Raw genomic sequence first — 56160 nt, 5'->3', positions numbered from 1 at the left:
GCGAGGGCTCGTTGGTCCGCGTGGTGATGGAGACGATCTCGTCCATGCCGGCGCCGCCGGACGGGTCGGCGACGGGGCGGAACGCGAAGTCCCGCGCCGCCACCGCCGCCTCCGTCGCGTAGCCGCGCCCCCACGCGTGCCGGGCCAGCCGCCACCCGATCTCCAGGGCCGGCGTGAAGTGCGCCGGAAACCGCTGCCACGCCAGCCCGACGAACCCGACGAAGCCACCGGCCTCGGCCGCGTCGACGGCCCACAGCCCGTAGCCGTGCTCGTCGAACGCGGCCTCGATCCGGTCGGCGAACTCGTCGCTCTCGGCCCGGGTCAGCGGCCGCGGGAAGAACCGCATGACCTCAGGGTCGGCGTTGAGCGCCGCGAACGGCACCCGGTCCTCGTCGTGCCAGCGGCGCAGCACCAGCCGTGCGGTTGTCATCACCCTGCTACTGAGTACGCGATTCCCGGGCCACCTTCAACCCCCACAGGACCAGCGGCACCTGCAGCGGCAGCCGGCCGTAGGCGATCGCGCGGCGGGCCGGCGGCGCCATGCGCCAGTCGACCGCCATCTTCACGTTGGCCGGGAACACCGCCGCGAAGAAGCCGGCGGCGGCGAGCCCGGCCGCCCGGCGGGTGCGCGGGTGGGCGAGCCCCGCCGCGAGCGCGAGCTCCGCGACCCCGCTCACGTACGTGTAGGTCCGCGGCGACCCGGGCAGCGACCGCGGCACGATCCGGTCGTAGGGCTCCGGATTCAGCAGGTGCGTGACCCCGGCCGCGGCAAGAAGCCCGGCGAGCGCGTACGCGGACCTGCGCGCCGCGACCGAGGACCGACTCACGTGAGCCGGACGATCATCTTGCCCAGGTTCTCGCCGCGGAGCATGCCGAGGAACCCGTCGACGGCGTGGTCGATCCCGTCGACGAACGTCTCCGCGACCTTCACCTTGCCCTCGCGCAGCCAGCCGGACATCTCGTCGACGAACTCCTGCCGCCGCCCCCAGTGATCCAGCACCAGGAACCCCTGCATGGTGATCCGCTTGCTGATCAGCAGCGTCAGGTTGCGGATGCCGGTCGCGTCGGGGTTGTTGTACTGCGAGATCGCGCCGCAGATCGCGACCCGGCCGTGCAGGTTCATCCGGAAGAGCGCCGCCTCCAGCTGCTCGCCGCCGACGTTGTCGAAGAAGACGTCGATGCCGTCGGGCGTCAGCTGCTTCAGCTGGGTGCGGATCGAGCCGTCCTTGTAGTTGAACGCGGCGTCGAAGCCGAGGTCGTCGACGAGGTAGCGCACCTTCTCCGCCGACCCCGCGGACCCGATCACCAGCCGCGCCCCCCGCAGCCGCGCGATCTGCCCGACCAGCGTGCCGACGGCTCCCGCGGCACCGGAGACGAAGACCGTCTCGTCGGGCCGCATCCTCGCGACGTCGAGGAGTCCGGCGTACGCCGTGAGCCCCGGCATGCCGAGCACGCCCAGGTACGCCGAGGCGGGCGCGATCGCGGTGTCCACGACCCGCGTGTGCTTCGCGTCGAGCAGCGCGTGCTCGCGCCAGCCGAGCCCGTGCAGCACGCTGTCACCGACGGCGACGTCTGGGCTCTCCGAGGCGATGACGGTGCCGACCGCGCCGCCGTCGAGGGCCGCGTCGACCTGGAACGGTGCCACGTAGGACGGCACGTCGTTCATCCGGCCGCGCATCGCGGGGTCGACCGACATGACGTCGTTGCGCACGAGCACCTGGCCGGGACCGGGCGCGGGCAGCTCCTCGGTGACGAGGCGGAAGTCCTCGGGCGTCGGGAAGCCGGTCGGCCGGGCGGCGAGCTGCCACACCTTGCTGCTGGTCGTCATGCGAGCTCCAGCTTGACGTCGATGTTGCCGCGGGTCGCGTTGGAATACGGGCAGACCTGGTGCGCCGCCTCGACCAGCTGCCACGCGGCGTCCCGCTCGACGCCGGGCAGGGTGACGGTCAGGGTGACGTCGAGCCCGAAGCCGCCGTTGCCGTTGGGTCCGATGCCGACCCGGGCGTTGACCTCGCTGCCGTCGACGGACGCCTTGGCGCGGCGGGCGACGACCCGCAGCGCGCTGTGGAAGCAGGCCGCATAGCCGGCCGCGAACAGCTGCTCGGGGTTGGTCGCGCCGCCGGCGCCACCCATCTCCTTCGGCACCGCGACGTCCACGTCGATGATGCCGTCGGTGCTGGTGACGTGGCCGTCGCGGCCGTCGCCGGTGGCGGTGACCTCAGCGGTGTACAGGACTGCCATCAGGAGGGCCTCCTTGCAGGTCGGTGAGCGCGCCGGTGAGGCGCACCAGGGTTTCGCGGAGCTCGTCGAGCTCGTCGATGCCGAGCCCGCCCTCGCAGACGAGCCTGCCCGGGACGTCCCGGGCCCGCTCGCGCAGCGCGGCGCCGGCCGCGGTGAGCTGGATGGTGACGGACCGCTCGTCGTCGGCGCGGCGTGCCCGCGTGACGAGGCCGGCCGCCTCCAGGCGCTTGAGCAGCGGCGACAGGGTGCTGGAGTCGAGCCGCAGGGCGGCGCCGATCTCCTTGACGGTCCGCTGGTCCTGCTCCCAGAGCACGAGTAGGACCAGGTACTGCGGGTACGTGATGCCCAGCTCGTCGAGCAGTGGCCGGTATCGCGCGGTGACGGCCCGCGAGGCCGTGTACAGCGCGAAGCAGACCTGCTGGTCGAGTGCCAGAACATCCCTCACGTCCAGAACGGTAGCACGCGATTAAGTCGTGCACGACTTAAGTGACCCATTGACACTTTTGTTTGTCCGGGGCAAAGTTCTGACAGAAGCAACGGAAGGTGCGTTCGGCGCGCTCCTCCCTCCCCGCGATCGCGACGGTCCCGCACAGGCCCGCGATCCATCCGGAAGGAGCACGTCCTGTGCGTATACCTGTTCGGAAACTGATCGCGGCCGCCGCCGTCGCGGCCCTCCTCGCCGCGGGTGGTGCGGCCACCCCCGCGTCCGCAGCCCCGGCGTACAAGGTCCTCGTCTTCTCCAAGACGGCAGGCTTCCGCCACAGCTCGATCCCCAACGGCATCGCCGCCGTCCAGGCCCTCGGCAGCGCGAACAACTTCGCCGTCGACGCGACCGAGGACGCCGCCGCGTTCACGACCGCGAACCTGGCCCAGTACAAGGCGGTCGTGTGGCTGTCGACCACCGGTGACGTGCTCGACGCCACCCAGCAGGCCGCGTTCGAGTCCTACATCCGCGCCGGCGGCGGCTACGTCGGCGTGCACGCCGCGGCCGACACCGAGTACGCCTGGCCCTGGTACGGCAACCTCGTCGGCGCCTGGTTCGCCTCGCACCCGGCGCAGCAGCAGGCGACGATCAGGGTCGAGGACCGCTCGCACGCGGCCACGGCGCACCTGCCGCAGACCTGGACCCGCACCGACGAGTGGTACAACTACCAGACCAACCCCCGCAGCACCGCCAAGGTCCTCATGAGCCTCGACGAGGGCAGCTACAGCGGCGGGTCGATGGCCGGCGACCACCCCATCTCGTGGTGCAAGCAGTTCGACGGCGGCCGCAGCTGGTACACCGGACTCGGCCACACCGAGGCGTCCTACACCGAGGCGAACTTCACCGCCCACCTCCTCGGCGGCATCAAGTGGGCCGCGGGGCAGGTCCAGGCGGACTGCCGCCCCGAGACCGGCTACCAGGCGCTGTTCGACGGCAGCCAGGCGAGCCTCAACCAGTGGCGGCAGGCCGGCCCCGGCGGGTTCACGCTCGCCGACGGCACGCTCACCTCGTTCGGCGGCATGGGGCTGCTCTGGTACCCGGTGAGCCAGTTCTCCAACTACTCGCTGAAGGTCGACTGGCAGATGCCCGGCGACGACAACGGCGGCGTCTTCATCGGCTTCCCCGACCCCAACGGTGACCCGTGGGGCCCGGTCAACGCCGGCCACGAGATCCAGATCGACGCGACCGACGCCGACCCGTCCCGCACCACCGGCAGCGTCTACAGCTTCAAGGCCCCCGACGCCGCCCTGCGCGCCGCCGCCCTCAACCCGCCCGGGCAGTGGAACACCTACGAGGTCGGCGTGCACGGCCAGCGGGTCGAGATCTGGCTCAACGGCGTGAAGATCAACGACTACACGAGCACCCGGGCGATCCAGTCCGGCTACATCGGCGTGCAGAACGACGGCGCCGGCGCCGACATCTTCTACCGCAACATCCGCATCAAGACCGACGGCAGCCAGCCGGCCACCGACATCGCCCGCGGCAAGACCGCGACCGCGTCGTCGGTCGAGCCCAACAGCACGCTCGTCGCGGCGAACGCGGTCGACGGCAACAGCACGACCCGCTGGGGCAGCGTCCACGCCGACCCGCAGTGGCTGCAGGTCGACCTCGGCGCCTCGTACAACCTCAACCGGGTCCGGATCAACTGGGAGGCCGCCTACGCGAAGGCGTACCAGATCCAGACCTCTCCGGACGGGTCCACCTGGACCAACGTCTACTCCACGAGCAGCGGCGACGGCGGCGTGGACGACGTCACCCTCACCGGCACGGGCCGCTACGTCCGCGTGAACCAGACCCAGCGCGGCACGCAGTGGGGCTACTCGATCTGGGATCTCAGCGTGTACGGCACGCCGGCCGGCACCGGTCCGCAGTCGCTGTGCCGCAACTGCCCGGTGACGGTGTCGTCCGTCGAGTCCGGCAGCCCACACGCCGGCGCCAACGCCGTCGACGGCAACACCGCGACCCGCTGGGGCAGCGCCTACAGCGACCCGCAGTGGATCCGGCTCGACCTCGGCGCCACCCGCACGATCACGCGGGTGCGGCTCAACTGGGAGACGGCCTACGGCAAGGCGTACCAGATCCAGACCTCGCCGGACGGCAACACCTGGACGAACATCTACACCACGACGACCGGCGACGGCGGCATCGACGACGTGACCGTCAACGGCTCCGGCCGCTACCTGCGGGTCAACGGCACCCAGCGCGGCACGCAGTGGGGCTACTCGCTGTGGGAGCTGGAGGCCTTCGGCTCCTGACCCGCCATACTTCGAAGATGCGCGATTCGGTGCGGTGGTCCGCGGTGGTCTCCTCGGCCACCGCACCGGTCCTGCTCATCGGCGGGTGGAGCGTCGCCGCGGCGCTCCAGCCTTCCTTCGACCCGCTCCGCGACACGATCAGCGCCCTGGCCGGCCTCGGCGCCACCGACCGGTGGGTGATGACGGTGGCGCTGCTCGGGGTCGGGATCTGCCACGTCGTCACCGCCCACGGCCTGCGCCCCGTCGCCACGCAGGCCCGGGTCATGCTCGCCGCGGGCGGGGCCGCCACGGTCCTGGTGGCCGCTTTCCCGCTGCCGCGGGCCGGCTCGTCGGGCGCGCACCAGGCAGCGGCGACCATCGCGTTCGCCTGCCTGGCCATCTGGCCGGCCCTGAGCCGCGTCCCGCTCGCGCGGGTGGCCACCGGGGTGCTGGTCACGCTCGTCGTGCTGTTCTCGATCGCCCTCGCCGCCGGTGTACTGGTAGGGCTCGCCGAACGGTTGGCCGCCGGCGCCCAGGCGCTCTGGCCGCTCGCGGCCGTGCTCCTCCTCCGCCGCCGGCGTGTGACGGTCAGCGGGCCTGTGTGATCAGGTCGGCGGCCTTCTCCGCGATCATGTAGACCGGTGCCATGGTGTGGCCCCGGTTGATGACGGGCATCACCGAGGCGTCCACCACCCGCAGGCCGGTCAGCCCGCGCACCCGCAGCGACGGGTCGACGACCGCGTCGTCGCCGGTGCCCATCCGGCAGGTGCCGACCGGGTGGTACAGGGTCTCGGAGTGCCGGCGGATCGAGCCGGCGACGCCGTCGTCGTCCAGGACGCCCGCGTACGGCTCCATCGGCTCGCCGACGTACGGCTTGAGCGCCGCGGACCTCGCGAGGCGTTCGGCGACCCGTACACCCCACACCATCCGCCGCAGGTCGGCCTCCTCGCTGAGGTAGCCGGGCTCGATCACCGGCGGCTCGGCGGCCGTCGGCCCGCTGATCCCGACGGTGCCGCGGCTGCGCGGCTGCAGGAGCACCACCCCGATCGTCAGCCCGTGCGCCGGCGGCGGCACCATCCCGTGCTCGACGAACGGCACCGGCGCGAAGATCAGCTCGATCTCCGGCGGGATCCCGGGGTCGGGCGCGACGAACGCGACCGCCTCCGCGACGTTCGACGACAGCATCCCGGTGCGGCCGAGCAGGTATCTGGCGACGCTGCCGAGCGACTCGGCGGCGAACATCGTGATCGGCTCGGGACAGTGCGCGACCACTCCCGCCGACAGGTGGTCCTGCAGGTTGGCGCCGACGCCGGGCAGCTCGTGCACCGGCTCGACCCCGGCGGCCCGCAGCGCGTCTGGATCGCCGATGCCCGACAGCTGCAGGATCTGCGGCGTGTTCACCGCGCCCGCGCAGAGCAGCACCTCCTTCTTGGCCGTCACCTCGCGGACGGCCCCGGCCGCGTCCTTGTACGCGACGCCGACGACCCGGCGCCGCTGCTGCTGTTGTCTTGCCGCCGCCCCGCTCAGCCGCAGCCGGTCGACCGTCGCACCGGTGCGCACGGTCAGATTGGGCCGCTTCAGGACGGGCCGCAGGTATGCGTCGGCGGCGCTGAACCGGGCTCCGCGGTGCTGGGTGACGGGCGTGGGGGAGCAGCCACTGTTGTCGGGCCCGTTGAGGTCGGCCGTCGCAGGGATCCCCTCGGCGACGCACGCCTCCAGGAACGCGGCGGTGATCCGGCTCGGGCTGCGCAGCTCCCGAATCCACAGTGGACCGTCCGCGCCGAGCGAGCCTCGCTCCCCGACGCGCCGCTCCACCTTCTGGAAGTACGGCAGCACCTCGGCGTAGGACCAGCCGTCGACCCCCCACCCGTCGTAGTCGGCGGCACAGCCACGGATCCACATCTGCGCGTTGATCGACGTCGACCCACCGAGCGTCCGCCCACGCGGAAGCCCCCGGAAGCGCGAATCAAGGGAACAGCGTCGATCGCATGCCGTTGAAGCATCGCCCGGGGCGGAAGAATCGATCGGGGAACCTGACATGGGGTGGCAGGAATGGGGGTCAGGATGGGGGCATGACTGGATTTGCCACGCTCATCATGGTGAGCATCGATTGTGCCGAGCCGCCGGTGCTGGCGGAGTTCTACAGCGAGATGCTCGGGTGGGAGGTGACGCACACGCAGGCGGAGTACGCGATGGTCAGCGACGGGAAGACGTCGATCGGGTTCGGGCAGATCGGGAGCTACGAGAAGCCGACGTGGCCCGAGGGGCCGGTGCCGAAGCAGTTCCACCTGGACTTCTACGTCGACGATCTCGCGGATGCCGAGGAGCGGGCGGTGAAGCTCGGGGCCACCAGGGCCGAGTTCCAGCCGGCGCCGGAGCGGTACCTGGTGCTCATCGACCCCGCGGGGCACCCGTTCTGCGCCTGCCTGCGGTCGTAGCGCGCGACGGTCAGCGGGTCAGGGTCGAGGACGAGACCGACGGGGGGCGGGCGCCGAGGAAGTAGATGCCGGGGAAACCCTGCGTCTCGAAGCCGGCGCTCGGGTTCTTGCGCAGCGTGGAGCTCTCGATGGACATCGTGCCGGAGCGGTCGTTGCTGACGAAGAAGACGGCGCCGCCGCCCTCGTTGGCCTTGTTCTGCTCGACGAGGGTGCCGGCGAGGCGGACGGTGAACTGGTTGCCGTCGCAGTAGATGGCGCCGCCGCTGCCGCCGCCGGGGGTGCCGGGGCGGGCGGGGTTGGCGCCCTTGCCGACGGCTGAGTTGTAGGACAGGACGCTGTTGAGGACGACCCAGGACACGCCGATGCTGCTCAGGGCGCCGCCGTTCGCGCAGACGCCGCCCTGGCCGGCGGCGCCGCCGAAGGTGCTGCTCACGATGTAGACGGGCTGGTTGTGGTACTGGCTGAGCACCCGGATCGCGGCGCCGCCGAGGTCCGGGCCGGTCTGGTCGCAGCGGTTGCGGACGAAGCGGGCGTTGACGACCTTGAACCGGCCGCCGCGGACGAAGATCGCGCCGCCTCCGCCGCCCTCCGTGGTGTCGCCGGTGGAGTTGCCGTCGGCGAAGGTCAGGTTCTGCACGGTCAGCGACGGGTGGTCCTGGTCCTGGCAGTGCGAGGTGGTCCAGCCCTGGTTCTTGTCGCACGTGTTCATGTAGAGGATGCGCCGCTTGCCCTCGCCGCTGAGGGTGACCTTGCCGCCGCCGTCGAGCACGATCTTCGCGCCCTGCACGTTCTTGATCTTCGCGGTGGCCTTCATCGTGATCGTGACGGGCTGCGGGCCGCAGTTGAACGTGATGACCCCGCCGGCGCCGACCGCCGACACGACCGCCTCGGACGTGCAGCTCGCGGGGGTGCCGTTGCCGATGACGCGGGTGGGTATCGACGTGTCGGCGGCGCGGGCCTCCGCCGGGACCGTGGCCCGGCCGTTCGGATTGCCGTTCGCCTGCGGCGGCGGCGGCGCGGCGGAGGTGCTGCTGGGTGCGCTTGACGTCGCCGGTACCGACGACGCCGCCGCGACCGGGGAAGAAGGCGAGGGCGAAGCGGGAGCGGCGACATTGCGGGGCGACCCGCCGCACCCGGCGAGGGCGAGAACGACCGTCGTCAGTGCCGCTGCCAGGGCGCGTCGTCGCATCCGGCGATCCTACTCAGCCGAGACCGCGCTCCCAGTCCACGGCGGCGGCCTCCAGGGCCTGCGGGTCGAGGTCGAGCGTGATCGGGTAGTCGTACGTGCGCATCCGCTCCTCGCCGAGCCAGGGCGGCGCCGCGGCCAGGGAGAACCCGACCGTGACCCGCGGCTGGAGATGGTCGTGCTCCTCGAGCGTGAAGGTCAGGCCCGGCGACGCGAACGCCAGCCGGTCCGGCAGCTCCAGCCGCCCCTTCGCGGCCCGCAGGAGCCACTGGCCGAGCCCCGCCGCCTCCGCCTCGGTCAGGCAGGCGTCGCGGAAGGTCCACGCCCGCCCGTCGCCGGCGTCGACGACCCCCTCGACGACGACCAGCTCGCCGGTGCGGTCCGCCACGCTGAGCGCGACGGCGACACCGCCGGGTCCTTCCAGCAGCATGCGATCAGCATCGCAAAGCGGGGCGCGCCGGCGCACCGGACGTTCGGGCGGACCGCAGGCCCGCTACGGTGGCGAAATGACGACGCGACCACGACTGGCGGAGCTGCTGGACATGGCGCCGCACCCGGAGGGCGGCTGGTTCCGGGAGACCTGGCGCTCGCCGGTGGCGTTCTCGCCGGAGGGGTACGACGGGCCGCGCAACGCGGCGACCGCGATCTACTTCCTGCTGCACCCGGGTGAGGAGTCGGCGTGGCACGTGGTCCGCTCCGACGAGCTGTGGTTCTGGCACTCGGGCGGCCCCCTCGCGCTGCGGCTGGGCGGCTCCGGCGAAGCGCCCGGCGAGGGCCCGACCACGCTCCTGGGCGGTGATGTCGCGGCGGGGCAGCGCCCGCAGGTGCTGATCCCCGCCGGCGTCTGGCAGGCCGCCGCCCCGACCGGCACCGAGCCGGTCCTGGTCAGCTGTGTCGTCGCCCCGGGCTTCGACTTCGCCGACTTCCGCCTGCACGACAAGGCCTGACGGTCCACATCGGACTGTGCTGGTGTCCGATGTGGACCGTCCCGGCGTCAGGCGACCCGGCGGGCGAAGCTGAACGCGTAGACCGGCGAGAGTTTCACGCCGCCGCGTTCGGTGGAGGCGTGCACCATCCGGCCGCCGCCGACGTAGATGCCGACGTGCCCGGAGGCCGGGAACACCAGGTCGCCGGGGCGCAGCTCGCCTCGCCCGACCGGCCGGCCGACCCTGGCGAGCCCTCCGGTCTGGTGCGGCAGCGAGATGCCGATCCGCTGGAACGCGGCGGCGACGAGGCCCGAGCAGTCGAACCGGTCGGGGCCGGCTGACCCGAACCCGTAGCCCTTGCCGACCTGGGCGAGCGCGAACCCGACCACCCCGCCGCCGGCCGCCGGCGCCCAGCTGGGGGGCGCCCACGTGGAGGCGGCAGTGGCCCTCGGGGGGCGACGGGTCACCGGCGGGCGCTGCCGGCCCGGTCCGGTGCGCGGCGCGGTCGAAGCCCGGGTCCGCGGTGCCGGCCGGCTCCGGCTGGCCGGCCGCTGCCGGGTGACCGCCCCCGCGACGGTCACCGCCTCGGCCCGCGCCGTCGCGGAAGACCCTGCGGCGGCGTCAGCGGCGGCCTGCGCCGCGGCGGCCTGCTGGGCGAGCCGCGCCCGCTGGGCGTCCCGGCTCGCGGCACGCACCTCGCGGAGCTCGGCGCGGGCATCGGTCGTGCCGCCCTCGTAGTACCAGACAGACCTGACACCGACCGGTGGCATCGTCGTGCTGATCCGTGCGGCCGGCGACGTGTCGGCTGGGGCGCCGTGGGCCGGCGCGCTCCCGGCCACCCCGCACAGCACCACGCAGAGCGCGGTGCCGAGGTTGATGCGCAATGTGCGTGCCGTCCTGCGGGGACGGCGTAACGGATGTGTGGACAGTGCGACTCCCCGCTCGGCCCGGGGCTCTCCTGCGCTCTCCGGCTGCCCTGCCGTCACGGAGTCGTCACGGTCGGGCGGTGCCTCCCAGCGGTCGGAACCGCCAGGACGCGTGTGCCGGAAACCCGGGCAATGATGGTTGCCAGTGCCACATTCCCACAGATCACGAAGAAGTCTGGCATTTTGCGCAAATTGCCATTGGCGCGCGCTTTTCCGCTCGTGCCGACGGGAAATACCGCGAATCGATCAAGCTTCCGGCTCGGAGACGTCGGCGACCGCCGCCCCCAGCGCCTCGATCGCGGCACCGGCGTCGACGGCCAGCGCCACGCCGTGCCGGCCGGCGCCGAGCGTGATCTCCCGCCCGAGGATCCGCTCGTCGGCGACCACCGGCCAGGCCGTCGACGAGCCGAACGGCGTGATCGTCCCGCGCTCGTAACCGGTTGCGTCGCGGGCGGTCGCGGCGTCCGGCATCGACAGCCGGTTGACGCCGAGGAGGGCGCGCAGCTTCGGCCACGAGATGACCCGGTCGCCGGGCACCAGCACGAACCGGTAGTCCCCGTCGCCGACCCGCACCACGATCGTCTTCACGACGTCCGGCACCTCGACCCCGCGCGCCGCCGCGGCCTCGGCGAGGCTGCGCACCGGACCGTGCTCGACGATCCGGAACGCGATTCCACTCGCCTCTGCCGCCGCGACGGCTGGATTCTCGGCCATGCTCGCCACGGTACCGCCGGAGCTACGCCACCAGCGGCCGCACCCGCTCCGCCACGAACCGCATGAACCCCTCCGGATCCGGGTCGTCGGGCGTCGGCTGGAGGACCACGGTGTCGGCGCCGGCGTCCGCCCACCGCGCGACGGCGTCGGCGACGGCGTGCGCGTCCCCGGCGACGGTCACGTCCTGCCCGTCGTGGTAGCCCCAGCGCACCCGCTCCGCAGCCATCCGCGCCTCGGCGTCGTCGCCGGTCGCGGCGTGCAGGTAGACGACGACGGGGTGCGGATCCGTGCGGCCCGCCGCCTGCCGCCCCTCGTCGATGCGCTGCCGCGCCGCCCGGACCGCTTCGACGCCGGTGCCGCCGGTGAGGATCGTGCCGTCGGCGAGCTCCCCGGCGAGCCGCAGCGTGCGCTGCCCGGTGGCGCCCACGTAGACGGGCGCACCGGAAGGCGGCCAGTCGAGCGCGACGCCGTCGAGGTGGACGTACCGGCCGTCGACGGTGATCCGCTCACCGGCGAGCAGACCGCGCAGCGCCGTCACGTACTCGCGCAGCAGCGTGATCGGCGACTCGGCCCGCGCGCCGACCTGCGCCATCCAGTCCTGCACGCCGTGCCCGACGCCGATGATGGCCCGGCCCGGGAACAGCCGGTACAGCGTCGCCAGCTCCATCGCGGTCACCGCCACGTTGCGGAACGGCACGGGCAGCAGCCCCACCGCGATCCGCACCCGCTCCGACCAGGCGAGCGCCGCCGCGGCGGTCGCGACCCCGCTCTCCAGGAAACAGTCCTCCCACAACCACAGCTCTTCCAGGCCGCTCTCGTCGGCGGCACGGACCACGGACCGCAGCCGCTCCGGCGGAAGCTGCGGCACGAACACGGCACCCAGCGTCGTCATGCGGACAATGCTGCCAGGATCGCCCGCACCCTGGCGGCCCGTCCGGCGGCGGTGCGCAGCTTCACCAGGTTGAGGATCAGCCCGTACCGTTCGGTCGCCGGCAACGCGTCGAACCGCGCCTTCGCCCGCTCGTCGCCGCCCAGCGCCTCGGCGAGGTCGGGCGGCACGGTGGCGTTGCGCTGCGACGGGTACGCCGCGGCCCACCGCCCGTCGGCCCGCGCCCTCTCGACCTCGGCCAGCCCGGCGGGCCGCATCCTGCCGGCCGCCTTCAACGCCTCGACCTTCGCCACGTTGACCTGCGACCAGGTGCTGCGGGGGCGGCGCGGCACGTACCGCTGCAGGAAGTGCCGATCGTCGAAGCTCTTGCGCTGCCCGTCGATCCACCCGAAGCACAGCGCCACGTCCAGGGCCTCCTGCACGGAGATGCTGGTGATCCCGCTGCCCTTCTTGCCGACGAGGATCCAGATCTCGCCATCTTGGCCGTGGTACGACTCGAGCCACCGCTCGAACGCCGCCGTGTCGGCGAACAGGACCGGTTCCATCAGGCCATCTCCAGGTAGTGCCGGTTGTGCATGATCGCGACGATGTTGCCGAACGGGTCGGTGACCGCGGCGGTGACGAAGCCCGGCCCGCGCTCGGTGACCGGATGCAGCGGCGCCGCCCCCAGCGCGAGCAGCCGTTGCAGGGTCCCGTCGAGGTCGTCGACGTGCCAGTACATGAACGCGCCCGCGGGCGTGCCGGTGTCGTGCGGCGCGTACCGGCTGTCGACGATGCCGAACTCGGCCTGCCGGTCGCCGACGCGGAACTCGGCGTAGCCGGGCCGCTCGAAGTACGGCTCGACGCCGAACAGCTCCGCGTACCACCGCTTGGCCGCGTCATGGTCCTCGGCGAACACGTTCAACGTCGCGAAACCCCGGAATGTCGTCATGTGAAGCACGCTATCGGGCATTGCGGAAAGATACGTTCCGCAATGTCTGACAGACTTGGCCGATGCTGGAGACCTCGGCGCGGCTGCTGCGGCTGCTGTCGCTGCTGCAGAGCCGGCGGGACTGGTCGGGCGCGGCCCTCGCCGAGCGGCTCGCCGTCACCACCCGCACCGTGCGCAACGACATCGAGCGGCTGCGCAGCCTCGGGTACCACATCGACTCCAGCACCGGGATCACCGGCGGCTACCGGCTCGGGGCGGGTGCCGCGACGCCGCCGCTGCTGCTCGACGACGAGGAGGCCGTCGCGGTCGCGGTCGGGCTGCGCGCGGCGGCCGCCGGGTCCGTCACCGGGCTGGAGGACCCGGCGCTGCGGGCGCTGATCAAGCTCGAGCAGACGCTGCCGCCGCGGCTGCGCCGCCGGGTCGACGCGCTGCGGTCCGCGACGGTCTCCGCGGCCGGCGGCGGGCCGACGGTCGACGCGTCGCTGCTCACCGCGCTCGCCGCGGCGACCCGGGATCACGAGCGGATCAGCTTCGACTACAAGGACCGGCGTCGCCGCGCGGAGCCGCACCGGCTCGTCTACACCGGCCGGCGCTGGTACCTGCTCGCGTGGGACCTCGACCGCGCGGACTGGCGCACGTTCCGGGCGGACCTCGTGGCGCTGCACCCGCCGACGGGCGTCCGGTTCGAGCCCCGCGACCCGCCCGGCGGCGACGCCGTCGCCCACGTGATGCGAGGGGTGTCGTCGGCGGCGTGGCGGGTGCCGGCCCGGGTGCGGGTGCACGCGCCGATCGCGGCGGTGACGGCGCGCCTGGCGTCGACGGCCGGGGTGCTGACCCCGACCGGCGAGGCCACCTGCGAGCTGGAGACCGGCGCCGACAAGCTCATGGACCTGGCCGGGTTCCTGGGCACGATCGGCTTCCCCTTCACCGTGCTCGACCCGCCGGAGCTGCGCGACCTGCTCCGCGACCTCGCCGCCCGCTATCAGGCGGCTTTATAGCCGCCGTTCAGCTTCATAGCCGCCGTTCAGCTTCATAGCCGCCGTTCAGCTTCATAGCCGCCGTTCAGCTTCATAGCCGCCGTTCAGCTTCATAGCCGCCGTTCAGTGGACGGCCGTCGTGGACCGTTCGATCAGGCGGGTCGGGAGGATCACGCGCCGGGCGGGGCCGTCGTCGCCCTCCAGGCGGGCGAGCAACAGGCGCGCCGCGTGCCGGCCCATCTCCTCCGGGTCGTGCGCGACCACCGTCACCCCGAGCACGTCACCGAGGTCCAGCTCGTCGAAGCCGATCAGCGCCTTGTCCCGGTTGCCGCTCGCGCGCAACGCCCGCAGCGCACCCGTCGTGATCCGGTTGTTGGTGGTGAACACGGCCGTCGGCGCCGGGTCGCGGGCGAGCAGCGAGTGCACGGCACGCTCGGCCTTGTCGACATCGTGCGCGTCCTCCAGGAGGTAGTCGCGCCAGCCGGTGATCCCGGCGGCCTCCATCGCCTCCGCGAACCCCTCGACCCGGTCCTGGTGCGTGGTGAGCCGCGACAGGTCCCCGACGATGCCGATCCGCCGGTGCCCGCGCTCCAGGGGGTGCTCGGCGGCGCTCTTCGCCCCGCCCCGGTTGTCGAGCAGCACCGCGTCCGCGGTCAGGTCCACCGGCGGCCGGTCCACGAACACGAACGGGCTCCCGTGCCGCCGCTCAGCCGCCAGATGCCCGTGCTCCGCCATCGTCGAGACGACGACGAGCCCCCTGACCCTGCGCTCCAGCAGCGAGTCCGTCAGCCGCCGCTCCCACTCCGGATTCTCGTCGGTGCTGGCGGTGATCAGCTGCAGCCCGTGCATGCGCAGCTCCCGCTCCAGCCCGCTGGCGAGCCGCGAGTAGAACGGGTTCGCCAGGTCCCCGCTCAGCAGCCCCACCAGCGTCGAGGTGTTGCCGCCGCGCCGCAGCTCCCGGGCGGTCCGGTTCAGCCGGTACCCCAGCTCGTCCGCCGCGTTCTGCACCCGCGCCTTGGTCTCGACCGCGACATACCCCTCGCCGCTCAACGCCCGCGACGCCGTCTTGACCGACACACCCGACAACGCCGCCACCTGTGCGAGGCTCGGCCGGCTACTCATCGCTGGATTATGGCAGCCTTCCGCCGCCCGCTCGCACACTGTTGCCGTCGCCGCCTACCGTGACGCTCATGGCGCACGAGCTGTGGGCGAAGGGCGACGCCTACGAGGCGTACGTGGGCCGCTGGAGCCGCCCCGTCGCCGCCCGCTTCCTGACCTGGCTGGCCGTCCCACCCGGCCGCCGCTGGCTCGACGCCGGCTGCGGCACCGGCGCCCTCACCGGCACCATCCTCACCACCGCCAGCCCCGCACAGCTCACCGGCCTCGACCCGTCGACCGCCTTCCTCACAACAGCCTCGTCCCGCCTCACACCCCCGCCCGCCACCAGGACGACAAGTCCAGACCCGGCCGCGCCGCGGTCCGGTTCGGTCGCCGGCGCGGACCTGGGCCTTGCCGGTTCGAGCACCGCCTCGGGGGCGGGTCCGGAGGTCGATTTGGGCACGGGCACGGTTTCAGGCGCTGCCTTGAATTCTGCTGGCTCAGGGCCCGGTGGGGGTTCGAACACTGCCCTGGGCCCTGCCGGCGCGGGGGCGCGACCGGGCGTTGCCTCAAGCGCCGGCGCGGGTCCGGAGGCGGCCTTTGGTCCTCCCGGCGCGGGGTCGGGTTCGAGGGCTGTCTCGGGCGTCGGCGCGGGCGTCGCCCCAGGTGCGCGGTTCGTCGCGGGGGACGCTCAAGCGCTGCCGCTGGCGGACGCGGCCGTCGACGTCGTCGTCAGCGGCCTCGCCCTCAACTTCGTGCCGTCGCCCGCGGCGGCCGTCGCCGAGTTCGCCAGGGTGACAGCGCCTGGCGGGACCGTCGCGGCGTACGTCTGGGACTACGCCGACGGCATGGCCATGATGCGCTACTTCTGGGAAGCCGCCGCGACCCTCGACCCGGCCGCCGCCGAGCTCGACGAGGGCCGCCGCATGTCCATCTGCTCCCCGGCCGCCCTCAGCACCCTGTGGTCCGCCGCCGGCCTGACCGCCGTCACGACCCGCCCGATCGACACCACCGCGGTCTTCGCCGACTTCGACGACTACTGGACCCCGTTCCTCGGCGGCACCGGCCCGGCACCCAGCTACGTCGCCTCCCTCCCCAGCGACCACCGCGACGCCCTGCGCGATCTGCTCCGCACCCGCCTCCCGCACACCGCCGACGGTTCGATCCCCCTCCTGGCCCGCGCTCTGGCCATCCGCGGCACCACCACCTGAAACCCCCGCCCACGGCAGCTTCACCGGCCCCGGCGCGCGGACAGCCACCGCGTCACCCCCCACGCTCTACGGCACCACCGTCTGACAGAAGCCTTCATCAACACGGCAGACGAACCCATCAAGGCCGATGCTTCGCCCGGCGGTGATGGCGGCAACCGTCGAACCCAGCGGACGGTCGCTCTGCGCAGGTCGTGGCGTACCGACGCCGCCGACGCCAGACCGAGGGCTGGTCAGGACGTGTGTAAGCGCCATTCGGTGAGGAGGGTGGTCTCCTGGTCGGCGGTGAGGCGCTCGGACGGGGGTGGGAGCGGGTCGAGCAGGGCCGACTCGTAGGTTTCGCGGATCGTCTGGCGCAGCGGGCGGGGGGACAGGCCCGCCGCGAACGCCGCCGACGGGTCCGCGGCGTCCAGGGCCGCCTCGGCGTCGAACGGGTGCCACAGCGGCAGTCGCTCCTCGTCGATGCCGCGCGTACGGAGGAAGTCGGCGTCGACCCAGGTCAGCGTCGTCCCGGGCGGCCCGACCTCGGCGAGCATCGCCTCCAGCAGCTGCTCGAACGAGAACGGCGGGGCGGGGCTCACCGCATGGAACACGCCGCCGCCGGGGCGGTCCAGCAGGCGGATCGTCCAGTCGGCCATGTCGCGGGCGTCGATGACCTGGATCGCCGCGTCCCGCGGGCCGGGCGCGAGGATCTCGCCGCCGCGGGCGACCCGCTCGACCCACCACGTGAACCGCGACAGGTGGTCGTGCGGGCCCACCACGTACGTCGGCCGGATGATCACCGTCGAAGTCCCGAACCGCTCCTCGGCGACGCGCTCGCACGCGGCCTTCAGCGGCCCGTAGGTCTCGTTGGTGATCTCCTCGACGGTCGGGTCGTCGAGCTTGAGCAGCGGCGAGTCCTCGGCGAACCCGGGCCCCGCGGGCACGTCGTAGACCGACACGCTGGAGATGTACACGTAGCGCCCGCCGTGCTCCCCGATCGCGTCGGCGAGCCCGTGCACCTGCCGCGGCAGATAGGCACTGACGTCGATCGTCGCGTCCCAGCCCTCGTGCCCCGCGAAGAGCCCGTCGGGCAGCGCGTTGCGGTCGGCGTGCAGATGGGTGGCCGCCGGGAAGAGGTCGGCGCCGGTCTGCCCCCGGTGCAGGAGCGTGACGTCATGACCCGCCGCGAGCGCGGCCTCGGTGATGTGCCGCCCCACGAACCTGGTGCCCCCGACGATCAGGATCCGCATGCCCCCCAGCTTAGTGGCGCATCCCGACCCCGTTCGCCACCGTCACCATGAGGTCGCAATCCCTGCACATTCCGTCAACACCAACGAATCCTCCAGCTTTGGTTGCGAGCCGCCGCCGGCCTGGAGGTGCCGGCGCCACTATGACGAACTCAGCCGGCGAACTCGTCGCCCAGCTCTTGGATCTTTTCGGCACCGACGGCGCGCCGAAGCCATGTGTCCAGTTGCGCGTCCTCATCACAGCCGGCGATGAGCGCGCGGTGCTCATCGCTGACCGCCACGCCTCGGGTGCGCAGCACCATCAGCAGCGCCTCGGCCTTTCCTCTGAACATTCCCTCATACAATCCTTCAATAATTCCTTCGGCCTTTCCTTCGGTCTTTCCTTGGGCCCGTCCTTCAATCAATCCCTCGGCCCTTCCTTCCACTCTGCCTGAGTTGAAGAAACCTTTGGCAAAGTCACTTCTGTACTGATGGCCCGTGGTGGTCATGAAATCCTCCAGGAGGCGCTGGGCTGCCGGCGGCAGCCCAGAAAGTACCAGCTCATAGTACAGCCTGGCGTGGTCAAGATCGATTTTATCGAAGGCATGGAGCATGGCGCCGAAGATGGGTTGCGGGTCTGGCCGGGTGCCGTGAGCGAGAGCCGACAGGATCGTCAGCTCGGGGTGGCGCCGGGCGGAATCGGTGTCGGTGACGACGGGCACCTGGGCGGGGCCGAGTGAAACCGGTGTCACCACGGACCCCGGTGGGCCTATCGCGATCGGCGCCACCGACCAGTCGGCGACGGCTTGATCGGGACACAGCACCAGCAATGCGACCGGGCAGTGCAGCCGCGCATACAGCGTCGCGACATATGCCGGCCAGCTGTGCAGTTTTCGGTTGTCCTTGCGGAGCTGAACCTCGATCACGACGGCGAGCACCGTCTTGTGCTCGTCGTTGAGGGTCACCACCGCATCCGCCCGGTATTCGGTCGGGATCACGTCGGTGAGATCACTCGGGGAGAGTCGTGCCTCGGTGAATTCGGGCACCGGGACGTGCAGCTGGCCGTCGAGGATTTCGGCGGCCAGCACAGGTCTGACCCGGAACATCTCGATGAGGGTCTCGTGAAGATGCGTCGGCATGCCGCGGGACTCTATCGAAGAATCTTACTTTCCGCTAATCCGCTGATCACGCTGCGTATGGACCTGAGGACCTGGGTCATGAAGGGCGGGGCATTGACGGGGACCAGCGGATGGGTTGGGTGCCGGTCGCGGTGAGTGCGGCGTTGATCCGGCTGAACGGGCGGCTGCCCAGGAAGCCGGTCGGGTTCATCGGGCTGGGGTGGCCTGCCCGCAGGACGACGTGGCGGTCGTTCGTCACCAGGTGGGCCTTGGCCTTGGCCGCCGCGCCCCAGAGGACGAAGACGACGCGGTCGGTCTTGGCGTTCAGGGCCTGGATCGTGGCGTCGGTGACGTTCTCCCAGCCGCGGCCCTTGTGGGAGTTGGACGTGCCGGCGCGGACGGTCAGGACGGCGTTGAGGAGCATGACGCCCTGGCGGCACCAGGGGGTGAGGTCGCCGGAAGGGGGTGGGGTGACGCCCAGGTCATCGCGCATTTCGCGGTACACGTTCTCCAGCGACGGCGGGACCCGGACGCCCTGCGGCACGCTGAAGCTCAGGCCGTGCGCCTGGCCCGGCTTGATGTACGGGTCCTGGCCGAGGATGAGCACCCGGGTCGACGCGAGCGGGCTCAGCCGGTACGCGGCGTAGATGTCCTGCTTGCGGGGGTACACCGGGCCAGTCTTGTACTCCTCGACGACGAACGACGACAGTGCCGCGACGGCGGTGGGGTCGACGTACGGCGTGACCGCCTCGCGCCAGTCGTCGGGCATGAAGTCCAGCAGGTACACAGGCTTCGCCGATGCGTTCATGGCCGGCAATCTATCGCCAGGCCGCGTCAGGAGGCGGTCGGGGCGGACCAGTTGCGGCGGAGGGAGACCATGCGCAGGACGAAGACGAGGACCGCGGCGAGGGCGATGCTCACCGGGCGCTGTGCGTGCAGGGCGTCCAGGGCGGCGACCGAGACGCAGCCGAGCAGGCCGGCGACGGCGTAGATCTCGCGGCGCAGGACGGTGGGGATCTCGCCGGTGAGCAGGTCGCGGATGAGGCCGCCGCCGATGCCGGTGATCATGCCGATGATGCAGGCGCCGAGGGGTGGGATGCCGGCGTCGAGGGCCTTGAGGGTGCCGGTGACGGTGAAGAGGCCCAGGCCGGCGGCGTCGAGGACGAGGACGGTCCAGTGCAGGCGGCTGACGGCCGGGTGGAGCCAGAACGTGGCCGCGGAGGTGACGGCGGCGACGGCCGCGTAGCGCCAGTCGACGAAGGCGAACGGCTGCACGTTGACGAACACGTCGCGCATGATGCCGCCGCCGAGGGCCGCCACGAAGCCGACGAACACGACGCCGAACAGGTCCAGCCGTTTCGCCACGCCGGCGGTCGCGCCCGAGGCGGCGAACACGGCGATGCCGACGAGGTCGACGACGAGCAGCGGACTGAGCTCCGACACGGTTGTGCTCCAGCGGTACAGGCAAACAAGAACGGGCGCGGGTGCCGGTCAGCACCGCGCCCGTCCTGTATACGGCACAGCGGGTTCAGATGTTGTTGATGATCGCCATGCTGGTCTCGTGCTGCATGGCCATCATGTCGGAGACGGCCGCGGCGTCGTAGTAGCCGCCGGTGCTCGAACCGGTGTCGGCGGCGGTGTCTTCGGTGTCGTCCGCGCTGCCGGAGACGGTGCCCGCGGCGGTGTTCATGCCGCCGCTGACGTCGCCGTCGAGGTTGCCGCCCGAGCCGTCGTAGTCGGCGTTGTCGTACTGGGCGATGTCGCCGTCCAGGTTGCCGCCTTCGCCGTCGTAGTCGGCGGTGTCGGCCACGTCGCCGGCGGTCAGGTCGGTGTACTCGTCGGTCAGGGCGTTGTAGGACTTCTCGTAGACGCCGTTGCCGTCCTCGTCGAGGGCGGCGAAGTCGGCCTGCCCGTCGCCGTCGAGGTCGCCGACGATGACGTTGGCGCCGTCCTCGGTCGTGTAGATGACGGCCTGGTCCTCGACGCCGTCGCCGTCGAGGTCGGCGCTGAACGGGGTGTAGTCGTCGCTCATATCTGGTGGCTCCTTCAAATGCTGTTCGGGTGGATCAGCTCAAACGATCAGTTCAAACGATCAGTGCAACGAGAGGAACCGTACGAGCAGGCCGGGGCCCTTGACTCCCCTATTGCTGCCAACCGGACAGCAGTGAGGATCACCTGGGACGGGTTTGCGTCACAGGGGGCACGGGGTATCCAACCGTCGATTCGAAGTAGACGAGTACGTCGGATAGATGGAGGCACTCCCGTGGGCAGAGGATCCGGAATCGGCGGGGTCATCCTCGTCATCTGGCTGATCATCGGTGTCATCGCGGCCGGTCAGCGCGGCTACTTCGACAGCGAGGACACGAACTGCGCGAAGACCGGCACGATCCTCGTGACGATCGTCGCCGGCCCGCTGAACTACCTCGGCGTCAACCCCAAGATCAACTGCGACCTGCCCGAACCCTCGAAGTAGGCAAGCCCCCGATCGGAGCCGGCGAACGCCGGCTCCGATCGCCGCACAAAGAAACCTAGAGATCGTGGGTCTGGGACCGCTCGATCTCGGTGAACGCGGCCTGCAGGTACCGCGGAAACGACCGCCGCTGGAGCAGGTCGGCGAGCAGCAGCGGGGCGTGCCGCGCCAGGGCCTGCGGTGACGGGCGGCCCTCGCCGTCGTTGTCGTCCTGGACGCCGAGCGCGCCGACGAGCAGCACCACCATCACCTGCGGGTCGACCTCCTGCCACTCGGCCGCGGACCGCACCGCCCGCTCCAGCGCGGCGCGCACGTCGTCGCCGTCGAGCCCGTCGGGGTGCAGGTCCTCCAGCAGCGCGCGGACGACGACGCCGAGGACGAGCCCGGACTGCTCCGGATCGAGGCCGGCGAGCTGCTCGACCGCCGCGTCGAACGCCTCCTTGTCACGCGCCTGGGCGGCCTCGACGGCGGCGGTGGCGGCGGTCGCGATGGCCCGGGCCGGCGGCGGCAGGTGTCGCCAGCCTGACGGGGTGCGGGTGGTGTCCACACCGTCCGACCCTAGTGCCTGCACGATCGGCCGCCGGTCGTGGAGGTGGCAGTGGCGCAGGACACAGGCGCGGCTGTCACGAACGCCCGGGCGGAGCCGTCATCTCACCATGAAGCAACGAATGTCGCTCAGCGAGATCAACCCCGACGCGTACCAGGCCGTCCTCGGACTCGAGAAGTACATCAGGGCACACGTCGACCCGGCACTGCTCCACCTGCTCAAGCTCCGTGCGTCGATCCTGAACGGCTGCTCCTTCTGCGTGGACATGCACACCACGGAGGCGCTCGCCGAGGGCGAGGACAGCCGGAAGCTGTTCGCCGTCTCGGCGTGGCGGGAGGGCCCGTTCTTCGACGAGAAGGAGCGGGCCGCGCTCGACCTCACCGACCACGTCACCCGGCTGGGTGAGCACGGCGTCCCGGACGAGGTGTGGGACACGGCCGTGGAGCACTACGGCACCCAGGGGGTTGCCGACCTCCTCATGGTCATTGCGACGATCAACGTGTGGAACCGACTCGCCGTGTCGACCAGGACCCAGCCGCCGACGACGTGAGCGAGGAGTTCCTCGCGCACCGGCGGATGCTGCTCGGGATGGCCTACCGGCTGCTCGGGACGCTGTACGACGCCGAGGACGTCCTCCAGGAGGCGTACCTGCGCTGGACGCGCGCGGACAGGTCCGAGGTCGCCGAGCCGCGCCGCTACCTGACCAGGGTGGTGGCGCGGCTCGCCGTCGACGCGCTCCGGGCCAGGCAGGCGCGCCGGGAGGACTACATCGGCACCTGGCTGCCGGAGCCGCTCAGGACCGGGGACCACCAGCAGAGCCTGATCGACACCGAGGACCTGTCGATGGCGATGCTGCACCTGATGGAGCGCCTGACCCCGCCGCAGCGGGCCGTCTACGTGCTGCGCAACGCGTTCGAGCTGCCGTACGCCGAGATCGCCGGCATCCTCGACCGCACCGAGGACGACTGCCGCCAGCTGCACCGCCGGGCCGCCGCCGCGCTCGCCGGGCGGGCCAGGTTCAGCACCGACCCGGCCGAGCACGCGAGGCTCCTCGAAGGGTTCGTGGCCGCCGCCCGTACCGGCGACGTCGAACGCCTCGAAGCGCTCCTCCACGAAGACGTCGTGGCGTGGAACGACGGCGGCGGCAAGGTCCGCACCGGACCCAACCCGATCCGCGGCCGGGCCAAGGTGGTGCGCTTCTTCACCGCCGTGATGCGCAGGCACGACCCGAGCACCACGAGGACCGGGGTCAACGGCGGCGCCGCGCTGCTGGTCGAGGCCAACTACCGGTACACCATGTGCCTCTGCGTCGTCGACGGCAAGATCCACGACCTGTTCCGGGTCGCCAATCCCGCGAAGCTCTCAACCTTCGACGCCCAGGGCTCGTACTAAGGGGTATGCGCGACTTCGACGACTTCGCCACGGCGGCGACCCAGCCGCTGCTCCGGCTCGGCTGGCTGCTGACCGGCGACGCCGAACAGGCGCAGGACCTCGCCCAGCAGACGCTGATCCGCACCTACGGCGCCTGGCACCGGGTCAGGCACGACGACGCGCTCAGCTACGCGCGGCGGGTCATGGTCAACCTGCACACGGACTGGCTGCGCCGGCGGCCGTGGCGGGAGCAGGCGCGCGCCGAGGTGCCCGACACCGGCGCGCACGACGGCGGGCACGGCGCCGTCGAGGACCGGGCCGCGCTCGTCGCGGCGCTGCAGTCGCTGACCCGGCGGGAGCGGGCCGCGATCGTGCTCCGCTACTACGTCGACCTGTCGGAGCAGCAGACGGCGCAGACCCTCGGCGTCAGCGTCGGCACGGTCAAGTCGGTCTGCTCGCGCGCCCTCGCCAAGCTGCGCACCAGCCCGGCGCTGCGCGGGGAACACCCCTTCGTCCGAACGGCTCAGGGAGAGCACGCATGAACACAGAGTTGGAGCTCGGCGAGCGGCTCACCGACGCCGCCGCGGCCGCACCGGACCAGCTGGGGGTCAGCGTCGATGAGCTGCGCCGCCGGGGCGCGCGGCGGCAGCGGACCCGGATCGCGGTCACGTCGGCGACGGTCATCCTCGTCGTCGCCGCGGGCGCTCTTGTCGGCATTTCCGGCGTCGGTACAGGCAGCGTCGGCGACGACGGCATGACCACGGTCGGCGCCCCGCCCACGGCTTCCCCGTCCGCCGAGCCGGTCCAGGGCGACGAGGCAGGCGACCCGGCGATCCAGCCGACGGCGACGATCGACACCGGCGAGGCCTTCGACGACGGCACGCTGACGTTCTGGTTCGCGGTGCGCCAGAACCGGTTCCTCCAGGCGGTCGGGCGGCGCACGACGGACGGGAAGCTCAGCCTGTACGGCGTCACCAACGACCCCGACGTGACCGGCGCCGGCCCGGGCGGCCCCGGGTTCCACGCCGGTTGGGAGTTCGGCAACGGACAGGACCGGTTCCTCACCGGGTACGTCGTCGGCGACGCCGCCAAGGTCACCCTCACGGTCGACGGGACACCCCGCGAGGCGAGGACCGCCGCCTGGGCCGGCAACCCCACGGTCCACGTCTGGTGGGTCCGGGCGCCCGAGGTGCCGGGTGCGCCCTACCAGCAGGCCCAGGTCCGCGACCTGACCGCCTTCGACGCGAACGGCAAGGCCCTGGCCACGCACAAGGAAGGCGGCGTCGGAGTCGGCTGACGCTAACGCGCTCCCGAGATGACGTGCAGCTCGCAGGGGCCGACGAACCCGTCCGGGTCGTCGGGGTCCGCCGGAGACCCGGGGTGTGTCACCAGACCTCGATCGGGTTCAGCTGACCGTGTTGACTGCTGGCTTCGGCCGGGTGTCGACGGTGAGGCTGAAGATGTCGGGTCGGTGGTAGTGGCCGGTCGGGTCGAAGAGCCGGCGGGACTCGGTCACCTGTGACAGGTCGATCGTCGCGGTGAGGATCCCCTCCTGGTGGCGTAGCGGCCCGGCGACCACCTGCCCGTTGGGGTCGCAGATCACGCTGTTGCCGGGCTCGATCCAGTCGCCGTCGCCAGGCTCGGGGGCGGGTGCGATCCGCTCCCGGTCGGGCAGACCGGGCGGGATCTGGTCGACTCGCAGGCAGGGGTTCACGCCGACGACCCAGACCCGGCCCTCGCGGGCGATGTGCCGCATGGTTGCCACCCAGCCGTCGCCGCGGGCGAGTGTCGGGGCCAGCCAGACGTCCACGCCCTGCGCGTACTGGTGGAACCGGGCCAGGGGCATGTAGTTCTCCCAGCAGATGAGTCCGCCCAGCCGGCCGAGCGGCGTCGGCACGACGTCCAGCGTCGAGCCGTCCCCCTGGCCCCATACGGTGCGTTCGGATCCGGTGGGCATGAGCTTGCGGTGCTTGCGCAGCAGCCGGCCGTCAGCGCCGAAGTAGAGAACGGTGTTGTAGATGGTGGCGCCGTACGGCTCGCGCTCCTGTACGCCGATGACCAGGTGGACCCGGTGGCGTCGCGCGATCGTGCCGAGCGTCGCGGTCACCGGGCCGGGCACGATGACGGCTTGCTCGACGAGTCTCGCGTACCACGGGCCATCGCCGTCCCAGATCGGTCGGCCGTCGATCCACAGCGGAGTTCCGGGGATGAAGGCCTCCGGAAGCACCACCAGCTCGGCGCCCAGCTCCGCGGCTTCGGCAACCAGCTCGGCGACGCGCGCCAGGGTCGCGTCCCGGTCGAGCAGCACGTAGGCGGCCTGGACGGCGGCCACGGTGAAGGAGCCGTTCATCGTGACCCCGAGATGACGTGCAGCTCGCAGGGGCCGACGAACCCATCCTCGGTCTCGTACTCCCGCAGCGCCGCCTCGATGTCGGCCCAGACCCGCTCGCGTTCATCCTCCTCGACCCCCGACAACATCTGATGCAGCGCCCCGAACGACTCGCGTTCGAACCGCAGACAGTCAGCGGCCGACGGCAGGAACAGCGGCGCGTCCATGGTCTCGACCTGCACGTCACGGAACCCGGCGTCGCGCAGTGCGTCCCGCGCTGACGCCGGGTCGGCCAGACTGAACGGCCCCGGCTGACCGGGTAACGGCGCGGGAAGCCCGGCCCGGCTGCGGATCAAGGCGGCGGGCACCGAGAAGAACGGGTTGCGTTCGGCGGTCGAGTAGACGACGGCGGCGAACCGGCCACCCTCACGCAGTGTGGACCGGATCCCGCGCAGCGCCTTGGCCCGGTCGGGGAAGTAGATGACCCCCAAACGCGAGATCGCCGCGTCGAACTCCCCAGACCACCGGCCGCCGATCTCCTCCCCGTCAACCTCAAACGTGGAGACCTGCCGCAACCCGCTCTCGTCCGCGGCCCGCTGCGCGTACGCCAGGATCGCCGGCGACACGTCGGTGACCACCACACTGCCGTCCGGCCCGGTCCGCCGGGCCGCGACCAGCGACTGCCCACCGGCACCACCGGCCACATCCAGCACCCGCGACCCGCGACCGACTCCGGCCGCGTCGAGCATCACCTCCGTCGCCGCGCCGAGCCACTCTTCCAGGGTCGGCCCCCAGCGATGCCAGGCTTCCGCGGCGTCCTGCCACTGCTGCCTCGTCGTCGCCTTGTACGCAACCGCGTCGAACGTCATGGTTCCTCCTCAGGTCGGCAGCGCTGAGCTGCTGTGACGTCAGTGTGGTCCCGGGCCCCGCCCACCACATCCGTGTCCACCACGGATCCGGTCCCGGTGGTGTGGCACCGTGCTGGCCAAGGGCGGACGGGCACGCGACACTGTGACGGGTGACGACCTCGAGGGCGCCGGGATCGGCCGTGACCGAGCGGGAACGCGACGTCCTCGGCCTGGTCGCCGGGCACCTGACGAACCTCGAGATCGCTGGGCGGCTCTCGTTGTCGGTGCGCACCGTCGAGTCCCATGTCTCCTCCCTCATCCGCAAGCTCGGGGTGTCCGACCGACGCGGCCTGGCCCGGCGGGCTGATGAGCTCGACCTGCTGCGTCCGAAGCGCCGCCACGCATGGCCCAGCCCGGCCGACCCGTTCGTGGGTCGTGACCGCGAGACCGCCGCGTTGCACATCCGCCTGAAGGATCACCGTCTGGTGACGGTCACCGGGCCTGGCGGGGTCGGCAAGACCCGGTTGACGACCCATGCGGTGCGACAGGTCGCGCGGGATCGTCCCGACGGCGCCTGGTTCGTCGATCTGAGCCAGGTGACGACCCCGCAGGCAGCAGTGCCTGCCATCGCCACGGCCGTGGGGGTGGCCGAGCAGCCCGGGCAGTTCCTCGACGACACGCTGTCGGAGGCGTTGAGCCGGGCCGACGGCGTCCTGGTGCTCGACAACTGCGAGCATCTCCTGCCCGAGCTGGAGACCAGCGTGGCGCGGCTCGTCGGCGGCTGCCCCCGGCTCACCATCGTCGCGACCAGTCGCGCGCCGCTTCGCGCACCGTACGAGTGGGTCTACGAGCTGCCTGGCCTTTCGGCGGACGACGCGGTCCGGCTCTTCCGCAGCCGCGCCGAGGCCGCGGGCGGCGTCGTGCCCGACGACCCCCGGGTGGCCGAGCTGTGCCACCGGCTCGGGGGGATGGCTCTGGCGATCGAGCTGGCGGCGGCCCGGTACCCACTGCTCGGCCTGGACGGTCTGGCGGCGGCGCTCGGCGACCCGCTGCGGCTGCTGGGCTCATCGGAGGGGGCACGCCAGCGTTCGCTGCGAGCCACCATCGGCTGGAGTGTCGACCTGCTCGACGACCAGGCCCGCGCGATGTTCGCCGCCCTTTGCGTCTTCGCCGCGCCGTTCACGGTCGCCGCCGCGCACGCGGTCGCCGGCCCGCAGCACTCGGCCGCCGCCGCGGCGCACGTGCTCGCGACGCTGGCCGACCAGCACCTGCTGTACGTCGAGATCGGCGACCCGACGACGTACCACTTCCAGGAAGTTGTGCGCCAGTTCGCCGCGGAACTCCTGGCCGACGCCGCCGGTGAGGTGCAACGGCGCCACGCACGGTGGACGGCTGCCGAGCTGACGTCGCTGGCATCCTCCGAGCACGACGACACCTGGTGCGCCAGGTTCGACCTGCTCGCGGTCGAGGTGCGCGCGGCGCTCGCCCGTCCGGTCGACGGCAGGGAGCTGGGCGAGTGCTTCGCCGAGGAGCTCGTGCAGCGCGGCCGGCTGGAGGAGGCGCAGCACCGCTTCGAAACCCTCGCGGCCACCGAGGCCACAGACGCCCACGACCGGATCCACCTGCTCCGCCAGGGTGCCGCCGCGGCGGCGGCCCGGCTGGTGGGAGACGACGCGCTCCGGCTCCTCGACGAGGCCGCTGAAGCCGCCACGGTGGCAGCGGATCCGGGTGCGGCCGCGGACGCGCTCGGTTGGTCCGTGATCTACGCGGCGTTCCACCCGGGGATCATGGCCGACCCGCCCGAGCGGATCGACATCGAGCGTCGTCTCGCCGAGGCGCGGCGCCTGGCGCCGACGGGGTCGGCCGCCGAGGCGACCGTCGCCGCGGCGAGCGCCACGTGCCTGCCCCACGACCATCCCGGGTCGGCGGCAGCGGGCCGCCTCGCCGCCGACCAGGCGATCGCGGCCGGGCTGCCCGTCGTCGCCTCCGCCGCCCTCGACCGCGTCTGCGCCAGCCGGCTGCACCGTGGCGACTACGCCGGCGCGCTCGCCGCGGTGCGGGCCCGCGGCGTCCTCATGGATCCGCAGGCGTTGAGCGCCGCCACCGCCTATGCCTTCAACGACTACCTGCTGATGGGCTGCGAGGTCTCACTGGCTGCCGGCGATCTCCGCGGCGCGAAGGACTACGCCGAGCGCCTGGCCGTGCTCCCGTGCTACCGCGAGTACGTCCACCCCGCACTGGCCCGCCGGCTCCAGGTCGACGCGCTCACGGGCGACCTGACCGGAGCGGCCGAACGAGGCGAGCGCTTCCTGGTCTCCTGGGAGCGGGCAGGCAGCCATCGTGCCTCGACCCTCGCCGTCGGTGCCTACGCGCTCGCCCTGATCCACGGGCTCCTGGGCGACGACCACCGGCGTGAGGTCTGGCAGAACGTCACCGAACACCTCCTCGACCGTCCGGTGACGTCAGCGGACGGCCCAGCCATCGGATGGGCGCCGACCTTCGACGCCTGGCTGCTGCTGCATCGCGACCAACCACACGAGGCACTGGCACACCTGTCCGCCGACCTGCACGACGCGACCTGGAGCTCGAGCCCCACCTTCCTCGTGTGGCGACCGTGGTACGCCGCCGCATGGGCGGAAGCGGCAGCACTCGCCGCGACCCCGAACCTGGAGCGGCACCTGGCGTCGGCCACCGTCGCCACCCGCGGCAACCCCGTGGCCGCGGCACTCGTCCGCCGCGCCGGCGCCCTCGCCCGAGGCGACCACGAGGAGGTGGCCGCGCTCGCGGCGACCTTCGAGGACCTCGGCGCCCTCTACCAGCGAGACCGCAGCCGTCAACTCAGCCAGCGCCGTCAGAGGTCGAGGAAGTAGCGCATCACCTTGCGGATCTCGGTGAGATCACGTCAAACAGAGTTTCAGTGCTCAGGGAAGCCACGGATGTTTTGCGGTACAGATGCGGAACCCAGACGGTGCAGATGCGGAAGAAATGTTGCTCAGATGCGGAAAGATGGGCAGTATTCGCGCTGGTTCAGCAACTATCTGGACCTGGTGATCGAGCGTGACGTGATCGAGCTGAGCCGGGGTGCGGCAGCGGGAGATGCTTCCTCGCCTGCTGCATCAGCTCGCGGCGACGGCACAGGCGGTCGGCATGGAGAAGAGCAGTGCCGAGAACCACCTCCGGCTCCTGGAAGCGGTGTTCCTGATCCACCGGCTCCCGGCCTGGGGTACGACGCTGGGCTCACGGGTCGCCCGTCAGCCGAAGGTGCACCTCTACCAGCCGCGGGCGCGCCACTCCGGCAGCGAGGGGCGCTCGGCGCCGAGGGTGGAGTCCTTGTCGTGGCCGGGGTGGAAGACGGTGTCGTCGGGGTAGCGGTCGAACAGCTTCGTGGTCACGTCGTTGATGAGGGACTCGAAGTTGGCCTTGTTGCCGCGGGTGTTGCCGACGCCGCCGGGGAAGAGTGGCGGCGCCTGGCAGCCAACATGGTCAGACGGTCGTCCTCGACGTTATTTCGGCGCGAGACGCCACAGAGCGTCCAGTGGTACTGCTCGGATCTTGTCGCCGAACGGCAGCGTCTGTTGACCGGTGTACAGGACGTAACCGGCGACGAACCGTTCGCCGAGTGCGTTAGCGAGGCCCCGCAGGCCCGTCAGATCCTCGGTTCGAACGGTCGCGCCGGCCTTGACCTCGATACCGATCACCCGACCGTCCGGGGTCTCGATCACCGCGTCCACCTCGACGCCGTCCTTGGTCCGGTAGTGGTGGAGCGTTCCCCGCTCCGTGGACCAGGTGAGCTGGCGAGCCAACTCCATGAGGACGAAGTTCTCCATCATCGGGCCTGCGGCGCCGCCGGGTTCGCCGAGCCGCGCCGCGTCCTGCCCGATCAGATGGCACGCCACGCCCGTGTCGACGAACGCCAGCTTCGGTGTGCCGACCGCGCGCTGGGTCAGGTTGGACGACCAGGCAGGGACGCTCTTGACCAGAAATACCGAGCCGAGGAGTTCGAGATAGCGGACCAGGGTGGTGCGCGGGATGCCCGACTGACTGGCCAGGGTGCCCGGCACCAGCAGCTGACCGGCGCGCCCGGCCAGCAGGCTCAGCAGCTTCAGCAGTTCCCCGCGGCGTTCGATGTTCGCGATTTCGAGCACATCACGCTCGATCAGTGTCGTGAGGTACGAGTCGAAGAAGGCGGCTCGACGTCGTGGTGTCCGGCGGACCGCCTCGGGGAAGCCACCGACCACGACCCGCTCCAGGTAGTCCTTCCGCCGCCACTCCGATGTGTGATCGATGCGCGTGCCGTGCCGGAAAGCGGCGTCGACGAACTGGTCGGGGTCGCCGCTCATCTCGCCCTGGGAGAACGGCCACAGCTCGATGATCTCCATCCGGCCGGGCAGCGCATCGGGAAGCGTCCGGAGCGCAAGGATGCGCGACGAACCGGTGAGGAGGAACCGTCCAGGTGTCGGATCGAGATCGACGACAACTTTGATGGGTCGCAACAACTCCGGGGTGAGCTGGATCTCGTCGATCACCATGAGCCCGTCGTGGTCCACGAAACCGGTCGGGTCGTCCTGCGCCGCGCGCAGCGTCGCCGGGTCGTCCAGCAGGCGAATGACCGTGCCTGGCAGGCCGGCGGTGGCCAAGCGTGTCAGCGTGCTCTTCCCCGCCTGCCGGGCGCCGTTCACCAGCACCACCCGCGTGTCGGCAAGCGCTTCTGACACGAGCTCCTGCGCATGGCGTTGAACGAGATCAACCACGAGCCACAGTATGCCGCAGACGCAAGCTCGGTGGTCACTTGGCCGGTAGATCCGTGGTCATCTGGCCGCTGAGTTGGTGGTCATTTGGCCGGAGAAGCCGCCGACTGCTTCCGTCACCAGCCGCGGGCGCGCCATTCGGCCAGCGACGGCCGCTCCGCGCCCAGCGTGGAGTCCTTGCCGTGCCCCGGGTGGAACTCGGTCTCGTCGGGAAAGCGGTCGAACAGCTTCGTGGTGACGTCGTTGATCAGCGACTCGAAGTTTGCCTTGTTGCCGCGGGTGTTGCCGACGCCGCCGGGGAAGAGGGAGTCGCCGGTCCAGAGGTGGCCGTCGTGGTAGAGAGCGATCGAGCCGGGGGTGTGGCCGACGAGGTGGATGACGGTCAGGTTGCAGTCGCCGAGGGGGATGGTGTCGCCGTCGTTGAGGGTGCCGGTGGCGGTCGGGATCTCGGGGGCGTCGGCGGGGTGGGCCAGGGAGGCGGCGCCGGTGGCCTCGATGACGTCTTCGAGTGCGAACCAGTGGTCCTGGTGGCGGTGGGTGGTCACCACGGTGGAGATGCCGGACGGGGCGGTGGCGATCAGCTGGAGCAGGCGTTCGGCGTCGTTGGCGGCGTCGATGAGCAGGCTGTCGCCGGTGGCGGTGCAGGTGAGCAGGTAGGCGTTGTTGTCCATCGGGCCGACGGAGAGCTTGGTGAAGGTCAGACCGCTCATGCCGTCGCCTCCGCTGCGCTCCGGCGCCGGCCTGAGCCAAACCTGCGATGCTGATTCGCAGCTCCTGCGCTGCGCTCCGGGCTGCTCATTTCCAGGCCTCCAGGGAAGGAAGGTCGCCGGTGAGGCCGGTGCCGTCGCCGCGGCCGGTGAGCCAGGCGGCGAGGAGGTGGGCCGGGCCGGTGACGACGGGGGCGTCCTCGACGGTCAGCAGCTTGGCGCCGTCGTCGGAGACGAGGGTCGCCACGCGTGGGGTGGCGGGGTCGTGCAGGATGCGCAGGGCGAACGAGGCGGGCCAGTCGGCCGGGCCGTAGCCGGCGTCGAGGTCGACGTGGTGCAGCTCGACCTCGCAGATGCGGGCCCAGACGACGCGGGCGGCGGGGGTGGGGCCGGTGCTGCCCCACTCGACGAGCGCGGTCCAGCCCTCGGCGGGCATCGTCTCCATCGACTCGCGCAGCAGGTCGCAGGCGGTGGTGAGGTCGGCGAGCTGCTCTTCGTGCGGGCGGGGGGCGCCGGCGGCGATGCCTGCCTCGCGGGCCTCGCGGCTGGCATAGGCGGGGGTCTTCTCGCCGGTGCGGGCCCAGTGCAGCAGGTTGCGGTAGGCGTCGGCATTGCGGGCGAGGTGGGTCACGACGTGGCCGCGGGTCCAGCCGTCGCAGCGGGAAGGGGCGACCAGACCATTGCCGTCGAGGGTGCGGACCGTGTCGAGGAGGCGGGCGGTGGCGCGGTCGAGCTCCGCGCTCAGCACGAGTGGATCAGCCGTCACCGCCCAACCCTACCGCCCCCCACCGACAAGACTTGCCGACAAAAAAGGCCACCGACAAGATCCGCCGGACGGTGACGGGGCTTCGTTCGTACACCACCTGCAAACGCGGAAAAGATCAGCGTTGGCGGACGCCGACGGCGGGTGGCAGGTCGCCGGCGGCCCAGTGCAGCTCGTCCTCCCAGTCGGCGACGCTGAGGTCGACGTGCTCGAAGCTGAGCCGGGCGCCGATGGGTTTGCCCAGGTAGCCGGCGTACAGGTCGTGCACGGCCACGAGGCGCTGCCCGACCGCGGCGGAGGCCGGGTCGCGAGGGGCGGCGGCTCTGACCTCGAGCCGGCCGTAGACGCCCATGTCGGCGTCGGTGCCGCACTCCTCCACGATGACGTCGAGGATCTCGTCCTCGGCGCCGACGTGGAAGCCGTACGAGACGCCGGCGAACGTCAGCCAGAAGCGCATGAGCGAGTCGTCCTGGCCGGGTGAGACGTGCCACTGGACATCGGCCCGGTCCAGGCGCAGTCCGACGGCGCTGGCCAGCACATGCGAGGGGAGCACGCACCCGACGATAGCCCCGATATTCGGTTTCGCGGTGTGGACGCGCTACCTACCGTGGATTTCCGAACACGGGTTCGCAAAGGATGTTCATGATTATTGACCTGTCAGCTCTGGGCTGGGACGCCGCGTACGCCGCGCTGTACTCCGGCCGGTTCGACCTGCCCGGTTTCCGGCCGGCGCGGGTCAGCCGCGTCGATCGCGGCGTGTGTACGGCGATCGCGTCCGACGGCCCGCTCCGCGCGAGCCTGTCGGGGGGCCTGCTGGCGCGTGCCGCGGCCGATCCCGGGTCGCTGCCGTGCGCGGGGGACTGGCTCGTCGTCCGGACGTGGCCGGACGGCCGGCTGACGGCCGAGGCGGTGCTGCCCAGGCGCACCGCGATCATCAGGGCCGTCGCCGGTGAGGAGTCGTTCGGGCAGGTCCTGGCCGCCAACGTGGACGCGGTGGCGGTCGTGGAGCCGGTCGACCCGTCGCCGGACCTCGGGCGTATCGAGCGGCTGCTCGCCCTGGCGTGGGAGTCGGGGGCGCGGCCGGTGCTGGTCCTGACGAAATGCGACCTGGCCGCGGATCCGGAGGCGCTCGCCGGGCAGATGCCGGACGGGGTCGAGGTCCATGCGGTCAGCTCCCGCACGGGGATGGGGCTCGACGCGTTGCGGCCGCTCGTGGCGTACGGGCGGACGCTCGGCCTCCTGGGGCAGTCCGGTGCCGGAAAATCGAGTCTCGTCAACGCCCTCGCCGGGGCGCCGGTGATGCAGACGCAGGCGTTGCGTGGCGACGGACGCGGGCGGCACACCACCACATATCGGGCACTAATTCCCATGCCTGGCGGCGGTGCGGTCCTCGACACGCCCGGGGTGCGGCTCGTCGGCATGTTCGACACCGCGGCGGGCCTGGACCGGGCGTTCGCCGACGTGACGCAGCTCGCGACGCTGTGCCGGTTCGACGACTGCCGGCACGGTGAGGAGCCCGGCTGCGCGGTCCGGGCCGCGGTCGAGGACGGCGAGCTCAGCCCCCGCCGCTTCGCGAGTTGGCAGAAACTGCAGAAAGAGCAGAAGCTGGCATCGGTACGGCGGCTCAAGCGCGAGAGCCGCGACCGGCGACGGCTGGCACGCCCGTAGCGGGGGTTCCCTCGTTCGGGCGCGGAAAATTGTCATACCCCCTGGCTAGAGTTGTCGGCTGGCACCGTGACGGTGTCCGAACCGGACAAAATCACCGCTGCCGGACTCTTTGCCGCTGCTGGCGGACATATTCACTGCCAAGGGGAAGCATGTCGGATCGTCTGATCATCCGTGGCGCTCGGGAGCACAACCTCCGTGACGTCAGTCTCGACCTGCCGCGCGACGCGATGATCGTGTTCACCGGGCTCTCGGGCTCCGGCAAGTCGAGCCTCGCGTTCGACACGATCTTCGCCGAGGGGCAGCGGCGGTATGTGGAGTCGCTGTCGTCCTACGCACGCCAGTTCCTCGGCCAGATGGACAAGCCCGACGTCGACTTCATCGAGGGGTTGTCGCCGGCGGTCTCCATCGACCAGAAGTCGACCTCGCGCAACCCGCGCTCGACGGTCGGCACGATCACCGAGGTGTATGACTACCTGCGACTGCTGTATGCGCGCATCGGCGAGCCGCACTGCCCCGTCTGCGGCGAGCTGATCACGCGGCAGACGCCGCAGCAGATCGTCGACCGGGTCCTCGCGATGGAGGAGGGCACCCGCTTCCAGGTGCTCGCCCCGGTCGTGCGCGGCCGCAAGGGCGAATACCTCGACCTCTTCCAGGAGCTGCAGTCGAAGGGGTATGCGCGGGCCCGCATCGACGGCGTCGTGCACCCGCTGACCGAGCCGCCGAAGCTCAAGAAGCAGGAGAAGCACACCATCGAGGTCGTCGTCGACCGGCTCTCGGTGAAGGCGTCGTCCAAGCAGCGGCTCACCGACTCGGTCGAGACCGCGCTGAAGCTCGCCGCCGGCATCGTCATCCTCGAGTTCGTCGACGTGCCCGAGGACGACGAGCACCGCGAGCGGCTCTTCTCCGAGCACCTCGCCTGCCCCAACGAGCACCCGCTGTCGATCGAGGACCTCGAGCCCCGCTCGTTCTCGTTCAACGCGCCCTACGGCGCCTGCCCCGACTGCACCGGCATCGGCACCAAGAAGGAGGTCGACCCGGAGCTGATCGTGCCCGACCCGGAGCAGACCCTCCGCGGCGGCGCGATCGCGCCCTGGGCCACCGGCCACACCCTCGAATACTTCCTCCGCCTGCTGGAGGCCCTGGGTGCGGAGGCCGGCTTCACCCTGGACACGCCCTGGCGCGCGCTGTCGTCGCGGGCGCAGAAGGCGATCATGTACGGGTCGGAGGACCAGGTCCACGTCCGGTACCGCAACAAGTACGGCCGCGAGCGCTCCTACTACACCGGCTTCGAGGGCGTGGTGCAGTGGATCGAGCGCCGGCACTCCGACACCGAGAGCGACTGGTCCCGCGACAAGTACGAGGGATACATGCGCGACGTGCCCTGCGGCACCTGCGGCGGGTCCCGGCTCAAGCCCGAGATCCTCGCGGTCACCATCGCCGGGCACAGCATCGCCGACATCTGCAACCTGTCCGTCGGTGACTGCGCGGAGCTGCTCGGCGCGATGACCCTCACCGACCGGCAGAAGCTCATCGCCGAGCGGGTCCTGAAGGAGATCAACGCCCGGCTGCGGTTCCTCGTCGACGTCGGCCTCGACTACCTGTCCCTGGACCGTGCCTCCGGCACCCTGTCCGGCGGCGAGGCGCAGCGCATCCGGCTCGCGACCCAGATCGGCTCCGGTCTCGTCGGCGTCCTGTACGTGCTGGACGAGCCCAGCATCGGCCTGCACCAGCGGGACAACCACCGGCTCATCGAGACCCTGACGCGGCTCAAGCGGCTCGGCAACACGCTGATCGTGGTCGAGCATGACGAGGACACGATCCGCACCGCCGACTGGATCGTCGACATCGGCCCCGGCGCCGGCGAGCACGGCGGCCGGGTCGTGCACAGCGGGCCGTATGAGGAGCTGATCACCGCCGAGGAGTCGGTGACCGGTGCCTACCTGGCGGGCCGGCGCAGCATCCCGACGCCGGAGATCCGCCGGCCCCGCACGCCCGGCCGCGAGCTGGTCGTCGTCGGCGCTCGCGAGCACAACCTGCAGAACCTGACCGTCCCGTTTCCGCTCGGGCAGTTCGTGGCGGTGACCGGCGTGTCCGGGTCCGGCAAGTCGACCCTGGTCAACGACATCCTCCACGCGGTCCTCGCCAACGTCGTCAACGGCGCCCGGCTGGTGCCCGGCCGGCACACCCGCATCTCGGGGCTCGAGCAGGTCGACAAGGTCGTCGGCGTCGACCAGTCACCGATCGGCCGCACCCCCAGGTCCAACCCGGCCACCTACACGGGCGTGTTCGACAACGTCCGGAAGCTCTTCGCCGAGACCACCGAGGCCAAGGTGCGTGGTTACGGTCCGGGACGCTTCTCGTTCAACGTGAAGGGCGGGCGCTGCGAGGCGTGCGCCGGCGACGGCACGATCAAGATCGAGATGAACTTCCTGCCCGACGTGTACGTGCCGTGCGAGGTCTGCAAGGGTGCGCGGTACAACCGCGAGACCCTCGAGGTGCACTACAAGGGCCGCACGATCGCGGAGATCCTCGACATGCCGATCGAGGAGGCCGCGGGCTTCTTCGAGGCCATCCCCGCCATCCACCGGCACCTGAAGACGCTCAACGACGTGGGCCTGGGCTACGTGCGCCTCGGCCAGCCCGCGCCGACGCTCTCCGGCGGCGAGGCGCAGCGGGTCAAGCTCGCGTCGGAGCTGCAGAAGCGGTCCACCGGCCGCACCGTGTACGTGCTGGACGAGCCGACGACCGGCCTGCACTTCGAGGACATCCGCAAGCTGCTCATCGTGCTGCAGAGTCTCGTCGACAAGGGCAACACCGTGATCGTCATCGAGCACAACCTCGACGTCATCAAGTCGGCGGACTGGCTCATCGACATGGGCCCCGAGGGCGGTCACAAGGGCGGCACGGTGGTCGCGGTGGGCACGCCGGAGGAGGTCGCGGAGATCGCCGACAGCCACACGGGCAAGTTCCTGCGGCCGGTGCTGGGCCTGAAGGGCGACGTCAGCGGCGACACCACGGCCCGCGACCGGGCGGTCAAGGCCAACGGCGCGGTGTCCGCACCGGCTCGGGCCGGCCGGAAGGCCGCGGCGCCGCGGACCCGGGCGGCGGTCTCGACCGTGGAGCCCGACGACCTCCCGGCGGCGGAGCCGGCCCGGACCGCGGCCGCGCGGCCGGCCAAGGCGACCGCCACACGCGCGAAGGCGACCAAGGCGGCACCCGCGAAGCGCGCCCCGGCGAAGAAGGCGGCCGCGAAGGGCTGATCGACCGGCGTCTGGCTGCTGTTTCGTTCTGCCGGTGTCGTACCAGCGGAAACGTCGGAACGGGGGAGAGGGCCGCCTGCTGGCGGATGCGGTGACCGAGGAACGGTGCGGATCGGGCGCTGCTACGGTGGCCGCTGGCAAGGCCCTCACCCCAGGAGGACAAGACGTGCCGGTTCAGGACGTGTTCAACCCTTGCTCGGCCCGCCGGGCACTGCTGCTGGGCGCGGGCGCGCTCGGCGTGACGGTGCTCGCGGGCTGCGGCGGCGACGAGGAGACCCCGGCGGCCGCGGGCAGCCAGCCGCCTGCCTCCGCCGCGCCGACGACCGCGGCCAACCCGTTCGACAACACCGCGCCCGCGACGGGTGCCAGCGACGCGGCGCCGCCGGCGGGTGCGCTGGTCGCCGTGAAGGACGTGCCCGTCGGTGGCGGTGTGATCGCCAAGGACACGATTCTCGTGGTGCAGGCGAAGCAGGGGACGTTCAAGGCGTACCAGGCGAGCTGCCCCCACCAGGGTGTCACCGTGGAGCCTCCGTCGCCCGGAGCGACGACGATCATGTGCCCGGGGCACAACTCGCAGTTCAAGATCGCGGACGGCAGCCTCGCGCGGGGGCCGGCGACGCGTGGGTTGAACGCTGTGCCGGTAAAGGTGCAGGCAGGGTACGTGGTCGAGGCCTAGGCGTCCGTCTCGTTGTGTGATCGCTGCGAATGTCACGGGCGGGTAACGGATTCTCAGAGTTTGTTGAGCATTGAACCGTACGCTCCATGATCTACGTATTTCCTGGCGTAGCCAGCAGGCCAACGACCTTGGAGGAGCCTATGAGTGACACGACTCGCCGCGCGGTGCTCGCCGGAGCGGCCGGAATCACGGCCGTGACGGCACTCGCCGCCTGTGGAGACGACAGTGACGACAGCGGCAAGACCGGCGACAGCAGCACCGGCGGTGCCGCCTCAGGCGTCCTGGCGACCAAGGCCGACATCCCTGTCGGCGGCGGCAAGATCTTCAAGGACGGCGGCGGCGTTGTCGTCACCCAGCCGGAGGCCGGGCAGTTCAAGGCGTTCAGCTCGATCTGCACCCACCAGTCGTGCGTCGTCTCCGACGTCTCGGCCGGCGCGATCAACTGCCGGTGCCACGGCAGCGTCTTCTCCGCGGCCGACGGCTCCGTGAAGAACGGCCCGGCCACCAAGGGACTGGCCGAGAAGACCCTGAAGGTCGACGGGGACAACATCTCCCTGGCGTGAGCGCGCTTCCGGGGGGTCGGCGTTTTGTCGTACCCCCCGGATAGTCTCGAAGAGTGCCAGATCCGTCCACGTATCGACCCGCACCCGGGACCATTCCCGACACGCCAGGGGTCTACCGGTTCCGCGACCCGTCGGGGCGCGTCATCTACGTGGGCAAGGCCAAGAGCCTGCGGCAGCGGCTCAACTCCTACTTCGCCGACGTGTGGACCCTGCACGCGCGCACCCAGCAGATGGTCACCACCGCGGCGAAGGTCGACTGGGTCACGGTCGGCACCGAGGTCGAGGCGCTCCAGCTCGAATACAACTGGATCAAGGAGTATGACCCCAGGTTCAACGTCCGCTACCGGGACGACAAGAGCTACCCGTATCTGGCGGTCACGCTCGACGAGGCCTATCCGCGCCTGCAGGTGATGCGCGGCGCCAAGCGCAAGGGTGTGCGCTACTTCGGCCCCTACGCGCACGCCTGGGCGATCCGCGAGACCCTCGACCTGCTGATGCGCGTTTTCCCGGCGCGGACCTGCTCGTCCGGCGTGTTCAAGCGCGCCGGCCAGATCGGCCGCCCCTGCCTGCTGGGCTATATCGGCAAGTGCTCCGCGCCGTGCGTCGACCGGGTCAGCGAGGAGGAGCACCGCCGCATCGTCGACGACTTCTGCGACTTCATGGCCGGCAAGACCGACACGATGGTCAAGCGGCTCGAGCGGGAGATGTTCGCCGCCTCCGACGAGCTGGACTTCGAGCGCGCCGCCCGCATCCGCGACGACCTGGGCGCGCTGCGCCGGGCGGTGGAGAAGCAGGCGGTCGTGCTCGGCGACGGCACCGACGCCGACGTGGTCGCGTTCGCCGACGACCCCCTGGAAGCGGCCGTCCAGGTGTTCCACGTGCGCGGCGGCCGGGTCCGCGGCCAGCGCGGCTGGGTCGTGGAGAAGACCGAGGACCTCAGCGCCGGCGACCTCGTCCACCACTTCTGCAGCCAGATCTACGGCGCCGAGGCCGGCACCGACCCCGCCGACCTGCCCAAGGAGCTGCTCGTCCCCGAGCTGCCGGCCGACGTCGACGCGCTCGCCGACTGGCTGAGCAAGCTGCGCGGCAGCCGGGTCGCGATCCGCGTGCCGCAGCGCGGCGACAAGAAGGCCCTCGCCGAGACCGTCGCGCGCAACGCCGAGCAGGCCCTCCAGCAGCACAAGCTTCGCCGCGCCGGCGACCTGAGCACCCGCAGCAAGGCCCTGGAGGAGATCGCCGAGGCGCTCGGCATGCAGACCGCCCCGCTGCGCATCGAGTGCTACGACATCTCCCAGATCCAGGGCACCGACGTCGTCGCCAGCATGGTCGTCTTCGAGGACGGACTGTCCCGCAAGAGCGAATACCGGCGCTTCGCCATCAACGGCGCCACCGACGACGTCTCCGCCATCTCCGAGGTCCTGCGGCGGCGCTTCGCCCGCTACCTGGACGCCAAGGTCGAGCTCGACTCGCTGGCCGAGGAGGACGTCGACCCGTCCCGCCCCGGCATCGACCCGACGACCGGCCGGCCCCGCAAGTTCGCCTACCCGCCCCAGCTCGTCGTCGTGGACGGCGGCCAGCCCCAGGTCAACGCCGCCGCCCAGGTCCTGCTCGACCTCGGCATCGACGACATCACCATCTGCGGCCTGGCCAAGCGGCTGGAGGAGGTCTGGCTCCCCGACGACGAGTTCCCCGTCATCCTGCCCCGCGCCTCCGAGGGCCTCTATCTCCTGCAGCGCGCCCGCGACGAGGCCCACCGCTTCGCCATCACCTACCACCGCCAGAAGCGCTCCAAGCGCATGACCGAATCGACGCTCGACAACGTCCCCGGCCTCGGCGAAATCCGCCGCAAAGCGCTGCTGCGCCATTTCGGCTCATTGAAGCGTCTCAAGGCGGCCAGCATCGATGAGATCGCCGAGGTGCCGGGCATCGGCCGCCGGACGGCGGAGGCGATTCTGGTCGCTCTGAACGGCCCACCTTCGCCCGCGCCGGCCACGCCCTCTTTACCGGCCGCATCGTTGGCGCCGGCTCCTGCCTCCTTACCGCCGGTGATCGACCCGACCTCTTCGCCCTCCGATTCCTAACCGACCGCAGACGTCGCCCACGGTCTCGGTCTCCGCCCAGCGGATCGATCGTGGTCATAGCCGTCGTCCTTCGATTCTGGCGGTGGCTGGTTTCGGTTGAGGGATCCGCCTACGGGTCGGCTGACGTTGCGCTGCTGTCCGTGCGGGTTCGCCGATCTCTGTGGGTTACTGATCAGGCCAGCACGGAGGTGGGTTCTTTTCCGCCCGGCTGGGGCGGGCGCCAGGTGACGTGGTCGCCCTCCGTGCCGTGGTCGCGGTGATTCCTCGGCTGCCGTCCTCGCATGGTTCAGCGCCGTCGAGTGTCATTCGGCGCTTCCACGCTGTCGTTGGCTTTCACAACCCATCCACATCACACCGGGCGCTGAGGCCGCGCCCGCCGTCGTGGTCACAACCAGTGCTGCCCCCTCTCGCGGGCGGTCTTGGTGGCCGGCGGGGCGGTTGTGGTGGTGGGTGTCGTGATCGATGTCGTGTGGTGGTTGTCCGGGCGGCCAGGGGCGTCCTTCGATCATGGTGGCGGCTGGGTTTTGGTTGAGGGATCCGCGTGCGGGTCGGCCGCCGTTCTCGCATGGTCCAGCGCCGTCGAGGGCGTCATTCGGTGATTCCACGCCGTCGTTGGCTTTCGCACGGAGTGATCGAAGTCGCGTGGTGGTCGTCTGGACGGCCAGGGGCGTCCTTCGATCATGGTGGTGGCCGGTTGGCGGCTGAGGGATCTGCTTGCGGGTTCGCCGGTCGCTGTGGGAGCGGCCGGGCAGGCCGGCGGGGTGGAGGCGGCCTGCCCGCATGGGCGTGGGTGTGCGTTCAGTGGTGTGGTCGCGCTGATCGGCCCGGCTCCGTTCCCGTGCAGGTTCGGCGCTGTGGAGGGCGTCATTCGGGCTTCCCCGGCTGGGCTGGGGACCCTGAAAAGGTACAAACCGACCGAGCCGCCGGACGGGCGGGCGGCACGGCATAAACTCGTCGGCGTGGTGAGCGAAGAAGCGTCGGGGGTGCCTGACCGCACGGCGACCGACCTGGTCATCGTGACGGGGGTGTCCGGCGGAGGGCGGAGCACGGTCGCCCGGGCGCTGGAGAACGTCGGGTATTACGTCGTGGACAACCTGCCGCAGGCTCTGCTGCTCGACATGGCGGAGCTGGCGTTCGCGGCGCGGGGGGCGGCGCGGCGCACGGCGATGGTGCTCGACGTGCGCAGCCACGCGTTCTCCACCGATCTGCCGGGCGCGGTGAAGTCGTTGCGGGAGCGGGGGTTCAACCCGCGGATGGTGTTCGTCGACGCCGACGACGAGGTGCTGATCCGGCGGTTCGAGAGCGTGCGCCGGTCGCATCCGTTGCAGGGCGGCGGGCGGCTGTCGGACGGCATCGCCGCTGAGCGGAAGCTGCTCCAGGAGGCCCGCGAGCAGGCGGACGTGCTGATCGACACCAGCCACCTCAACGTCAACCAGCTCCGCGGGCGCATCGAGGAGATGTTCGGCGAGGAGGACACGACCCAGATCAGGGTCACGGTGCTGTCGTTCGGCTTCAAGTACGGCCTGCCGCCCGACGCCGACTTCGTTCTCGACGCGAGGTTCCTGCCGAACCCGTACTGGGTGCCGGAGCTGCGCGAGCACACGGGACGCGAGACCGACGTGAGCCGGTACGTGCTCGGGCAGCGCGGCGCGGTCACGTTCGTGGAGACGTACGCCCGGCTGATCAACGCGACCGCTCCAGGCTTCGAGCGGGAAGGCAAGCGCTACCTCACGATCGCCGTCGGGTGCACGGGTGGCAAGCACCGCAGCGTCGCGATCGCCGAGGAGCTCGCCCGGCGGCTGCGCGAGATGCGCCTCGCCGCCGCACCGCAGCACCGCGACCTGGGGCGCGAATGATCGCAGCGGAGGTGATGGCGTGAGCGGTGTTCGGGTCGTCGCGTTCGGTGGTGGGCATGGGCTGTCCGCGTCCCTGCGGGCGCTGCGGCGCATCCACCTGGACACGCCATTGGACATCACCGCCGTGGTCACGGTCGCCGACGACGGGGGGTCCAGCGGGCGGCTGCGCGCGACCCGCGACATCCTGCCGCCCGGGGACCTGCGCCAGGCGCTCGCCGCGCTCGCCGACGAGGAGGCGATGGCGGAGGTGTTCCAGCACAGGTTCACCGGCAACGACGACCTCGCCGGGCACCCGGTCGGCAACCTCGTCCTGTGCGCCCTGATGGAGCTCGCCGGCGACCCCGTCGTCGCGCTGGACCAGGCGGCGCAGATGCTGCGCTGCGACGGGCGGGTGCTGCCCATGTCGCGGCAGCCGCTGCACATCGAGGCGGACCTGTCCGAGTGTGGTGAAGTGGTGACGGTGCGCGGTCAGCATGCCGTCGCGGTCACTCCGAAGCGGATCGACCGGGTCCGGCTCGTGCCGGTCGCACCGGAGGCCTGCTCGGAGGCCGTACATGCGACGAAGAACGCTGACTGGTTGCTGTTCGGGCCAGGATCGTGGTTCACCAGCGTGATCCCGCATCTGCTGGTGCCTGAACTGGCCGCAGCGATCTCCATGAGTCCCGCGAAGCGCCTGGTCACGCTCAATCTGGCGCCCGACAGCGAGACGGCCGGCCTGACCTTGCCGGAACACCTTGCCGCCCTGCGTCGTTACCTACCTGGGCTACATGTCGATGTAGTTCTTGCCGACGGGAAAGCCGTAGGCGACCCCGAACCGGTCCATCGTGCGGCAGAATCGCTGGGTGCACGTCTGGTGCTCGCGCCGATGGCTGTCGCTGACGGAGCACCGCTGCACGACCCGCACGCGCTGGCCGCAGCCTTGAAACCACTGCTGAGCAGCACCACCGACAGTTCGATTGAGCCCCGCGAGGTGACGACAGAATGGCGATGACCGCTGCGGTCAAGGACGAGCTGAGCAGGGTGGATGTAGCGAAACCCTGCTGCCGGCGCGCCGAGATGGCCGCGCTGCTCCGCTTCGCGGGCGGGTTGCACATCGTCTCCGGCCGGGTGGTCGTCGAGGCCGAGCTCGACACCAACGCCGCCGCCCGCCGGCTCCGGCGGGAGGTTTCGGAGGTGTACGGGTACCAGAGCGAGATCCACGTCCTCGCGTCCGGCGGCCTGCGGAAGGCCAGCCACTTCATCGTGCGCGTGGTCAAGGACGGCGAGGCGCTCGCGCGGCAGACGGGACTGCTCGACGTCCGTGGACGGCCGGTCCGGGGGCTGCCGCCGCACGTCGTGTCGGCCAACATGTGCTGCGCCGTCGCGGCGTGGCGGGGCGCGTTCCTGGCGCACGGCTCGCTGACCGAGCCGGGCCGCAGCTGCGCCCTGGAGATCACCTGCCCCGGCCCGGAGGCCGCGCTCGCGCTCGTCGGCGCCGCCCGGCGCATCGGGATCACCGCCAAGGCCCGCGAGGTCCGCGGCGTCGACCGTGTCGTGGTCAAGGACGGCGATGCGATCGCCGCGCTGCTCACCCGCATCGGCGCGCACCAGAGCGTCCTCACCTGGGAGGAGCGCCGGGTCCGCCGCGAGGTCAGGGCCACTGCCAACCGCCTCGCCAACTTCGACGACGCCAACCTGCGCCGCTCCGCCCGCGCCGCCGTGGCCGCCGCCGCCCGGGTCGCGCGCGCGATGGAGATCCTCGCCGACAACGCCCCCGAGCACCTCTTCAGCGCCGGCACCCTGCGCCTCGAGCACCGGCAGGCGTCCCTGGAGGAGCTCGGCGCGCTCGCTGACCCGCCGCTCACGAAGGACGCGATCGCCGGGCGCATAAGGCGTCTGCTCGCCCTCGCCGACAAGCGCGCCCGCGACCTCGGAATCCCCGACACCGAGTCCGCCGTCACGCCGGAGATGCTGGTCAGTTAGCTCATCCATGCGGACTCCGGTCCGTCGTGGGCACGGCCGCGTGTAACGCGGCGCCGGCCGGGGCGCCCCGTCGCGCCGCGCCTCGTCGCGCCTCGTCGCGCCTCGTCCGGCCGAGGCCGCGACAAGCCCGCGCGGCCGCCTCGGGGTGGGACGTGTCGCGGGCTGAGCTGTGCACATTGTCCGGAGTCCCGTGTGCCCCAGCGCCACACGAACTCTTCCGGATCATGCGTGCGGTCTGGCGGGAGCCTGGGCGTTTCATGATCCGGAAGACTTTGTGCAGCCTGGGCCGCGTGAGCTCTTCCGGATCGCGAGGGGCGGGTGGTTCCCGTGATCCGGAAGAGGTCGTGCATCGGGGCTACTCAAGGTCTTCGGATCGCCCGCCGCGGGATGCCTTGATCGCGCCCATTTTTTGTCGTACCCCGGCGAGACAATGTCCCCAACGTCGACGCACGGGGCACGGGACGATCCCGCACCCCGCCGAGGGAGGGTGAAAACCATGATCGGGCTGTGTGCTCAGACACCCCCGCGGGAGTTCGGTGCTGTGCAGGCGATAGGGTTTTCCTGTTCGGCGACGAAGCCGTCCGTATGCCGCTCTACGCGGCCGCTCCCCGCTCATGGGCCTCACCGATTAGGACCACGACCGGGCGAGCCATGATCACTCACGGGCGACCGGCATCGGCAACGGCCGGCCGCGACGAGGCGAGGAGATGTGTCGAAGTGACCATCCGGGTTGGCATCAACGGCTTCGGCCGCATCGGCCGCAACTTCTTCCGTGCGGCGCTGGCCAAGGGCGCTGACATTGAAATTGTGGGCGTCAATGACCTCACTGACAACGCGACGCTGGCGCACCTGCTCAAGTACGACAGCATCCTGGGCCGCCTGCCCTACGAGGTGAAGGCGACCTCCGACGAGATCACCGTCAACGGCAAGACGTTCAAGGCGCTCGCCGAGCGCGACCCGTCGAAGCTGCCGTGGGCCGACCTGGGCGCCGACGTCGTGATCGAGTCGACCGGCATCTTCACCGACGCCGAGAAGGCCAAGGTCCACGTCGCCGCGGGCGCGAAGAAGGTCATCATCTCGGCGCCGGCCAAGGGCGAGGACGTCACGGTCGTCCTGGGCGTCAACGAGGACAAGTACGACGCCGCGAACCACACCATCATCTCCAACGCGTCGTGCACCACGAACTGCCTCGCGCCGATGGCCAAGGTCATCAACGACACGTTCGGCATCGAGCGTGGCCTCATGACCACGATCCACGCGTACACGCAGGACCAGAACCTGCAGGACGCCCCGCACAAGGACCTGCGTCGCGCCCGCGCCGCCGCCCTGAACATCGTGCCGACCTCGACCGGTGCCGCCAAGGCGGTCTCGCTGGTCCTGCCCGAGCTCAAGGGCAAGTTGGACGGCTACGCGCTGCGTGTGCCGATCCCGACCGGCTCGGCCACCGACCTGACCGTCACCGTGGGTCGCGAGACCACGGTCGACGAGGTCAACGCCGCCATGAAGGCCGCCGCCGACGGTCCGCTCAAGGGCATCCTGACCTACACCGAGGACCCGATCGTCTCCAGCGACATCGTCACCGACCCGGCCTCGTGCATCTTCGACGCCGGCCTCACCAAGGTGATCGGCAACCAGGTCAAGGTCGTCGGCTGGTACGACAACGAGTGGGGCTACAGCAACCGCCTCGTCGACCTCGTCACGCTGGTGGGCACCGGCCTGTGAAGACGCTCGACGACCTCCTGAGCGAGGGCGTCAAGGGTCGGCGCGTGCTCCTGCGCGCCGACCTGAACGTTCCGCTCGACGGAGACAAGATCACCGACGACGGGCGCATCCGGGCGGTCCTGCCGACGCTCAACGCGCTGCGTGAGGCCGGCGCGCGGGTCACCGTCGTGTCGCACCTGGGCCGTCCGAAGGGCGAGCCCGACCCGAAGTACACGCTGCAGCCGGTCGCGAACCGGCTCGGCGAGCTGCTGGGCAAGCCGGTCGCGTTCGCCACCGACACGGTGGGGGAGTCGGCGCGGGCCGCGGTCGCCGGGCTCGGCGACGGTGACGTGGCGCTGCTGGAGAACCTGCGGTTCAACAAGGGTGAGACCAGCAAGGACGAGGCGGAGCGGGGCGGTTTCGCCGCGCAGCTCGCCGAGTTCGCCGACGTGTACGTCGACGACGCCTTCGGTGCGGTCCACCGCAAGCACGCGAGCGTGTTCGACGTGGCCGCGCTGCTTCCGCGGTACACGGGCGGCCTCGTGCAGCGCGAGCTGGACGTGCTGTCGAAGCTCACCGGCGACCCCGAGCGGCCGTATGTGGTCATCCTCGGCGGCTCGAAGGTCTCCGACAAGCTCGCCGTGATCGAGGCGCTGCTGCCGAAGGTCGACAAGCTGCTCATCGGCGGCGGCATGTGCTTCACCTTCCTCAAGGCCCAGGGCCACGAGGTCGGCAAGAGCCTGCTGCAGGACGAGATGGTCGCCACCTGCGCCGACCTGCTCGCCCGTGGTGGCGGCAAGATCGTGCTGCCGGTCGACGTGGTGACGGCGGACAAGTTCGCGGCCGACGCGAAGACCCAGGTCGTCGCCGCGGACGCGATCCCGGCCGAGGAGCTCGGCCTGGACATCGGACCGGAGTCGGTGACGCTGTTCGCGCAGGCCGTCGAGTCCGCGAAGACCGTGTTCTGGAACGGGCCGATGGGCGTCTTCGAGCTGGCGCCGTTCGCGGCCGGCACGCGGGGCGTCGCCGAGGCGATCACCAAGATCGACGGCTTCAGCGTCGTCGGCGGCGGTGACTCGGCCGCGGCCGTGCGCGCGCTCGGCATCCCGGAAGACGGGTTCAGCCACATCTCGACCGGTGGTGGCGCGTCCCTGGAGTTCCTCGAGGGCAAGGCGCTGCCCGGCATCACGGCACTGGAGGCCTGAGCGATGGCAGAAGCAACCGGCCGCCGGCCGCTCATGGCCGGCAACTGGAAGATGAACCTCAACCACCTCGAGGCCATCGCCCTGGTGCAGAAGCTGGCGTTCAGCCTCAACGAGCAGCAGCTCAACGACGTCGAGGTGGTCGTGCTGCCGCCGTTCGTCGACATCCGCAGCGTGCAGACGCTGGTCGACGGCGACAAGCTGCTCATCGGCTACGGCGCTCAGGACCTGTCGCAGCACTCGTCGGGTGCGTACACGGGCGAGATCTCCGGCGCGATGCTGGCGAAGCTCGGCTGCCAGTACGTGGTCGTCGGGCACTCGGAGCGCCGCCAGTACCACGGCGAGGACGACGCGCTCGTCAACGCCAAGGTGAAGGCCGCGCTCGCGAACGGCATCGCCCCGATCCTGTGCGTCGGCGAGGGCCTGGCGGTCCGTGAGGCCGGCGAGCACGTCGGTTACACGCTCGCCCAGCTCGACGCCGGCCTCGAGAAGATCAAGACCGACGAGGTCGAGAAGATCGTCGTGGCGTACGAGCCGGTGTGGGCGATCGGGACCGGCAAGGTCGCGACGCCGCAGGACGCGCAGGAGGTCATCGCCGCGATCCGGACCCGCCTCGCGGAGAAGTACACCGGCGGCACCGCCGACCGGGTGCGCATCCTCTACGGTGGCTCGGTCAAGCACGACAACGTGGCGTCGATCATCGAGCAGCCCGACATCGACGGCGCGCTCGTCGGTGGCGCCAGCATCGATGCGGAGGGTTTTGTCCGCATCTGCCGCCTCGGCAAGTAACCAGTTCAGAACACAGCGTCGCGCGGTCCGGATCCGGGCCGCGCGACGCTGTTTTGTATCCCACCCCCGGTTCCGCCCGGCATGAACGCCGCCTAAAGTGGCCTGGTCCGCAGCCCCGACACCGGGTTGCCGGACACGCTCGCGCACAGCGCGGGCAGCCCCGCGCCGGACGCGGGAGCAACAGCCAGGGCCGCCCGCCACGAACGGGCCGACCATGACGAGTGGGGACCGAGCATGCTCGCTAAGCGTTTCGTCGCGTCGTTGGCCGGCCTGTCGCTGCTCGCGACGGCGGCCTGCAGCGACGCCGGCGCCGAGAACCGCCCACAGCCGCCGAAGACCGGCGGGACCCTCCGCGTCGTCGTCAGCGCCATGCCGGCCCACCTGGACCCGCAGCGCATCGCGACCGCGACCGAGGCCAACATCAGCCGCCTCACCACCCGGACGCTCACCACGTTCCGCTCCGAGCCCGGCGAGGCCGCCAGCGAGATCGTCGGTGACCTCGCCACCGACGCCGGCCGCCCCAGCGAGGGCAACCGTGTGTGGGACTTCCAGCTCAGGGATGAGCTCCGCTGGGAGGACGGCACCCCGATCACCTGCGCCGACGTGAAGTACGGCGTGGAGCGCAGCTTCTCGAGCCTGTTCTCGGTCGCCCAGCCGTACCCGAAGACGTACCTCGCCGGCACCGAGAGCTACGCGGGCCCGTTCGTCGGCGGCAACAACAATGGCAAGGGCCTGCAGTCCGTGCAGTGCGTCGACAACCGCAACATCAAGTTCACGCTGTCCCAGCCGGTCGGCGACTTCGGCTACACCGCGGCGATGTCGGTGTTCGCGCCGGTCCAGGCCAAGCAGGACACCAAGGGCGAGTACGACAAGAAGCCGTTCTCCAACGGCCCGTACAAGCTGCAGGAGAACACCGACCAGCAGCTCGTGTACGTCCGCAACCAGTACTGGGACCGCAAGACCGACAGCGTCCGCAAGGCGTACCCGGACAAGATCATCATCCAGGCGAACGGTGACCTGCCGACCGTCACGTCGAACCTGATCCAGAGCGAGGGCGACTGGGCCGAGACGATCGACCTGGACAAGAACGTCGCGCCGAACTTCGTGCAGCAGGTCGTCAACGACTCCGGCCTGTCCGCACGGGCCGTGCAGGGCAGCTACGGCGGCATCCGGTACCTGTCGGTCAACACCAAGCGCATCCCCGAGCTGGACTGCCGGCGGGCGCTGGTCTTCGCCTTCAACAAGCGGAAGTTTCGCGCGGCGATGGGCGGCTCCGTCTTCGGCGACTACGCCAACACGATGATCGCCCCACAGCTGAAGGCCCACAAGGACTTCGACCTGTACGACAGCACCGCCAACGTCGAGGGCAAGCCGGACGTGGCGTTGAAGCTGATGGACGACCAGCGGAACAAGGGCAAGCCGTGCGCCGCGACGCTCACCCTGGCGATCCCGGAGCAGAAGGACATCCGCCGCCTGGCCACGACGATGGTCGAGACGTACCAGCAGATCGGCATCCAGCTCAAGGTCAACGGCATCGACCCGGAGACGTACTTCGACGTCATCGGCAACCCGGCCAACACCAACGACCTGCTCTGGGCCGGCTGGATCCCCGACTGGGCCAACGGCTCCGCGGTCATCCCGCCCCTGTTCGACGGCCGTCTCATCCCCACCAAGGCCAACGCGACCAACAACCAGAACTACGCCCTGCTCAACGACGCCGAGATCAACAACGACATCACGGCGGCGCTGGAGGAGTCGGTGCCGGAGCGCCAGTTCCTCCTCTGGGGCGAGCTCGACGAGAAGATCGCGAGCAGGGCCGCCGCGATCCCGATCATCTACATGAAGGCGCTGCGCATGTCCGGCACGAAGGTCCGGGGCGGCTTCATCCACCCGCAGTTCGGCCAGCCCGACCTGTGTGCCCTGGGCCTCGCGTAATCCAGTAAGCTTCGGCGGTAGCTTTCCGCCCACCGAGAGGACGACCGCGCCATGACGGCGTTCGCCTACACCCTGATCGTGCTGCTCATCATCACGAGCGTGCTGCTCACCATGCTCGTGCTGCTGCACCGCGGCAAGGGCGGTGGCCTGTCGAGCATGTTCGGCGGCGGCGTCTCGTCCAGCCTCGCCGGCTCGTCGGTCGCCGAGAAGAACCTCGACCGCTACACGCTGCTGGTCGGCATCATCTGGTTCGCCTGCATCGTTGGTCTTGGCCTCTGGCTGAAAATTGTTCAAAACGGTGGTGCCTGAGCACGCTCCGCGTTCTAGACTCATGCGCGCGGTCCGTTTGACGGGCCGCGCGCAGGTGTTTTTCGCCCACACTCCTGCCTCCGCACGACGTCGCACCCCCCCGACGAACAGGAGCGAGCAGCCGTGGCAGCTGGTAACGCCATCCGCGGGACCCGAGTTGGTTCCGGCCCCATGCGTTGGGCCGAGCGCGGTGAGCAGGCGGCCCGTCGCAGCGTCACCTACTGGTGCGCCAACGGTCACATGACCGAGCCCGCCTTCGCCGCCGAGATCACGCCCCCGGCCACCTGGGACTGCCCCCGGTGCGGGCTTCCCGCCGGCCAGGACGAGCAGGCGCCGCCGGAGCGACCGCGCGCCGAGCCGTACAAGACCCACCTGGCCTACGTGAAGGAGCGCCGCTCCGACGAGGACGGCGAGGCCATCCTGGCCGAGGCCCTGGCCCGCCTCCGCCAGCGTCGCGCCTGACAAACCCCGGCCCGAGCCACGTTGCCGTCGTGCCGATGGCGTACGCCATGATCCGGAGCCTATGGCGACGAGAACTCTTCCGGATCATGAGCAGGACGCCCCAGTCGCGGTGCTGTGTGCCGTGATCCGGAAGAGTTTGTGCTGTTGGGGCGACACAAATTCTTCCTGATCACGAGAGTCGACGGGCCGAGCCGCGTTGCCGTCGTGTCGGTGGCGTACGCCGTGATCCGGAGGACTTGTTGCGCCTTTGGCGACAAGAACTCTTCCGGATCATGAGGAGGACGCCCCAGTCGCGGTGCTGTCCGCTGTGATCCGGAAGAGTTTGTGCTGTTGGAGCGACGCAAAGTCTTCCGGATCACGAGAGTCGACGGGCCGAGCCGCGTTGCCGTCGTGCCGGCGGTGTACGCACGTGATCCGGAAGACTTGTTGCGCCTATGGCAGCAAGAACTCTTCCGGATCATGAGGAAGGCGGGCGTCAGGCGGGGAGGGAAGCGGCGGCGGCGCGGTCCAGGAGCCAGAGGGTCCGGTGTTCGCCGCGGACGCGGGCGGCGGGGAGGGCGGCCGGTGTGGCCGTGTGGGCCTCGCGGACCGCGTCGGCCTTGCCGTCGCCCGCGGCGATCAGCCAGACCTCGGCGGCGGTGTTGATGGCCGGGAGGGTCAGCGTCACGCGTACCGGTGGCGGCTTCGGGCTGTCGTGCACCGAGGCGGTCGTGCCGGTCTCGTCGATGACCGGGTGGCCGGGGAACACCGACGCCACGTGGCCGTCCTCGCCGACGCCGAGCAGCACCACGTCGAACCGCGGCAGCCCGGCGGCGCCACCCGACTCAGCGGACCCGGCAGGCTCGATCGACCCGACGGCGGCGGCGTCAACGGCGGCCATACCGGCCGCCGCGAGTCCGGGTGCGCCCGCGGCGGCCGCGGCCGCGCCCGCCGCTCCGAGGCCCGCCGCACCGCCGCCGACAACGCCACCGGAAGCGCCGGCGGAGGCGGCGAGTTCGCGGGCGTAGGACGCCGCCGCAGCGGGGGCGTCGTCGCCGAGCGGGCCGTCGGAGGCGGGCATCGGGTGGACGCGGGCCGGGTCGACCGGCAGGCCGTCCAGCAGCGCCGCCCTGGCCTGGGTCTCGTTGCGGTCGGGGTCGCCGGACGGCAGGAACCGCTCGTCGCCCCACCAGAAGTCGACCCGCGACCAGTCGACGGCGTCGCGGGCCGGGCTGGCGAGGACCGCGGCGTAGATCTGCGCGGCGATCCGGCCGCCGGTGAGGACGAGGGACGCGACGCCCCGCTCCGCCTGCGCGTCCGTGAGCCGGACGATCAGGCGGGCGGCGGTCGCCTCGGCCAGCAGTTTCGGGTCATCGTGAATGACGACGGTCATGAAGCGACGGACTCCAGGGACGAGGGGGACGAGGGCGTAGCGGCCTCCGGGCGCTCGGCGAGCGCCGGGTCCTTCCAGATGTGCACCCGCGGCGCCCCGCGCTCGTCGAGGTGCTGCTTGCCGGTGGCGGCGGCGAGCGCGGCCGCGTACGGCTGGTCGGGGTCGAGGCGGCGCAGCTCCTCGGCCAGCTCCTCGCCGAGCGGGCGCCGGCTCAGCGGCAGGATCCGGTCGGGCTGGCCGGTGCGCTGGAGGGTGGCGATGCCCGCGTTCAGGTCGCGGATGAGGTTCATGCTGCTGCCGTCGGCGAGTTCCAGGTTCACCGCCTCCATGATCTTGCCGGAGCCGGGCTTGCGGGTCGGGTGGACGCCGAGGCGGGCCTCGAGCCAGCCGCCGAGCAGCGGCGCCGTGGGGTCGAGGTCGGGGGCGATGATCTCGACGGCCCTGACGCCGACCCGGGTCGCGTCGAAGGCGCCGGCGAGCAGCGTGCGCCACGGGGTGATCCGTGACCAGGCCAGGTCGGTGTCGCCGGGCACGTAGTCCTCGGCGCGGATGCGCAGCGCGTCCACGGGGTCGGGTGCCTGGGCGCTGTCGGTGATGCGGCGGTCCGCGACGACGCCCAGCGGGTCGTACGCGATCCGCTCCGGTGGCGTGCACTGCCACCAGGTCACCACCGGCACGTCCGGGGCGAGCAGCGGCATGACGACCGACTCGGCGTGCAGCGCCAGGCGGCCCTGCATGCGCATGACGACGGCCTCGCACGGTCCGAGCCGCCCGCCGACGACGATCTCCGCGTCGAGGCGGGACCGCTGCTGGGTGACGTCGGCGCGCACGATGATGAGCAGCCGGCACGGGTGCGCGGACGCGGCGATGGTCGCGGCGGCCTCCGCCTCCCGGACCTGCCGCTCGTCGACGACGGCCACGAGGGTGAGGGCGAGGCCGCTGGTGAGCCCGCCGGCGCTGCGCCGCTCGTTCGCCAGGGCCTTCACGACCTCGATGCCGGTGGTGTCCCAAAGTCCGATCATGACCAGTCCCCTTCGAAGAAACCTAGGCCCGGCGCCAGGCGCGGCCCTCGCGGGCCAGCATCTCGTCGGCTGCTCGCGGCCCCCACTCGCCGGCGCGGTACGGCTCAGGCGTCGAGCCCTTCCACGCCTCCTCCAGGGGGTCGATGACGTTCCAGCTCGCCTCGACCTCGGCCGAGTCGGGGAACAGGGTCTTGTCGCCGACGAGGACGTCGAGGATGAGCCGCTCATAGGCTTCAGGCGAAGCGTCGGTGAACGCCTCGCCGTACTGGAAGTCCATCGCGATGTCGCGGACCTCCATGGTCGTGCCGGGCACCTTCGAGCCGAACTTCAGCATCACGCCCTCGTCGGGCTGCACCCGGATGACCAGCTGGTTGTGGCCGAGCATCTCCACGTCGGCCTGGTGGAACGGCAGGTGGGGCGCCTTCTTGAACGAGATCGCGAGCTCCGTGACGCGGCGCGGCATGCGCTTGCCGGCGCGGATGTAGAACGGGACTCCGGCCCAGCGGCGGTTCTGGACGCCGAGGCGGATCGCCACGTACGTCTCCGTCTTCGACTCCGCGGGGACGTCCTTCTCCTCCAGGTAGCCGGGGACGCGTTCGCCGGCGACCCAGCCGGTGAGGTACTGCCCGCGGACCGTGTTGGTGAACACGTCGGTCGGCACGGTGATCGCGTTGAGCACCTTGAGCTTCTCGGTGCGGATCGCGGTCGCGTCGAACGCCGTCGGCTCCTCCATCGCGACCAGCGCGAGCAGCTGCATCAGGTGGTTCTGTACGACGTCGCGGGCGGTGCCGACGGTGTCGTAGAACCCGGCGCGGGTGCCGATGCCGACGTCCTCGGCCATCGTGATCTGCACCGAGTCGACGTAGTTGGAGTTCCACACCGGCTCGAACAGGTTGTTGGCGAAGCGCAGCGCCAGGATGTTCTGGACGGTTTCCTTGCCCAGGTAGTGGTCGATGCGGAACACGTCCTGCGCGGTGAACGCGTCGTCGACGAGGTCGTTGAGCTGCCGCGCCGACACCAGGTCGTAGCCGAACGGCTTCTCCACCACGACGCGGCGCCAGCCGCCGGACTTCGCGTTGTCGGACATGCCGGTGCGCTCGAGCTGCTTGAGCACGACCGGGAACGCCGACGGCGGGATCGACAGGTAGAACGCCGCGTTGCCGGGGATGCCGGACTCGTCGTGCAGGTCGTCGAGGGTCTGCGCCAGGTGGTCGAACGCCGCGTCGTCCTCGAACGAGCCGGGCACGAACTTGATGTTGCCGGCGAGGCGCGACCACACCTCCTCCCGCCACGTGGTGCGGGCGCCGTTCTGCGCGGCCTTGCGGGCGAGGTCCTCGAAGTCGCCGTCGCCCCAGTCGCGCCGCGCGAAGCCGAGCACCGCGAAGCTCGGCGGCAGCAGACCTCGGTTGGCCAGGTCGTACACAGCCGGGATGAGCTTCTTGCGGGCAAGGTCACCGGTGACGCCGAAGATGACCAGCGCGCACGGCTCGGGGATCCGAGGCAGTCGCCGGTCCTGCGGGTCCCGCAAGGGATTGGTCATCACACTCACCCTCCGAGGGCGGCCAACAGTTGGTCGATACCGGATTTCCGGTCGGTCAGGTGCAGTCGCAGCAGCGGCCGGCCCCGCTCCAGCAGGACCTGCCGGTCGTCGGCGGCCTCCGCGGCCTGCAGCTCGCCGAACGTGTAGGGGCGTCCGGGGACCCGCAGGTCCTTCGGGACGGCGCCGGTGATCTGGATGACGTTGGTCGCTGATGTACGGCTGGATCCACCGACGCCCGTCGCGGCCTGGACGGACTCGTCGTCCCGGGCGAAGCGGACGGCGCCGCCCCAAGCGAGGTGGACGGCCCGGTCGACCCGGCCGGCGAGTCCGGTCCGCACCCCCAGCGCGGCGGCGTCGGCGGTCCGGTCGAGGTGCGCCAGCACGGTGAGGGCCGCCCCGGGCGGGACCGACCGTGCGAACTCGTCGATCGCCCCGATCAACGTCGTCGCGGTCACGGCTCCGTGGACCTCCACGGCGCCTTCGACGAACGCCGGCACCTGCGGCGGCACCCCGGTGTCGAGCACCCGCAGCACCCCTTCGTGTGACGACGGATCATCACCACCGTGCCCGCCACCGCCGGGCGCCAAACCGCCGGCGGGTGTGGAACCGGCCGCGCCGAAGCCGGCGGGGGAGGAGCGGCCCGGCTCGGCGTCCGCCTGCCCGGTGCCGATCAGCCCGGCGATCGTGAGGGCCTGCTCCCAGACGAGCAGCTGCACCCCGAGCGGCCCGTTGACGGCCAGGTCGGGGTTGATCCCTCCGCCGGGCATGACGCCGGGCACGAGCGGCCCGCCCGTGGTCACGCCGAGGACGTCGGGTCCCTCGTGCCCCCAGCTGCTCGGCGTCTCGAGGACGACCGGCACGGCCCGGGCGCCGGCGCCGTCGAGCAGCGCGGCGACCCATTCGCCGAGCCCCACGAGCCCGCTGCCGTCGGCGGCCAGGGCGATCTTGTCCCGCCCCGCGGCGACGGCGGCCGCGAGCGCGGCCCCCAGCGCGACCGCGGGATGCGCGAACCCGGCGTCCCCGGCGGACGCCGACGTTTCCGGCGCACCGGACGGCACCGTGAACCCGGACGGGGGAGAGAACCCCGCCGACGGCAGGGAGAAGCCGGCGGCCGACGTGCGGCGGGGCGGCTCGGCCAGGGCGAACGCCTGCTCGACGAGCTCGTTGATGTCGGCGCCGGCCAGACCCGCCGGCACCAGGGAGTACGCGGACAGCGGGCCGGGCTGCGCGAGGAACAGCTGCGCGCCCATCTCCAGCGCCGTCGTCGCGAGCGGCGACCCGGGCCGGGTGACGAACACGAACCGCCGCCCGAGGTCGTGGATCCCCTGGTCCTCGAACGCCTGCAGGAACGCCCGGCGGTGGCTGTCGACGGCCAGGGAGACGGAGATCGGCGACGCCGCG

The 56160-nt window shown here is 71.2% G+C and carries 55 protein-coding genes and 3 pseudogenes (2 of these 58 running past the window's edge); 27 read left to right on the top strand and 31 right to left on the bottom strand.

Going from position 1 to position 56160, the window contains the following annotated elements:
- The 5 genes in view from ABD332_RS17835 to ABD332_RS17815 are tightly spaced (at most 7 nt apart) and all read right to left on the bottom strand, a layout consistent with a single transcriptional unit that may run on beyond the window.
- A protein-coding gene (locus ABD332_RS17835) for a GNAT family N-acetyltransferase (RefSeq protein ID WP_344503059.1) crosses the window boundary here: on the bottom strand, window positions 1–430 show its 5' portion. Its footprint begins 119 nt before the window's first position; the window shows 430 of its 549 coding nt (coding positions 1–430); its start codon is at window positions 428–430; its stop codon lies beyond the left edge, outside the window.
- A 7-nt stretch (window positions 431–437) separates the two neighbouring features.
- Window positions 438–827 (bottom strand): DoxX family protein, encoded by a 390-nt coding sequence (locus tag ABD332_RS17830; RefSeq protein ID WP_344503058.1) that lies wholly within the window; start codon window positions 825–827, stop codon window positions 438–440.
- Window positions 824–1828, bottom strand: coding sequence for an NADP-dependent oxidoreductase (locus tag ABD332_RS17825; RefSeq protein ID WP_344503057.1), 1005 nt, complete (start codon window positions 1826–1828; stop codon window positions 824–826). The genes ABD332_RS17830 and ABD332_RS17825 overlap by 4 nt, the downstream gene beginning before the upstream one ends.
- Window positions 1825–2241, bottom strand: a complete 417-nt coding sequence (locus tag ABD332_RS17820; RefSeq protein WP_344503056.1) for an organic hydroperoxide resistance protein — start codon at window positions 2239–2241, stop codon at window positions 1825–1827. The genes ABD332_RS17825 and ABD332_RS17820 overlap by 4 nt, the downstream gene beginning before the upstream one ends.
- Entirely contained in the window at window positions 2219–2686 is a 468-nt protein-coding gene (locus ABD332_RS17815; RefSeq protein ID WP_344503054.1) for a MarR family winged helix-turn-helix transcriptional regulator, read from the bottom strand. Before ABD332_RS17815 ends, ABD332_RS17820 begins: the two co-directional genes overlap by 23 nt.
- Window positions 2687–2865: 179 nt before the next feature.
- Between ABD332_RS17815 and ABD332_RS17810 the strand changes: the two genes are divergently transcribed.
- Together ABD332_RS17810 and ABD332_RS17805 are read left to right on the top strand one after the other, a co-directional pair.
- The gene (locus tag ABD332_RS17810; protein ID WP_344503052.1) at window positions 2866–4980 is read left to right on the top strand and encodes a ThuA domain-containing protein; all 2115 of its coding nucleotides are present in this window, start codon (window positions 2866–2868) and stop codon (window positions 4978–4980) included.
- A gap of 17 nt (window positions 4981–4997) precedes the next feature.
- A complete protein-coding gene (locus ABD332_RS17805) occupies window positions 4998–5564 on the top strand; it encodes a DUF998 domain-containing protein (protein ID WP_344503051.1) in 567 nt (188 codons plus the stop codon).
- Here the strand turns inward: ABD332_RS17805 and ABD332_RS17800 are convergent.
- Entirely contained in the window at window positions 5548–6999 is a 1452-nt protein-coding gene (locus ABD332_RS17800) for a GMC family oxidoreductase (RefSeq protein ID WP_344503050.1), read from the bottom strand. The two genes, ABD332_RS17805 and ABD332_RS17800, sit on opposite strands and share 17 nt — an antisense overlap.
- A gap of 32 nt (window positions 7000–7031) precedes the next feature.
- On the opposite strand from ABD332_RS17800, the gene ABD332_RS17795 reads away from it, so the two are divergent.
- A complete protein-coding gene (locus ABD332_RS17795) occupies window positions 7032–7397 on the top strand; it encodes a VOC family protein (RefSeq protein WP_344503049.1) in 366 nt (121 codons plus the stop codon).
- A 10-nt stretch (window positions 7398–7407) separates the two neighbouring features.
- Here ABD332_RS17795 and ABD332_RS17790 read toward each other — a convergent pair whose 3' ends face one another.
- On the bottom strand, window positions 7408–8586 hold the full coding sequence (locus ABD332_RS17790) for a hypothetical protein (protein WP_344503048.1): 1179 nt from the start codon (window positions 8584–8586) through the stop codon (window positions 7408–7410).
- 13 nt (window positions 8587–8599) lie between these two features.
- Window positions 8600–9013, bottom strand: coding sequence for a WapI family immunity protein (locus tag ABD332_RS17785; RefSeq protein ID WP_344503047.1), 414 nt, complete (start codon window positions 9011–9013; stop codon window positions 8600–8602).
- A gap of 76 nt (window positions 9014–9089) precedes the next feature.
- On the opposite strand from ABD332_RS17785, the gene ABD332_RS17780 reads away from it, so the two are divergent.
- Window positions 9090–9530, top strand: coding sequence for a cupin domain-containing protein (locus ABD332_RS17780; RefSeq protein WP_344503046.1), 441 nt, complete (start codon window positions 9090–9092; stop codon window positions 9528–9530).
- 47 nt (window positions 9531–9577) lie between these two features.
- On the opposite strand, the gene ABD332_RS17775 is transcribed toward ABD332_RS17780, so the two are convergent.
- The 5 genes from ABD332_RS17775 to ABD332_RS17755 form a co-directional block, all read right to left on the bottom strand.
- Window positions 9578–10393 carry a C40 family peptidase gene (locus ABD332_RS17775; RefSeq protein ID WP_344503045.1) on the bottom strand — a complete coding sequence of 272 codons (816 nt, stop codon included), beginning with the start codon at window positions 10391–10393 and terminating at the stop codon, window positions 9578–9580.
- 288 nt (window positions 10394–10681) lie between these two features.
- Window positions 10682–11149 (bottom strand): aminoacyl-tRNA deacylase, encoded by a 468-nt coding sequence (locus ABD332_RS17770; protein WP_344503044.1) that lies wholly within the window; start codon window positions 11147–11149, stop codon window positions 10682–10684.
- 22 nt (window positions 11150–11171) lie between these two features.
- Entirely contained in the window at window positions 11172–12041 is an 870-nt protein-coding gene (locus ABD332_RS17765) for an LLM class flavin-dependent oxidoreductase (protein WP_344503042.1), read from the bottom strand.
- Complete coding sequence (locus tag ABD332_RS17760) at window positions 12038–12583, bottom strand: YdeI/OmpD-associated family protein (RefSeq protein ID WP_344503041.1); 546 nt, start codon at window positions 12581–12583, stop codon at window positions 12038–12040. Before ABD332_RS17760 ends, ABD332_RS17765 begins: the two co-directional genes overlap by 4 nt.
- The gene (locus ABD332_RS17755) at window positions 12583–12969 is read right to left on the bottom strand and encodes a VOC family protein (RefSeq protein WP_344503040.1); all 387 of its coding nucleotides are present in this window, start codon (window positions 12967–12969) and stop codon (window positions 12583–12585) included. The genes ABD332_RS17760 and ABD332_RS17755 overlap by 1 nt, the downstream gene beginning before the upstream one ends.
- A gap of 62 nt (window positions 12970–13031) precedes the next feature.
- Between ABD332_RS17755 and ABD332_RS17750 the strand changes: the two genes are divergently transcribed.
- The gene (locus ABD332_RS17750; protein ID WP_344503039.1) at window positions 13032–13967 is read left to right on the top strand and encodes a helix-turn-helix transcriptional regulator; all 936 of its coding nucleotides are present in this window, start codon (window positions 13032–13034) and stop codon (window positions 13965–13967) included.
- A 102-nt stretch (window positions 13968–14069) separates the two neighbouring features.
- Here ABD332_RS17750 and ABD332_RS17745 read toward each other — a convergent pair whose 3' ends face one another.
- Entirely contained in the window at window positions 14070–15068 is a 999-nt protein-coding gene (locus ABD332_RS17745) for a LacI family DNA-binding transcriptional regulator (RefSeq protein ID WP_344503038.1), read from the bottom strand.
- 68 nt (window positions 15069–15136) lie between these two features.
- On the opposite strand from ABD332_RS17745, the gene ABD332_RS17740 reads away from it, so the two are divergent.
- Window positions 15137–16255, top strand: coding sequence for a methyltransferase domain-containing protein (locus ABD332_RS17740; protein WP_344503037.1), 1119 nt, complete (start codon window positions 15137–15139; stop codon window positions 16253–16255).
- Between the two features lie 230 nt (window positions 16256–16485).
- Here ABD332_RS17740 and ABD332_RS17735 read toward each other — a convergent pair whose 3' ends face one another.
- From ABD332_RS17735 to ABD332_RS17715, 5 genes are all read right to left on the bottom strand, one after another.
- Window positions 16486–17484, bottom strand: a complete 999-nt coding sequence (locus tag ABD332_RS17735) for an NAD-dependent epimerase/dehydratase family protein (protein ID WP_344503036.1) — start codon at window positions 17482–17484, stop codon at window positions 16486–16488.
- Window positions 17485–17633: 149 nt separating this feature from the next.
- On the bottom strand, window positions 17634–18599 hold the full coding sequence (locus ABD332_RS17730; RefSeq protein WP_344503035.1) for a FliH/SctL family protein: 966 nt from the start codon (window positions 18597–18599) through the stop codon (window positions 17634–17636).
- A gap of 76 nt (window positions 18600–18675) precedes the next feature.
- Window positions 18676–19386, bottom strand: a complete 711-nt coding sequence (locus ABD332_RS17725; RefSeq protein ID WP_344503034.1) for a uracil-DNA glycosylase — start codon at window positions 19384–19386, stop codon at window positions 18676–18678.
- Between the two features lie 26 nt (window positions 19387–19412).
- Window positions 19413–20021 carry a trimeric intracellular cation channel family protein gene (locus tag ABD332_RS17720; protein ID WP_344503033.1) on the bottom strand — a complete coding sequence of 203 codons (609 nt, stop codon included), beginning with the start codon at window positions 20019–20021 and terminating at the stop codon, window positions 19413–19415.
- A gap of 85 nt (window positions 20022–20106) precedes the next feature.
- Complete coding sequence (locus ABD332_RS17715) at window positions 20107–20610, bottom strand: hypothetical protein (protein ID WP_344503032.1); 504 nt, start codon at window positions 20608–20610, stop codon at window positions 20107–20109.
- Window positions 20611–20841: 231 nt separating this feature from the next.
- Between ABD332_RS17715 and ABD332_RS17710 the strand changes: the two genes are divergently transcribed.
- Window positions 20842–21051, top strand: a complete 210-nt coding sequence (locus ABD332_RS17710; RefSeq protein ID WP_327005529.1) for a hypothetical protein — start codon at window positions 20842–20844, stop codon at window positions 21049–21051.
- Between the two features lie 55 nt (window positions 21052–21106).
- On the opposite strand, the gene ABD332_RS17705 is transcribed toward ABD332_RS17710, so the two are convergent.
- Complete coding sequence (locus tag ABD332_RS17705) at window positions 21107–21595, bottom strand: hypothetical protein (RefSeq protein WP_344503031.1); 489 nt, start codon at window positions 21593–21595, stop codon at window positions 21107–21109.
- Between the two features lie 109 nt (window positions 21596–21704).
- On the opposite strand from ABD332_RS17705, the gene ABD332_RS17700 reads away from it, so the two are divergent.
- The 4 genes from ABD332_RS17700 to ABD332_RS17685 are packed head-to-tail and all read left to right on the top strand — an operon-like array spanning window position 21705 to window position 24263.
- Window positions 21705–22145, top strand: coding sequence for a carboxymuconolactone decarboxylase family protein (locus ABD332_RS17700; RefSeq protein ID WP_344503030.1), 441 nt, complete (start codon window positions 21705–21707; stop codon window positions 22143–22145).
- The gene (gene sigJ / locus ABD332_RS17695; RefSeq protein ID WP_344503029.1) at window positions 22097–22987 is read left to right on the top strand and encodes an RNA polymerase sigma factor SigJ; all 891 of its coding nucleotides are present in this window, start codon (window positions 22097–22099) and stop codon (window positions 22985–22987) included. Before ABD332_RS17700 ends, sigJ begins: the two co-directional genes overlap by 49 nt.
- 5 nt (window positions 22988–22992) lie before the next feature.
- Entirely contained in the window at window positions 22993–23508 is a 516-nt protein-coding gene (locus tag ABD332_RS17690; protein WP_344503028.1) for a SigE family RNA polymerase sigma factor, read from the top strand.
- Window positions 23505–24263: a hypothetical protein gene (locus tag ABD332_RS17685; protein ID WP_344503027.1), complete on the top strand. Its 759-nt coding sequence runs from the start codon at window positions 23505–23507 to the stop codon at window positions 24261–24263. Before ABD332_RS17690 ends, ABD332_RS17685 begins: the two co-directional genes overlap by 4 nt.
- Window positions 24264–24371: 108 nt before the next feature.
- On the opposite strand, the gene ABD332_RS17680 is transcribed toward ABD332_RS17685, so the two are convergent.
- Window positions 24372–25316 carry a carbon-nitrogen hydrolase family protein gene (locus ABD332_RS17680; RefSeq protein ID WP_344503026.1) on the bottom strand — a complete coding sequence of 315 codons (945 nt, stop codon included), beginning with the start codon at window positions 25314–25316 and terminating at the stop codon, window positions 24372–24374.
- Complete coding sequence (locus tag ABD332_RS17675; protein WP_344503025.1) at window positions 25313–26164, bottom strand: class I SAM-dependent methyltransferase; 852 nt, start codon at window positions 26162–26164, stop codon at window positions 25313–25315. The genes ABD332_RS17680 and ABD332_RS17675 overlap by 4 nt, the downstream gene beginning before the upstream one ends.
- 149 nt (window positions 26165–26313) lie before the next feature.
- On the opposite strand from ABD332_RS17675, the gene ABD332_RS17670 reads away from it, so the two are divergent.
- Together ABD332_RS17670 and ABD332_RS60085 are read left to right on the top strand one after the other, a co-directional pair.
- Window positions 26314–29013 carry an ATP-binding protein gene (locus tag ABD332_RS17670; RefSeq protein WP_344503024.1) on the top strand — a complete coding sequence of 900 codons (2700 nt, stop codon included), beginning with the start codon at window positions 26314–26316 and terminating at the stop codon, window positions 29011–29013.
- 226 nt (window positions 29014–29239) lie between these two features.
- Window positions 29240–29356 (top strand): annotated as a pseudogene (locus tag ABD332_RS60085) (hypothetical protein); the annotation flags it as partial.
- A 56-nt stretch (window positions 29357–29412) separates the two neighbouring features.
- Here ABD332_RS60085 and ABD332_RS17665 read toward each other — a convergent pair.
- From ABD332_RS17665 to ABD332_RS17645, 5 genes and pseudogenes are all read right to left on the bottom strand, one after another.
- Window positions 29413–29601: pseudogene (locus ABD332_RS17665) on the bottom strand (MBL fold metallo-hydrolase); the annotation flags it as partial.
- Window positions 29602–29646: 45 nt separating this feature from the next.
- Window positions 29647–30894, bottom strand: a complete 1248-nt coding sequence (locus tag ABD332_RS17660) for an ATP-binding protein (RefSeq protein WP_344503023.1) — start codon at window positions 30892–30894, stop codon at window positions 29647–29649.
- Window positions 30895–31007: 113 nt separating this feature from the next.
- The gene (locus ABD332_RS17655) at window positions 31008–31601 is read right to left on the bottom strand and encodes an MBL fold metallo-hydrolase (RefSeq protein WP_344503022.1); all 594 of its coding nucleotides are present in this window, start codon (window positions 31599–31601) and stop codon (window positions 31008–31010) included.
- Between the two features lie 85 nt (window positions 31602–31686).
- Complete coding sequence (locus tag ABD332_RS17650) at window positions 31687–32364, bottom strand: maleylpyruvate isomerase family mycothiol-dependent enzyme (RefSeq protein WP_344503021.1); 678 nt, start codon at window positions 32362–32364, stop codon at window positions 31687–31689.
- Window positions 32365–32479: 115 nt separating this feature from the next.
- Complete coding sequence (locus tag ABD332_RS17645; RefSeq protein ID WP_344503020.1) at window positions 32480–32914, bottom strand: hypothetical protein; 435 nt, start codon at window positions 32912–32914, stop codon at window positions 32480–32482.
- 89 nt (window positions 32915–33003) lie between these two features.
- On the opposite strand from ABD332_RS17645, the gene rsgA reads away from it, so the two are divergent.
- The 14 genes and pseudogenes from rsgA (at window position 33004) to ABD332_RS17575 (ending at window position 50825) form a co-directional block, all read left to right on the top strand.
- Window positions 33004–34029, top strand: a complete 1026-nt coding sequence (gene rsgA, locus ABD332_RS17640) for a ribosome small subunit-dependent GTPase A (RefSeq protein ID WP_344503019.1) — start codon at window positions 33004–33006, stop codon at window positions 34027–34029.
- A gap of 149 nt (window positions 34030–34178) precedes the next feature.
- Window positions 34179–37118, top strand: a pseudogene (uvrA, locus tag ABD332_RS17635) (excinuclease ABC subunit UvrA); the annotation flags it as partial.
- Window positions 37119–37455: 337 nt separating this feature from the next.
- A complete protein-coding gene (locus ABD332_RS17630; protein WP_344503018.1) occupies window positions 37456–37965 on the top strand; it encodes a Rieske (2Fe-2S) protein in 510 nt (169 codons plus the stop codon).
- 140 nt (window positions 37966–38105) lie between these two features.
- A complete protein-coding gene (locus ABD332_RS17625) occupies window positions 38106–38528 on the top strand; it encodes a Rieske (2Fe-2S) protein (RefSeq protein WP_344503017.1) in 423 nt (140 codons plus the stop codon).
- Between the two features lie 53 nt (window positions 38529–38581).
- On the top strand, window positions 38582–40609 hold the full coding sequence (uvrC, locus tag ABD332_RS17620) for an excinuclease ABC subunit UvrC (RefSeq protein WP_344503016.1): 2028 nt from the start codon (window positions 38582–38584) through the stop codon (window positions 40607–40609).
- 983 nt (window positions 40610–41592) lie between these two features.
- A complete protein-coding gene (gene rapZ / locus ABD332_RS17615) occupies window positions 41593–42465 on the top strand; it encodes an RNase adapter RapZ (protein WP_344503015.1) in 873 nt (290 codons plus the stop codon).
- A gap of 19 nt (window positions 42466–42484) precedes the next feature.
- Window positions 42485–43456 carry a gluconeogenesis factor YvcK family protein gene (locus ABD332_RS17610; protein WP_344503014.1) on the top strand — a complete coding sequence of 324 codons (972 nt, stop codon included), beginning with the start codon at window positions 42485–42487 and terminating at the stop codon, window positions 43454–43456.
- On the top strand, window positions 43447–44427 hold the full coding sequence (gene whiA / locus ABD332_RS17605; RefSeq protein WP_033359740.1) for a DNA-binding protein WhiA: 981 nt from the start codon (window positions 43447–43449) through the stop codon (window positions 44425–44427). The genes ABD332_RS17610 and whiA overlap by 10 nt, the downstream gene beginning before the upstream one ends.
- Before the next feature lie 717 nt (window positions 44428–45144).
- Complete coding sequence (gene gap, locus ABD332_RS17600; protein ID WP_344503013.1) at window positions 45145–46149, top strand: type I glyceraldehyde-3-phosphate dehydrogenase; 1005 nt, start codon at window positions 45145–45147, stop codon at window positions 46147–46149.
- Window positions 46146–47333: a phosphoglycerate kinase gene (locus ABD332_RS17595; protein ID WP_344503012.1), complete on the top strand. Its 1188-nt coding sequence runs from the start codon at window positions 46146–46148 to the stop codon at window positions 47331–47333. Before gap ends, ABD332_RS17595 begins: the two co-directional genes overlap by 4 nt.
- Before the next feature lie 3 nt (window positions 47334–47336).
- The gene (gene tpiA / locus ABD332_RS17590) at window positions 47337–48119 is read left to right on the top strand and encodes a triose-phosphate isomerase (RefSeq protein WP_344503011.1); all 783 of its coding nucleotides are present in this window, start codon (window positions 47337–47339) and stop codon (window positions 48117–48119) included.
- Window positions 48120–48353: 234 nt separating this feature from the next.
- Window positions 48354–50054: an ABC transporter substrate-binding protein gene (locus ABD332_RS17585; RefSeq protein ID WP_344503010.1), complete on the top strand. Its 1701-nt coding sequence runs from the start codon at window positions 48354–48356 to the stop codon at window positions 50052–50054.
- Window positions 50055–50105: 51 nt separating this feature from the next.
- Window positions 50106–50363, top strand: coding sequence for a preprotein translocase subunit SecG (gene secG / locus ABD332_RS17580; protein ID WP_344503009.1), 258 nt, complete (start codon window positions 50106–50108; stop codon window positions 50361–50363).
- A gap of 123 nt (window positions 50364–50486) precedes the next feature.
- The gene (locus ABD332_RS17575) at window positions 50487–50825 is read left to right on the top strand and encodes an RNA polymerase-binding protein RbpA (RefSeq protein WP_344503007.1); all 339 of its coding nucleotides are present in this window, start codon (window positions 50487–50489) and stop codon (window positions 50823–50825) included.
- Window positions 50826–51300: 475 nt separating this feature from the next.
- On the opposite strand, the gene ABD332_RS17570 is transcribed toward ABD332_RS17575, so the two are convergent.
- The 4 genes in view from ABD332_RS17570 to ABD332_RS17555 are tightly spaced (at most 22 nt apart) and all read right to left on the bottom strand, a layout consistent with a single transcriptional unit that may run on beyond the window.
- Window positions 51301–52197: a 6-phosphogluconolactonase gene (locus ABD332_RS17570; RefSeq protein ID WP_344503006.1), complete on the bottom strand. Its 897-nt coding sequence runs from the start codon at window positions 52195–52197 to the stop codon at window positions 51301–51303.
- On the bottom strand, window positions 52194–53219 hold the full coding sequence (locus ABD332_RS17565) for a glucose-6-phosphate dehydrogenase assembly protein OpcA (protein ID WP_344503005.1): 1026 nt from the start codon (window positions 53217–53219) through the stop codon (window positions 52194–52196). Before ABD332_RS17565 ends, ABD332_RS17570 begins: the two co-directional genes overlap by 4 nt.
- A gap of 22 nt (window positions 53220–53241) precedes the next feature.
- Window positions 53242–54759: a glucose-6-phosphate dehydrogenase gene (gene zwf, locus ABD332_RS17560; RefSeq protein ID WP_344503004.1), complete on the bottom strand. Its 1518-nt coding sequence runs from the start codon at window positions 54757–54759 to the stop codon at window positions 53242–53244.
- A 5-nt stretch (window positions 54760–54764) separates the two neighbouring features.
- Window positions 54765–56160, bottom strand: partial view of a glucose-6-phosphate isomerase gene (locus ABD332_RS17555; protein ID WP_344503003.1) — the 3' portion only. The gene runs 338 nt beyond the window's last position; 1396 of the gene's 1734 nt are visible here — the last part of the coding sequence; its start codon lies beyond the right edge, outside the window; the stop codon is at window positions 54765–54767.

It is taken from the genome of Dactylosporangium maewongense, from assembly GCF_039531485.1.
GTDB classification, from domain to species: Bacteria; Actinomycetota; Actinomycetes; order Mycobacteriales; family Micromonosporaceae; genus Dactylosporangium; species Dactylosporangium maewongense.
This window is presented reverse-complemented; position numbering and strand designations above follow the sequence as displayed.

Coding starts and splice junctions, on each gene's coding strand:
- ABD332_RS17700 (WP_344503030.1), top strand. CDS start 21,705: ATGAAGCAACGAATGTCGCTCAGCGAGATCAACCCCGACGCGTACCAG.
- ABD332_RS17800 (WP_344503050.1), bottom strand. CDS start 6,999: ATGTCAGGTTCCCCGATCGATTCTTCCGCCCCGGGCGATGCTTCAACG.
- ABD332_RS17770 (WP_344503044.1), bottom strand. CDS start 11,149: ATGGCCGAGAATCCAGCCGTCGCGGCGGCAGAGGCGAGTGGAATCGCG.
- whiA (WP_033359740.1), top strand. CDS start 43,447: ATGGCGATGACCGCTGCGGTCAAGGACGAGCTGAGCAGGGTGGATGTA.
- ABD332_RS17725 (WP_344503034.1), bottom strand. CDS start 19,386: ATGAACGCATCGGCGAAGCCTGTGTACCTGCTGGACTTCATGCCCGAC.
- ABD332_RS17765 (WP_344503042.1), bottom strand. CDS start 12,041: ATGACGACGCTGGGTGCCGTGTTCGTGCCGCAGCTTCCGCCGGAGCGG.
- ABD332_RS17750 (WP_344503039.1), top strand. CDS start 13,032: ATGCTGGAGACCTCGGCGCGGCTGCTGCGGCTGCTGTCGCTGCTGCAG.
- ABD332_RS17745 (WP_344503038.1), bottom strand. CDS start 15,068: ATGAGTAGCCGGCCGAGCCTCGCACAGGTGGCGGCGTTGTCGGGTGTG.
- ABD332_RS17685 (WP_344503027.1), top strand. CDS start 23,505: ATGAACACAGAGTTGGAGCTCGGCGAGCGGCTCACCGACGCCGCCGCG.
- ABD332_RS17690 (WP_344503028.1), top strand. CDS start 22,993: ATGCGCGACTTCGACGACTTCGCCACGGCGGCGACCCAGCCGCTGCTC.
- ABD332_RS17825 (WP_344503057.1), bottom strand. CDS start 1,828: ATGACGACCAGCAGCAAGGTGTGGCAGCTCGCCGCCCGGCCGACCGGC.
- zwf (WP_344503004.1), bottom strand. CDS start 54,759: ATGACCAATCCCTTGCGGGACCCGCAGGACCGGCGACTGCCTCGGATC.
- rsgA (WP_344503019.1), top strand. CDS start 33,004: ATGATTATTGACCTGTCAGCTCTGGGCTGGGACGCCGCGTACGCCGCG.
- ABD332_RS17655 (WP_344503022.1), bottom strand. CDS start 31,601: ATGAGCGGTCTGACCTTCACCAAGCTCTCCGTCGGCCCGATGGACAAC.
- secG (WP_344503009.1), top strand. CDS start 50,106: ATGACGGCGTTCGCCTACACCCTGATCGTGCTGCTCATCATCACGAGC.
- ABD332_RS17715 (WP_344503032.1), bottom strand. CDS start 20,610: ATGAGCGACGACTACACCCCGTTCAGCGCCGACCTCGACGGCGACGGC.
- ABD332_RS17585 (WP_344503010.1), top strand. CDS start 48,354: ATGCTCGCTAAGCGTTTCGTCGCGTCGTTGGCCGGCCTGTCGCTGCTC.
- ABD332_RS17805 (WP_344503051.1), top strand. CDS start 4,998: ATGCGCGATTCGGTGCGGTGGTCCGCGGTGGTCTCCTCGGCCACCGCA.
- ABD332_RS17730 (WP_344503035.1), bottom strand. CDS start 18,599: ATGCCGACGCATCTTCACGAGACCCTCATCGAGATGTTCCGGGTCAGA.
- ABD332_RS17755 (WP_344503040.1), bottom strand. CDS start 12,969: ATGACGACATTCCGGGGTTTCGCGACGTTGAACGTGTTCGCCGAGGAC.
- ABD332_RS17675 (WP_344503025.1), bottom strand. CDS start 26,164: ATGACGTTCGACGCGGTTGCGTACAAGGCGACGACGAGGCAGCAGTGG.
- ABD332_RS17780 (WP_344503046.1), top strand. CDS start 9,090: ATGACGACGCGACCACGACTGGCGGAGCTGCTGGACATGGCGCCGCAC.
- ABD332_RS17760 (WP_344503041.1), bottom strand. CDS start 12,583: ATGGAACCGGTCCTGTTCGCCGACACGGCGGCGTTCGAGCGGTGGCTC.
- ABD332_RS17820 (WP_344503056.1), bottom strand. CDS start 2,241: ATGGCAGTCCTGTACACCGCTGAGGTCACCGCCACCGGCGACGGCCGC.
- ABD332_RS17625 (WP_344503017.1), top strand. CDS start 38,106: ATGAGTGACACGACTCGCCGCGCGGTGCTCGCCGGAGCGGCCGGAATC.
- ABD332_RS17795 (WP_344503049.1), top strand. CDS start 7,032: ATGACTGGATTTGCCACGCTCATCATGGTGAGCATCGATTGTGCCGAG.
- ABD332_RS17735 (WP_344503036.1), bottom strand. CDS start 17,484: ATGCGGATCCTGATCGTCGGGGGCACCAGGTTCGTGGGGCGGCACATC.
- ABD332_RS17565 (WP_344503005.1), bottom strand. CDS start 53,219: ATGATCGGACTTTGGGACACCACCGGCATCGAGGTCGTGAAGGCCCTG.
- ABD332_RS17785 (WP_344503047.1), bottom strand. CDS start 9,013: ATGCTGCTGGAAGGACCCGGCGGTGTCGCCGTCGCGCTCAGCGTGGCG.
- ABD332_RS17570 (WP_344503006.1), bottom strand. CDS start 52,197: ATGACCGTCGTCATTCACGATGACCCGAAACTGCTGGCCGAGGCGACC.
- tpiA (WP_344503011.1), top strand. CDS start 47,337: ATGGCAGAAGCAACCGGCCGCCGGCCGCTCATGGCCGGCAACTGGAAG.
- ABD332_RS17680 (WP_344503026.1), bottom strand. CDS start 25,316: ATGAACGGCTCCTTCACCGTGGCCGCCGTCCAGGCCGCCTACGTGCTG.
- ABD332_RS17740 (WP_344503037.1), top strand. CDS start 15,137: ATGGCGCACGAGCTGTGGGCGAAGGGCGACGCCTACGAGGCGTACGTG.
- ABD332_RS17790 (WP_344503048.1), bottom strand. CDS start 8,586: ATGCGACGACGCGCCCTGGCAGCGGCACTGACGACGGTCGTTCTCGCC.